Origin of the sequence: Geobacillus zalihae, assembly GCF_030414215.1 — a bacterium.
GTDB lineage: Bacteria > Bacillota > Bacilli > Bacillales > Anoxybacillaceae > Geobacillus > Geobacillus zalihae.
In genome coordinates this window covers 173,015-230,685 of sequence record NZ_CP129217.1, presented here as the reverse complement: position 1 = coordinate 230,685, position 57,671 = coordinate 173,015, and the positions used below count along the sequence as shown (strand labels likewise).

The window sequence follows — 57,671 nt, the reverse complement described above, 5'->3', positions numbered from 1 at the left end:
TAGTCGTAAAATTCCTTTTTGGGAACAATTTCGCCAACGACCGAACAAATCGGCTCATCATTTCCGATCACGCCGATTTCAATTTCGCGGCCGACAATCGCCTCTTCAATAATAATTTTTCGGTCATACTGAAATGCCTCGATAAATGCGGCTTTTAAATCGCCGCGCTGCTTGCATTTGGAAATGCCGACGCTCGAACCGGCGTTGGCTGGCTTGACAAAGCACGGGTAGCCAAGCTCTCGTTCGATCCGGTCATACACCGTCTCGCCGCTTTTTTGCCAATCGTACTTCGTCACGGCGATATATTTTGCTTGGCGCAACCCGGCCTGCGCAAACAAGTTTTTCATCATCACCTTATCCATGCCGACCGCGGAAGCAAGCACCCCGTTGCCGACATACGGAATGTTCAATATCTCAAGCAGCCCTTGCACCGTTCCGTCTTCACCGTTCGGCCCATGCAAAAGCGGGAAAATGACATCGATCGTTTCCTCGTTTCCTCCCGCAGCCGAATCGGCAGCCGGAACTTGGTTCAAGGAAACCGGAATCAAGGCGGTCGCCGCCGAAGTGAATTGCAGCTGCTTGATTTCCTCGATCGGTCCGGTCAGTTGTTTGCCCTTGATCCATTGACCTTCCGGTGTAATATAAATCGGAATGACATCGAATTTATGAGGATCAATGGCGTTCATCACCGCCATCGCCGTCGACAACGATACTTGGTGCTCCGGTGATTTGCCGCCGTATAACACGCCAACTCTCGTTTTCATCATCGTTCCTCCTCTTTCCTTGGCCATCGTTCCTATTGTAACACGTTTCGCGCCCAACGGTCTGATATTTTATATGTACGATGCAGGTTGTTTCGCCACCCCCCATAAGCGATAAGGAACAAAAAAGTGAGGGTGTCTAAAAAAGTGGTTCTTCTTTCAGCAAAGCACAACATATCGTTTTCCAGCATTTGTTTTACACGTATATACAGGAATAAGAAAAGGTGCCCCGACCGTTTTGGGACACCTTCTGTCGCTACGGATGCAACACGCGCCAAGCCATGCGTTGCGGCATGGCCGCTACCACTTCGGCGAGCGCTTCTTGCCCCGTTTTTTCCACGCCGGCAAAATAATCGGACACACGGCGGAAAAACCGGTTTTTCTCCACGTCATCCATCAACAAGCGAAGCATGTGCTGCTCGCCGCTTTCTGGCCCGACCAAATGATAAATGAGACCATTTTGCTGTAAATATTGCAAATTGATGCGCTCCTGCCCAGGCAAGCAATCGATCGTAAAAATCGGAATGCGCTTATGAAGCAACTCGCTGACCGTCACCCCGCCTGGTTTCGTAATGACGGCATCCGCCTCTTCATACAGCCGATTCATCTCTTCCGGGTCAGCGATGTATGGAAGCGGCCGGATATGAGGCAGCTGCCAGCTGGCGATTTCCTCGTACAGCTGGCGATTGGCGCCGCACAGCACCGAATAGCGGAACAACGTTGACGTGCGGGCCGCCCGCAAAAACGCCAGCATATTGCCAAGCCCTTGGTTTCCACCGGCGACAAGCACATGAGCGAGGTCCCGCTTGCGTCTCGCTTCCGACCGATTCATAAACACATCGTGCACTGGGATGCCAGTGACGATGATGCGTCCTTTGTCAACCCCGTACTTCGTGATCAGCTCCCATTTCGCCTCTTGATGGGGAACAAAATGATAGTCAATAAACCGTTTCCCCCAGATGCTGTTCATAAAAAAGTCGGTGTAGACATTGACAACTGGAACCGTCAGCACCCGTTTTCGCTTCAGCCGCTGCAAAATGCGCGACGGAAACGAATGGGTGCAGACGATTAAATCCGGCTGTTCTTCTTCCACCATCTTTTTCATTTTGCTTTCAAAATAAGGCAGCCATGGCTCAAACGAAATGAACTCAAACCGGGGCGGCTCTTGGTACATCAGCGTTTTGTACACACGGTGGTACGAAGCAGGATGCGAGCGAATCCAGCGCAAGTAGGCCTCTGACACCATTTTTTCCATCAGTTCATTGCAATAGCTCAAAAAATCGATCTTTTTGCTTTCGACCGCCGGAAACTGGCGGCGCAAAAAATCCATCAACGTATCGGCTACTTTATGGTGTCCCGTATTCATTTGAAACAGCGGCAAAAACAATACTTTCATCATCGATCGCACCCTTTAGCTTTCGAAAGATTTTTTGCGCCTCCGCTGCCCAACCCATGCCGCAAGCAAAAAAAGCAAAAACAACGCCAAACCGGCAAGCGGAAAAGAAATCAGGGGGATATGGATGCGCTGGCCGAGCCAAAGCCCCGCCGCGGTCAACGGAACGGCCCAACCTGCCGTTCCAAGCGCCGACAGCAACAAAAACGGCCCGAACGGAAACCGGCTCACTCCCGCCATATACGGGCAAATTTGCCGCACCCCGGGAGCATAGCAGCCGAACAAAATCCCCCATTTGCCATAGCGGCCAAACCAGCGGCGAGCCCGCTCCCAACGTTCAGCCGTAATTCCGACGCACTTGCCGTACTTTTGCACAAACGGCGCCCCCCACCACCGGCCGGCGCCGTATGCCGTCACCATGCCGGCCATCGCCCCGCCCCAGCATGAAGCGAGCGACGGTCCAAGCAGCAACTGCTCCTTGGCCACCATCACGCCGACCAAAAAGAGCAAGCTTTCCTCCGGCGCCGGAATGCCGACAATGCCGCAAAACAAAAAGAAAAACAGCATCACATATCCATATGACTGGACATACGGCAACCATACGCTTGTATCCATAGCTCCCCCGCTACATCGCCGAGATTTGTGTATTAGTTTGCACATTTCGCAGTTCCGTAATCGTCACCCAACGCATCTTTTTCGCTGCTTCATCCTTAAACAGCAGCTCGAGCGCTGACAACATTTGCTCTGGCGCGCGTTTGTCAGCACCCAGCGCATCCCCATTGTCATGAAGCACAATCACCGCCCCGCCGCGGATGGACGAACGCAAGCGGTGGAACAATTCCATTGTACCAATTTTTTCGTTCCAATCGCCAAGAATATGCGACCATAGCACCGTTGTATACCGCTTTTGCACGATCGGCGTCCAAGCGTTAAAATGCCCCCACGGCGGGCGGTAATACACCGGGCGTTGGCCCGTCGCCCGCTCAATCGCCTTAGCGGCGCGGCGCACCCCCCAATCCAACCAAAGCGGCGGCAACAGCCAATTGCTGATGTGGCGGTAATTATGAATCCCAATTTCATGGCCTTCTTCGGCCATCCGCCGCACAATATCCGGATAGCGCTCGACTTTGCGGCCGACAACGAAAAACGTCGCCTTCACGCCATATTTCTTTAATAAATCAAGCAACTTTGGCGTATAATACGGGTCGGGGCCATCATCAAACGTCAGCGCCAGACAATCGGATGCCGTTCCCTCCCGAAACAAACGCACCCGCTTTTTGCGAATGATGATCGTCGGTACAATCCCATAAATGGCAATTCCCACAATGAAACAAACGAACAACCAAGCCCACATGGCATTCACCTCTTGATTGTACTTTACCAATATTTCTTCTCTCTGAAAATAGAAAAATGAATTTTCTATATTCGAGATCATCACGATGTAGGTGTTTTATCATATAACAAACAAATGAGAAATCGAAAAGAAAATCATGAAAATTTCATGCAGACCGTCCAGTCTTCTTATTTCCTATACGAAAACCGCCATCGCTTGGTTTCCTCCCGAAGCTCGGTGGAATTTGCTATAATACATAACGATACACGAGCGATTAAAAAAAGACAGGTGATCCGCATTGCGAAAAAAAATCATTTTAACCGGCGGCGGCACAGCCGGCCACGTGATGGTCAACGTCGCCCTCATCCCGAAATTGAAAGAGCTTGGATGGGATATCGTTTACATCGGATCTCATCAAGGGATTGAACGGGAGATTATCGGCCGCATCGACGGCGTCCCGTACTATTCGGTTTCGACTGGAAAACTGCGCCGCTATTTTGACTGGAAAAACTTTAAAGATCCATTCAACGTGCTGAAAGGCGTTTGGCAGGCGTACCTCCTGATCCAAAAAGAAAAACCGGACGTCGTCTTCTCAAAAGGCGGATTCGTCTCCGTTCCCGTCATTCTCGGCGCTTGGCTGAACGGTGTGCCGTCGGTGATCCATGAATCTGACTTAACCCCCGGGCTTGCAAACAAAATCGCCATGCCGTTTGCGACAAAAATCTGCCTCACCTTCCCGGAAACGAAGCAATACGTCAATGCCGATAAAGCTGTCTACGTGGGCGCCGTCGTCCGCGAAGAGTTGAAGGATGGCAACGCCGAACAAGGGAGGAAGATGTGCCAGTTCGACGGAAAAAAACCGGTCTTGCTGGCGATGGGCGGCAGCTTAGGCTCGAAAAAAATTAACGACGCCTTGCGCGCCAACCTATCGACGCTTCTTGCCGAATTTGACATCATCCACATTTGCGGCAAAGGGAACATCGACCGAAGCCTCGCAGGCCAAAAAGGATACAAACAGTTCGAATACGTCAACGAAGAGCTGCCCCACTTACTCGCCTTAGCCGACATCGTCGTCTCCCGCGCCGGGGCGAACGCCATTTTCGAACTGCTCTCCTTGCGCAAGCCGATGCTGCTCATCCCGCTCTCGAAAGCGGCAAGCCGCGGCGACCAAATCCTTAACGCCCGTTCGTTTGAAAAAGCCGGCTATGCGGAAGTGCTGATGGAAGAGGACTTGACGAACGAATCGCTGCAAGCCGCCATTCACCGCCTATACGAAAACAAAGACCGCTACCGAAAAAACATGGAGAAAGCCGGCGCAAGCGATCCGCTGCAAACGTTGCTTGCAATCATTCAAGACACCGCCCGCCGGTAAAAACAGGCGATGCCCGATGCGGCCAACCACGGCCGTTTTTCGGCATCGCCTCGTTTTGTTTTCATCACCACACAACGAGCCTTCTCTCCTTTACACCGGCTCAAGCCGATAACGGTTGATACGGAACACATGGTCGCACAAGAGATCGATATCTTCTTGATGTTGTACTGGAATTGTGATGCTGGCTCAGTCTTAGCACTCAGCTAGCACTACGGGTTATTTTTATTCAAATTTTTTCGTTTGCCATTTCCTTCCCCCAACCAGAAAACCGCCCGGCGGAACAACCCCGCCAGGCGGCACGACTAGAAGTATAAGAAATAAATGACAATGGCCAGCACGATCCGATACACGGCAAACGGCACGAGGCGGATGCGGTTGATGAGCTCAAGGAAAAAGCGAATCGCGAGCAAGGCGAAGACAAAGGCGCTCAAAAAGCCGGCGATGAAAAACGGAATATCGGCGGTGGTGACGTATTGCCAGTTTTTCAACAGCGACAGCCCGCTCGCCCCAGCCATGATCGGAACAGCCATAATGAACGTGAAATCGGCGGCGGCGCGATGGCTCATGCCGACAAGCACCCCGCCAGAAATCGTCGAGCCGGAGCGGGAAAAGCCGGGCCACAAGGATAAACATTGCATCAAACCAACAAAAAACGCCTGCTTGTACGTAATTTGGTCGACCGTCTGCGTCCGCGCGGCTTTTTTGGCGAATTGGTCGGCGGCAATCATGAGCAACGCGCCGAGCACAAGGCCGATCAGCACCGTTTTGGTCGAAAACAAATGTTCATCGATGTAATCTTCAAACAAGACGCCGAGCACCCCAGCCGGCAGCAGACCAATGATGACGTGAATGAGGTTAAGGCGCGGATGTCCGCCCGGATGACGGCCGCGAACGCCAAGCAAGTCGAGAAATCGGTCTTTAAACACGACCACAGCGGCTAGAATCGAGCCGAGCTGGATGACGACTTTAAACGTATTCGCCGCGTACTTGCCTAAAAACTCTGTGGATTTCAGCCAAAGATCGTCGACCATAATCATATGGCCGGTCGAGGAAACCGGGGCAAACTCGGTCAGCCCTTCGACCATTCCTAAAATGATCGCCTTCCATAATTCCATCCAGTGCATGTCCTTCCATCCTTTCTGCGCGGGGTCGTCCTTTCTATACATATGGGCCAAGCGGGTGGAATAACACTCCGCTTTTGGCCGCGCCTGCTCTATTGTACTACAAATCTTTGTCTTGTACTACCCGCGCTTTTTCTAGTCAGCGACCTTGTTTTCAAGACAGAACAGTCGACTTCCTGTTGCTGCCTAATGGGACGGGCCGGACGCTTCCCCTAACTCCCCGCGCCGCTCTAAGTAATGATACAAAGCGCCGAGCAAGTTCGCATCGTTTTTGAATTGGCACGTCTCCACCACTGGCTGGACTTTGGCAATGGGAACGAGCGACAATAACACCGAAAGCCGCTTGTTGATTTCGTCGACGAAATCGGGGCGGCTGCTAATGGCCCCGCCCAAAATGATTTTTTCCGGGTCATATGCGTACTGCAAGTTAAAAATCCCTTGGGCCAATGAAAAATAAAACCGGTCAATGGCCTTTTGCGCGGCTTCATCGCCGCTCTCGGCCAACGCAAATACTTTTTCTCCGTCCAGCTCCCTCTCCGGCATCCCCTTTTCCTCAGCCGCCATCCGGATCAACGCGCTTGTCGCCGCCAGTTCGCTCCATGTTTTGCATTCGATCCTTCCGTTCTCATAGCGGACATCCATCAACATATAGCCAAATTCCCCGCCGTGCAAATGCGCCCCTTTATGGATGCGTCCGTCTTTCACGATCGCCCCGCCAATGCCGGTGCCGACAATGACAAAGGCGATGTCGCGGCAGCCCCGGCCCGCCCCCTTCCATAACTCGCCAAGCGCCGCGCAATTCGCGTCATTTTCCATCTCCACCGGCAGGCCCGTCGCCCCGCCGAATACTTCTTTAAAGTTTGGGCCGTGAATACAAGGCAAGGCGCTGCTTCCGCCGATGACGCCGATGTCGCTATCCACGCTTCCTGCGGAACTGATCGCAATGCCGGAAAGTGGATAGTTGGCCTGCGCCTGGCGGACGACGTTAAGCAAGTCATCGCGAAATTGATGAAAGTCATGCCGCTCCGAACGGTAACGCCCCTTTTCGAAAAAGTCGCCATGCTCGTTCATGACGGCATGTTTGACATATGTGCCGCCAATATCAAAAACGATATAGTAACGCACCGATGACGCCTCCTTCGTTTTTTATCTTTCCTCTCTTCTAGCTCCATTCGGCTTAGCTGTTTCTCCGCTTTTATGTATTCGCCGTCGGTCCATCCGCTCCTCCCTGCCGCAATGAAAGAGGCCGCTCCACTTGGGGGAGCGGCTCGTTTCTGTTATCGTTCATATCCTAATCGACAACGCCTTTTGCGCGTTGCGGACGTCGTTGTGAAGGAGCTGGACGAGATCGTACGCTGGATAATCACTTCGTTCATACATATAGTTGAACGCTTTTTCGTGCGTGTCAATGGCTTTAAGCAGATGTTTGACAAACGTTTTGCGCAGCACCGGCGTCGCCGCCTCGGTAATGGCAGCAGCATAATTACGCACTGCCGCTTTTGAAAAGCCAAGCAAGTCGCCAGCGTGCAAGGCGCGGTCGCCATCATCATGGTCACGGCTTTCTTCCATCATCGGTGCGGCCGGGATGAAGGCAAGCAACTCGCGCAAATTCGTTTCCAGCCCTTGAATCGTCTCAAGGTACAATCTTTTTAATTCAGGACAGTCGATTTTGCCGACCGCCTTTTTCATTTTTATGAGACCGTTTGCTTGAAAAGCGATCAGTTCATGCAACTCCAACGTTTCATGCCAAGCCAAATGGCGATGACCGTACGTATCATTCATTTTGTTTCCTCCTTGTTTTATTTTTCCATTTATTGTATATGCCCACTAAGGAGAAACGGTCACCGTTGTACAAGACATCCGCATCAGCAAAAAAGCGCTTCGCGAAATGCGAAGCACCTTCCATATCATCATTACAGCCAATCCCCGCCATCAAATCCATCGCCGCCATCAAACCAATCATCCACGTCCAACCCGTCAGCGACATCATCGATCACATCGTCAAGCAACTCTTCCGCCACCATTCCCGCCAACATCCCGGCCGCAAATCCTCCAATGGCGCCAGCCCACCCATGTCCGCCATGATGCGAATGATGGACGGGTGGATAATGGCCAACTGGATGGCTATAAATAGGCGAATGCGGCGTTGCCAACGGATGCCCGCTCAGCTGGCCGAACGCCCCGGCCGCCCACACCGCCTCTTCGATGGCTTCCCGAAGCAGACGGGCTGCCGTCGCCGAATCGCGAAGCTGTTCGTGAGTGATCAACAGCTCCCGTTTCATTTCGCGTTCCCCGCCAAAGCCGTGGCGGACGTCGATCTCCATATACAAACGCACCCCTTCTCCCTCGACAAGGGCAAAAAACTCGACTTCTTGGACGATCCCTTGAAATTCGCTCGTCGGGAAGAACGAAAATTCCTGGCCATGCGGCGTAATGCTTCCGGATGTCGCTTTCTCCCGGAATCCCAGGGCGGCCAAAGCGGAAAACACTTGCTCCAAGGCCGTCGGCGGCAAAATGTGAATGGCGTCTTGGTCATATGCATCCGCCCCATCGGCAATATCGAGCCGGGTGACGAACGTATAACGGACCGTTGGGCGGCTGATCGGCAAATGGAGCGGCAGTGCGTACGAAAACGGGAGCACTTTCCGCTCACCGGGCTGAATCGTAAACGAGGAAGCGACCGGGATCACCGCTGCGGTTCGGCGATATGCCTTTCCTTCCGCGTGCACCTCCAATTGCAATACGACATCTAGGTTCCGAATGTGTTGGGCGACCGAACCACCTTCCAGCAAAAATTCCCCTTCCAACGTTTCACCAAGGCGCACATGAGGGCGATGCAGCACGAGATCCACTTTGGCAGCGCCAATGCCGAATTTCGATAAAAACTTTTTCCACATCGGACCTCTCTCCTTTTTCATCAACCTATTTTCACATTTGAATTACGAACGAGCCGCCAAAATGGTGTCACCGAAATAATTTGATCAACCCTAGGACAATCAACACAACCCCAGGCAGCATTGTCGCCTTTTTCATGATTCCCGTTTTCGACACCATGTACCCCAACGATAAGCCGACTCGGATGAACATGAGAGTAAATACGCCAACCAACAGGGAAAACGAAAGCGGCGGGAAATGCAAAAGCGACGAACTGATCCCGGCGCCAAATGAATCCATCGACAAAGCGATCCCGATCAACAACGCTTCTTTTTGGCTGATCGTGCCTGAACGATCAAGATCCCCAAGTTCAGGCCGTTTCAATACTTGAACAGCGCCGCTGAATCGGTTAGCCTCCCCTGTTCCATCACATTCCATAGAGGAATCGCTTCCGTCTCCCTTTGGCTTATAGACGTTATAAATCGCCCAACCGCCAAGCGCCATGAGAATGACTGAAGCAAGCCCTCTCTCAACTTGCAACGGCAAAACAAGCGCCAACAGACGGCCGATGTTCATGGACACAAACACCATCATTCCAGACATGCATGCAATAAGCGCCAACGAAAAGCAGGAAAAACGGACACCACCCATTCCATACGTAATGCCTACGCTCAAGCTGTCCATGCTCACGCTGAAAGCGAGCAAAATCATGGACACCCATAACCACATATGAATCCCCCCTGCCGTACAATATGCAATTCCGTACGGAGAGGGGACTTTCTTGCCATTCGACACGCATCGATTTCCGGGGAAATGTTTCCCCTTTTCTCGACATTATTCCCGCAAATGATACGGCAGCGTCGCAATGACAACATCTTTTTTCATGATCAAGAAAAAGCGCAAGATGATGGCTGTTTGGTTATGCAAAAATGTATGCCACCATTTTTTCACGATAAATTGCGGCAAGAGCACCGTCACCGGCGCGCGGTCTGCTTCTTTTTCCGCTTTCGTGATGTATTCTAACAATGGCGACAAAATGGTTCGGTACGGTGAATAGATGACTTTCAACGGAATGTCCGGATAAAACTTCTCCCACTTTTGCCGCAGCTTTTGTTCGTCTTTTTCGTCGAAAGTAATCGACAGTGCCGTAATGTCGTCGGAAATGCTGCGAGCGTACTGAACGGATTGGGCGACCACTTTGCTGACGCCGGAAATGGGAATAATGACTTTTGGTTTCAACAGTTTCTCGCGCTGTTGCCACTCCCGTTCGTCAAGCCGCAATTGCTCGCCAAGTTTTTTGTAATGCTCGTGAATTCGGATGAACATCCAGACAAACAACGGAATCGCCACGATAACGATCCACGCTCCTTGCGTAAATTTAGCGACCATCGTGACGAGCGTGACGATCCCGGTGACCACCGCTCCCGTTCCGACGGTGAGCAGCACGCCGAACTTCCGTCCTTCTTCCCGTTTCCATAATTTTTTAATCAACCCGCTCTGACCGATGGTAAAGGAAAGAAAGACGCCAACCGCATAAAGCGGGATGAGCGAATGAGTTTTGGCATGAAACGCGATGATCAATACGATCGCCAGCACGCTCAACAACATGATGCCATTGGAAAACACGAGGCGATCGCCCCGGGCCGCCAAGCTTCTCGGCAAAAAACCGTCCTTCGCCATAATCGACGTCAGCTGCGGAAATCCGGCAAAACTCGTATTCGCCGCGAGCACTAAAATGACCATCGTGGCCAGCTGAAACAAGTAAAACACAAGACCATTCCCAAATACATGACGCCCGATTTGCGAAATGACCGTTTGATGCTCGGTCGGAGTAACGCCGAATCCCGCCGCCAACACGGTGATGCCTAAAAACATCACGCCAAGCAATGCGGACATCCATCCCATCGTAATGGCAGCGTTTTTTGAACTGTCCGGCCGGAACGCCGGCACGCCGTTGCTGATGGCTTCGACCCCGGTCATCGCCGAACATCCCGACGAAAAGGCGCGCAGCAAAATAAACAAACTGTAACCGGACGCAAACATGTGAGCTGAGGAAGCATGCTCATGCATCGTAAACCCATGCCATCCTTCATGCCACAACTGCCACCCGCCGACAGCGATCATCACGAGAACGAAGCCAATGAACACATACGTCGGGTAGGCGAAAACTGTTGCGGATTCGGTAATGCCACGCAAATTGAGCACCATCAAAAACAAGACAAGGGCGACAGCGAGCTCCACTTTCCACGGCAGCAACCCCGGAAACGCCGATGTCAGCGCGGCGACGCCGGAACTGATGCTGACAGCGACCGTCAAAATATAATCGATCATGAGCGCCGCCCCGGCCACTAAACTAATTTTCGTCCCCAAGTGGTCGCGGGCAACGACATACGCTCCGCCGCCAGATGGAAACGCATAAATGATTTGCCGATACGACAACGTTACTAACAACAGCAGTACTAAAATCGCCACCGCGATCGGCAGCGAATAGAAAAAGACGCTTGTCCCTAATAAAGCAAGCACAAGCAAAATTTCTTCCGTCGCGTAAGCCACCGATGACAGGGCATCGGAAGAAAAAACGGCCAATGCCTTCCATTTGGGTAATTTTTCATGCTTCAACCGTTTCGTTTCCATCGGTTTCCCAATCAACAAACGTTTTAACGAAGCCATGCTTCCGTTCCTCCCAAAAGCATAAGAGTTGACTCATCGATTCAAAAGAAAAAACCGCTGAGGACGCACTCAACGGCTACAAATGTTCTAAAGCCATACTCGTCCCTCCCCAAAGCGCTTGCGAGGTTAGCTGTCGGGTTCGGGCTTGGAGAGATGCCCGTCCTTTCGGATTCACCCCTAGCAACGAGCGTTGCAACGATTGGGTCCCCCGCTCCATGCCGGATTCAGCGCATCGAATCAAGTGATTGTTGCTTCCATATGTTACCCCTTTTCTTGTCCCTCCGCCAACCTTGAAAAAGGAGGAAAACAGCGAGTTTTTAGGCTTTTGGGCTTATTTTTTCTTTATTATTTCCCCTTCGCTCACGCTCCCGACATTTTTCTGTTTTTCACTCATCCAATCATCATTTTCCCTTTCGGATAGCGGAACGGATCGGGCTGACGGCGCAGCGTGACCGCGTACGCGATCGTCAACGGGCCGACGCGGCCGGCAAACATCGTCAAGATAATGACCGCCTTTCCGAGCGGAGACAACTCTGGAGTCAGTCCCATCGACAGTCCGACGGTCCCAAACGCCGATGTCGCTTCGAATAAAATCATGAGAAAGTCTTTTCCGCTCTCGGTGATCGTCAACACCATCGTTACAAACATGACGATAAACAGCCCGCTCATGGTCACGGTCAGCGACTTGTACACCGTATCGTACACGATCCGTTTCCGAAATAAAATGACATCCTCTTTCCCGCGGATTTGCGACCAAACCGCGCCGAGCAACGTCGTAAAGGTCGTTGTTTTGATTCCTCCGCCCGTCGAACCCGGGGAAGCGCCGACAAACATGAGAAACACGATCAAAAACAGCGTCGGCTGCGTCAAATCCGGGATGTTAAGCGTATTCGAGCCCGCCGTTCTCGGAGTGACCGCTTGGTAAAACGCGGACAAAAACTTGCCTGAGAGCGACAGCGGCCCCATCGTCTTCGGATTGTTCCACTCCAGCAGCAATATCAGCGCCATGCTGGCCAACACCAGCCATGCCGTCGTAATGGCGACGACCTTCGTATGAAGGGAAAGGCGGCGCGTCTGCCTATACTCGTACACTTCATTCATGACAATAAAGCCGATTCCGCCTAAAATAATCAAAATCGGCACAACAAGGCTGACGACCGGATCTTCCACATAGCCGGTCAAACTGCGAAACTCGCCCATCAAGTCAAAGCCGGCGTTGTTAAAGTTGGAAATCGCATGAAAGAACCCAAAGTACACGGCTTTCCAAAACGGCATATCGAACGAGAAACGAATCGCCAACAGCAATCCGCCGATGCCCTCAATGACGACGGTAAAAACGAGAATGCGTTTCACGAGCCGAACAATCCCTTCGATGCTCAGCTGATTGAGCGCCTCTTGCAGCAACAACCGCTCTTTCAAGGAAATCCGCTTGCCGAGCAAAAAGGCAAACAACGTAGCAAATGTCATAAATCCAAGCCCGCCCACTTGGATCAGCGCTAAAATGACCAGCTGGCCGAACAACGTGAACGTCGTCCCCGTATCAACCACAACAAGTCCGGTCACGCACGTAGCAGATGTCGCCGTAAACAAGGCGTCTAAAAACGGAAGTCCTTTTCCGTCAACGGTCGCCGTCGGCAGCATCAACAAGAAAGCTCCAACCAAAATAATCAAGGCAAAGCCGGACACTAATACTTTCGGCGGATCGAAAAATTTACGGTTCGCATTCAAAGCCCCATCCCTTCCCCCTCGCTCACATAATCGCCTCTTTATAGTTGTGGATGATGCATAGAAAAAATATACCAAAAACAAGCTTGTTCGGGTACTCTAAACCATTTTCATCATAACATTCTTTCTGCATAATAAAATGGATAAAGGGCATGGCCACCGACTTCAAGAATGTGGATGCATTGAAACCTTTTCCGTCTCCGTTCGTCTATATGAATGGCAAATGGCAGTCCGACTGGGACCACACAGGCATTGAAGCGCGGAAGGGGGCTTGCGCCAGTCCCATAAAAACATTCCATTGACTTTTGGCAACAGACGTATTATGCTACTTGACATGGAGACGTTCCGATGTAAAATCATGTAAGAATAAAACGTTTGTTGCTGTGGGCAACGGCTGTTGATATAAACATAGAAGCATCGTTAAGAATACGAGGCAAAGGAGGAGAAGAGGACGTGAAGGCAATTTGGGAAAAATGGTTGAAAAAATGTCGTTCTCTCCCTAACCAATACATTGGCTTTTTTATTTTTGCCGTGCTCTTATTTTGGTTGAAGACGTACGCCGCCTATTTAGCGGAATTTAACCTTGGCATCAGCAACTCCATGCAGGAGTTTTTATTGTTCATCAACCCGATCAGCTCGGCGGTATTCTTCCTTGGGTTGGCGCTGTTGGCCAAGGAAACGCGTGTGTACAAATGGCTCATTATTATTAATTTCGTTTTATCGTTCATTCTATACGCCAATATCGTTTATTATCGTTTTTTCAGCGATTTTATTACATTCCCGACGTTGACGCAAACGAAAAACTTCGGCGATCTCGGCAGAAGCATTTGGGAGTTGCTCCACTGGTATGACGTGTTCTATTTCTTGGATACGATCATTTTGGCGGTGATCGTTTTCTCGAAGCGATTCTCGCTCCCGGAAGTGCAGGCCGGCCGATTCAAAAAAGGCGCCATTTTCGCTTCGGCCATTCTTATGTTCAGCATCAACTTGGCGCTCGCTGAGACCGACCGCCCGCAGCTCTTGACAAGAACGTTCGACCGCAACTATATCGTCAAATATTTAGGCGTGTACAACTATTTGATTTACGATGCATTCCAAAGCATGAAATCATCGACGCAGCGGGCGTTCGCAAACAAAAGCGACATCACGACTGTGCTGAACTATGTGCAGGCGACGTATGCCAAACCGAACCCGAAATATTTCGGCGTGGCGAAAGGGAAAAACGTCATTTACATTCATTTAGAGTCGCTGCAAAACTTTGTGATTAACTATAAGTTGAACGGTGAAGAAGTCACCCCGTTCTTAAACTCGCTCACCCGCGATCCGAACACGTTCTATTTCGATAACTTCTTCCATCAAACAGGACAAGGGAAAACGTCGGATGCGGAGTTTATGCTCGAAAACTCGCTGTTTGGCTTGCCGCAAGGCGCTGTCTTTACGACGAAAGGACAAAACACGTATCAGGCGGCTCCGGCCATTTTGCACCAATACGGCTATACAAGCGCCGTCTTCCACGGCAACTACAAAACGTTCTGGAACCGCGATGAAATTTACAAGTCGTTCGGCTTTGACCATTTCTTTGACGCCAGCTACTACGATATGAACGACGAGGACGTCTTGAACTACGGTCTGAAAGATAAACCGTTCTTCCGGGAGTCGATCCCGCTATTAGAAACATTGAAAGAACCGTTCTATGTGAAATTTATTACGCTGTCGAATCATTTCCCATACCCGATCAGCGAGGAGGATGCGACGATCCCGCCGGCGACGACAGGCGACGGCTCGGTCGACCGTTATTTCCAAACGGCACGCTATTTGGATGAAGCAGTGAAAGAGTTCTTTGACTACTTGAAAAAATCGGGTCTGTACGACCGCTCGGTCATCATTTTGTACGGCGACCATTACGGCATTTCGGAAAATCATAACAAAGCCATGGCGCAAATTTTAGGAAAAGAAATTACGCCGTATGAACATGCGCAATTGCAGCGGGTGCCGCTGTTCATCCACGTGCCGGGCATAAAAGGCGGCGTCATTCACGAGTTTGGCGGCCAAATCGATTTGTTGCCGACGGTCTTGCACCTGCTGGGCATTGATACAAAAAATTACGTCCATTTTGGAACGGATTTGCTGTCACCTGAACATCAAGAAATCGTTCCGTTCCGCAACGGCGACTTTGTCACGCCGAAGGTGACAGCGGTCAACGGCAAGTACTATGACACGAAAACAGGCGAACCTCTTGAAAGCACGCCGGAAATTCAGCGGCTCGAACAAATCGTCCGTACGAAGCTTGACCTATCGGATAAAGTCGTCTATGGCGATTTGCTCCGGTTCTATACGCCGAAAGGCTTCAAGCCGGTCGATCCGTCAAAATATGATTACAATAACCGTGAAGAGGGAAGCGATCAATGATCGCCTCCCTCTTTTTTCTAGCGCTGCAGCAGTTGCTCAATGGCCCGCTTCGCATTCACGTAACCCGCCCCATATACGTTCGGGTCGCGCCCTTTCCACAAATCGGCGCCGTCTTTTAACGCCTGCTTGATTTCATCCGGCGTTGCATTTGGTTTGGCCTGAAGCATCAACGCGACAATGCCGGCGCAAATCGGCGTCGCCATCGATGTACCGGACATCGATATATAATGGTCACCGACCCGGCTTTGCTTATTCATCTTGTCAAGAAATGAACGCGGGGCGCGAAGCGATATAATGTTGACCCCGGGAACGACGAGATCCGGTTTTGTCACCCCATACTCGGTCGGCCCTCGGCTCGAAAACGACGCCACCTCATCGTCGGCGCGCGTTGCCGCCGTATCATGATCGTCAAGAGCACCGACGGTAATGATGCGGTCGCTAATGCCCGGGCTTGAAATCGTCCCATAATTCGGCCCTTCATTCCCTGCCGCCGCACAGACGACAATGCCCTGCTCCCACGCCCGCTCCGCGACTTGCACGAGCGGATCATCATTTTCTATCGGAAACGGCTGCGGCTCCCCTCCAAGCGATAAGGAAATAATATGGATTCGCTTGGCCGAGTTTTTCTTATTGTAATCAATGCACCACTCAATGCCGCGTATGATCGTCTCGAGCGTCCCGCTTCCCGAACGGTCGAGCACCTTGATACCAATGAGGCTTGCCTCATACGCCGGTCCGGCATACAGCCCGTCCGACATGCGCCCGTTTCCGGCCGCATCGCCGGCGCAATGCGTACCGTGGCCGTTGTCATCATACGGGGTTGTGCGCCCATTGACAAAATCGACAAAGGCGGCAATCCTCCCCTCCAAGTCCGGGTGCGGGTAAATGCCTGTGTCGACAATGGCGATCGTCACTCCTTTTCCGCTTAACTCCGTTCCGTTGACAGCCACATGTTTAGCATTGGCCGATGGGACTGCATTGTTTAACAGCGCCTTGACCTGCCGATTGAGGTACACTTTTTTCACTTTCGGATGCTCGAGCAGCTGCTCAATCGCTGCCGGAGTCACCCGCGCGCTCCATAGCGGGACATGGCGGAAATGGTGATGCAGTTTCATGCGGAAATGATCCCGCTCCGCTTTGGCCAGCGCCTCAATGCCCTCTGTGCCTTCAACCTCGATCAAAACAGAAACGGTCCTCCATTTTCGCAACCACTGCTCCATCCAGCGGTGAAAAATGCACGGCATTCGTGTCATCGGCTTATACATATTCACAAGCGCATGACGAAGCGGACGGTCAAGCCGCGCTGCATGGCGGCGAGCGAGCTGCACGATCGAATAGGTGAACACATTCTTCCCCTCCTTGCGTGTTTCGCTATACTCATATGAGGGAAAGATCGCGAAAGAAGCGGCGAGCTCACCAAGACAAACAAACAAAAAGCTCGCCCAGCGAAAACTAGGCAAGCCTTTCTTATTTACATTCCAATCCGCTCCAACACAATGTATTTTGCTTTTCCTAAATAACGCTCCACTTGGCGCAACACATTTTCCTTCTCCGCAAATGCCCCGACTTGCGTCCCATCCACGATGACGCGCGTCAAATCACTCCCACTTGGCGCCTGTCCCCCTCCTTCGTCCGGCCTGCTTGGCGGAGGATCGTTCGGAGCATTCGGTTTCTTCCGCAGCCCAAGCGCCCGCTCCAACCCGTTCACATGCCCGCGGGCGACCATGCGCAAAAAACGGGTATCATTCAGTTTTCCTGCATCCTCTTCCCGGTCAATAAACCCGTTCTCCGTGAGCACGGCTGGCATCGCGGTCTCCCGCAGCACATGAAAATTCGCTTTCTTTTTCCCACGATCGCGAAATCCCGTAGCTTTGACGACTTCTTCATGAATGGCATCACGAATGCGGGCTGTTGCCGAATCGTCATCGAGCCGATTATAAATATAATCTTCATACCCCGTGCCGCCGCCAGCATTCACGTGAATCGCGACGTATACATCCGCCCCCCATTGATTGGCCCGGTCCGTCCGCTCATCAAGTGACACCGTTTCATCTTTTGTTCGGCTTAGCTGCACGGAAACTCCTTCATACTCATTTTGCAGCAGACGATTGATTTCGAGAGCAATAAACAACGTAATGTCTTTTTCCAACAACCCGTTGCCGACCGCGCCGGCATCGTTCCCACCGTGACCTGGATCGAGAAAAATTTTAACCATTTTTCTTCTCCTTTCACATCCTTCGTCGTTTCGGAATATGGCACTGTTAGCATAAGCGTGGCACTCCAAAATGCCATAGATACTTCCCCAAGGCCAACAAATAAGGCGCAGTCAAAAAAACGACTGCACCTGACATTCCCGCTGATCGACTTGTTCGATATGATGAAAGCCCCCCACACAGCCATACAAGAAAACATAGACCGCTAGGCATTATACAAACTGTCCACTCTGTTGGCTTCGACTGAACTTGTAAACAGCCAGAAGGAAAAAGGTCAGCGCAAAGGCGAGAAGAATCAACAGATGCCAATACAAACTTCCGAAAGAGCGCCCCTCCTGCAGCTTTACCAAACAATCGAGCGCCCACCGCTGCGGTATAAAATACGCCGCTTTTTGCAAAAATTCCGGCATCAGCTCGACCGGCCAAAAACAGCCGGCCAGCATACATGTCGGCACGGTAATCAATGGCTGCAGCGCCCCGGCGGAAGCAGAGCTGTTCGCAAACATCACGGTAATCAAAGACAAGCCGATCGCGGATAAAGAGAAAAGCAGGAGCACCAGGGCCATTTGCCACATCGGAATATTAGGATCAATATGAAAGATGTTCTTCATGGCCGCGATTGTCACGATGATTTGTGCCGCCATCATCAACAAATTCACCACGATATTCGATAACACATACGTTCTCGCCTGAATCGGCGTCGTCAATAAGCGGGAATAGGTGCGCTCTTCTTTTTCTTTGATGATGATCTCCGTCAAATTTCCCGCTGACATCAACATAATCATGACCAAATAACCGATCGTTTGATACGTGACCCCTTTTTGTTTGGCTGTGTCGGACAGCGAGTGAACGGACAGGCGGAACGGCGCTTGTTGATACCGTTCATACATCTTCCAAAAGAGATCGCGATCCCCATTGGCCAATCGCCCCAATGTCGCCAAATGATCGATGTATTCATGCAAGTACGACTTGATGAACATCGTGATTTCCGCTCCCTTGAGCGAGACAAGTTCGATCGGCCGGGGCTGGCCGTGCTGAACGCTTTCGGAAAACCCTTGGGGGAAAATCAGCACGCCATCCACCTTTTGCGAGGTGATTTGGTCGTCCACCGCTGATAACTTCACGCTTTTCACGGAGAGATGATCAAGGCTTTTCAGAAAACGGATCGTATCATCGGAAATCCGCCCATGATCCTCATTGACCACCCCGATGCGCACATCCTTGGCCGGGGAGCTTCCGTAAGCAAACAAGGACAACAGAATCGCGGCCAAAGGGGTGCCGAAATAGAGCAAAAAATTGATTTTCCGACGAAACGTTCGCTTTAACGTATATCTCACCAACCAGATGACGTCATTCACCTTATAATCCCTCCCGTCTCGCCATCGACACGACAGCGATCATCAAAAACAACGCCGCTATACCGATATTCAGCAGCATAGTAGGAACGACGCTTGACAAATCGTTCGCATACACGATTTTGAAAATCGTGTCATTCATCCAAGAAAGCGGAGACAAATGGGCATACCATGCTGTTTCATCGATCGGAAAATAAGCGCCGCCGAAAAAGGAAGACAGCTGAATGATGACCATCGCAATCGTTCGCGCCGCTCCTTCCGTCCTTGCCATATAGCTCATCCCTAGACCAAAGCTGATGGCTAAGACCACCTCGGTCAACAGAAGCAGCCATACGAGGCTGACGTGATGCCCCCAATCGGCATGAAACACCCATTGGCTGAACAACATGACGACCGCAACACAAAGAAAATTCGCCGCCACGTTCCCGGTCAGCTTTCCAATAAAAATCTCGCTTTTGCGAACAGGAGCAGCCAAAAGGCGATCAGCCGTCTTCCGCGTCCGCTCCCCCCGCAGCAACGAACTGCCCGGCAATGCGCTGTATAAAGCAATCATCGTTGTCATCGCCACCGCATAATAATCCATCGCTCCCGGTTTGCGCTTGGAATGCAGCGACCGTTCTTGAATATACTCATCATGCACATGTTTATTGGATGGAACAAAACCAGGCTTCACCTCTGAAACGGCCATCGCCAGCTGGCATCGGCCGACAAACGCGGCCATCACCCCCTCTACAATGCTTCCTTTGATCTTGTTGCGCTCATTGGTGTACAACTCCACTCCATGCGGGCGGATCTCAATGTATCCATCCGCTTTTCCTTCCTGCACCGCTTTCGTTCCTTTTATCCGGTCGGATGCCTTTTGAAAATCGATGTGGGCTTTCTTCCCTGCTTGGATCATCGTTTGAATATACGGCGACAACGGCCCTGCTTTTTGATCGTTGTACAAGACGTGTACATCACCGACGGAAATCGTCCAGTGAAACGTGTTGGAAAGGGCTGTTCCTAAGATGAACATCAGTACGATCGGAAACAGCAGCATAAAAAATAGCGTCCGGACATCACGAAAATCGCTTTTGATTTCCTTGGCTGCAATGCGAAAAATATTCAAAAGAAGCACCTCCCTCGCATGATGGCACTCCAAACAGCTAATCCCGCAAATTTCTCCCCGTCAGCGCCAGAAAGACCGTTTCCAAGTTCGGTGATTTGTCTTCAAGCGAACGGATTTCGACACCGTCATTGATCAGGCATTGCACAATTTCGTTTAAATTATTGACACTGATATCCGAACTGATTTTGATCATATTTTCTTCACATTGCACCGCCTTGACCCCGGGAATGTCTTGAAGATGCTGCTTGTTGAGCCGATCCATCCCCCTGATTTCCAGCCAAATATCTTTTGTATCGGTGATAATCGCTTCCAGCTGCTCCTTTGTCCCCTCTGCGATGATCTTTCCATGATCAATGATGGCGATCCGTGTGCAAATCTCCTCCACTTCCTCCATATAGTGGCTTGTATAAATGATCGTGCATCCCATCTCATTGAGCTTTTTCACCGAAGCCAAAATATAATTTCGCGACTGCGGATCGATGCCGACTGTTGGTTCGTCCATAATGATGAGCTTCGGCCGATGGGCAAGAGCGCAGGCGATATTGAGCCTCCGTTTCATTCCCCCTGAGAAATGTTTCGGATAAATTTTGCGCTTATCGCTTAAACCGACAAACTCGAGCGCCTCTTCAACCCGCTGGCGCAACTCCGCGCCGCGCAGTCCATACAACCCGGCAAAAAATTCAACATTCTCATACGCCGTCAAATTTTCATAGATGGCGATTTCTTGAGGCACGATGCCGATCTGTCGTTTGGCAAACTGGCGATGCTTGGCGATGTCCTTGCCGAGAATCTTGATTTCTCCTGCATTCGGGCGCAGCAACCCAGCAATCATATTGATGGTTGTGCTTTTTCCCGCGCCATTGGCTCCGAGGAAGCCAAAAATTTCTCCTTCGGCAACCGTAAGAGACATATGATCGACAGCGATGAAGTCACCAAATTTTTTGGTCACTTGTTTGATCTCTAAAATGTTCATCGTTCCACCTTCTTTCCATGCTTGGTGTTATTGATTATAGAAAAAAAGATGAACTCCTGTAAGTGCAGGAATTCATCTCGTTGACATGAGAAAATTCACGATTTACTCATGAATCGGAAGCAACGTCGTGACAGAGAAACCGTTCGTTCCATCGACAATGACCGTGCCATGAACAGAGGCCGCCCGTTCCTCCATGCCGATGATCCCGAGTCCTTTCTTGATCTTGGCCGCACCTTTCCCGTTATCTTTCACTTCCACCTTGATGACTCGATTCAACACGTGAATTTCAACGGCAATGGCCGTAGCCTCAGCGTATTTGCTCGCATTCGTCAACGCTTCGGCAATGTTCTCATAAATCACTTTCCATTGGATTGGTGTAATCACATCCAAATCCCCTTTGCATACGAGCGGAACCGGGAGATGATGTTGGGCGGAAAATTCCTCAATGAATAATTTCACCCGATTCAGCCCGATTTGCTCGAGCGGTGGCTTGATCTGTTTTAATGTCATCCGGATTTGTTCCATGCCTTCTTTGGAAATATGGATGGCGTTTTCCAACAGTTGTTTCGCCTTGTCGCGGTCCCCATCCATCAACCGTTTGGCCGCCTCCATCTGAATGAGCGCTCCAGCGAGCGAGTGGCCGATTTGGTCATGGATGCGCTGCGACAGACGGTTCCGTTCTTCCAACTGCAACGTATATTCCGACTGCTTGATGTATTGATGATATTCGCTGATCCTTCTTGTCAGCCGATGCAAATCGTTGCGCATTTGATCCAAACGATCTTCTTGTTGTTCCATCCGCTCGATGTGCCGCTTGACTGCCGTCACGCTGACAAAACTGAACAATGCCACAAAGCCGTATAATTTCCCCGCCGATGGATCAAGCCAAATCATCGGCGTCAACAACACCGCCCCGATCCCCCAAACTCGGTGGATATACACGGAGGCCAGCTCATACCCATTGAGAGGCAGCAACAACGCCCATAACGGCTCCACAAAGGCGGCGGCTAGAACGAGAAGAGCAACGGAACCAAACGCCGCTCCCCTTTTCCAACTCATATGGCGAACGATCAGGGCAAACAGCTGAAGACAAAAATAGATCAGAGAGACTAGAACAAAGCCCGCTCCCGTTCTCTGTTTCGATGAAATGTAATCGAATGCCGCATAGCCCCATACAATCAGCTTGTAAATGATCAGCAGCGATTCCATAACGTCCCCTCAGCCGACTTTTCCCGTCAGATAATAAACGGCAATTTGCGTTCGATGTTGCAGTCCGGTTTTGTCCAAAATCGATGTGATGTAATTGGCCACCGTTCCCTCGGAGAGAAATAGCTGTTTGGCAATCTCTTTATTCGAAAGCCCCTTCGCAATGAGCGCCATAATGTCCAACTCTCGTTCCGTAAACAGGCTTTTATCGATTTTCGGGGCTGCTTCTGTTTCTTCTTTTAAGTTGGACTTAATTTTGTCCATCACAATCTCCTGCATCACCACTTGGCCGTGATAAACCGCTTTGATCGCTTCGCGGATTCGTTCCGGGTCCGTATTTTTTAAAAAATATCCTTTTGCACCGTATTGAATGGCGTCTAGAATGTATTCATCATCATCAAACGTCGTCAAGATGAGCGGCTTTGTCTTCGTCTGCTCGCATAGAAGCTTTGTCGCTTCCACTCCATTCATGTTCGGCATGCGCACATCCAATAACGCGACATCAACTTCATGATGTCGACAATATTCCACTGCCTCTTTCCCATCGCCTACAGTCGCGGCGACATCAAACTCGTCATACGTGCTTAAGATGATCCGCAGCCCTTCGCGGACAAAGGGATTGTCATCGGCGATGAGCACTTTTATGCGCGGAACATGGGACGAAGAGTGATGTTCCATCTTTACCCACCCCTTTTCATCATGACGCCTGTCCACTACCTCGCGTGCATGATTTTCATGGTTTACTTTCATCTTTCCAAAACCGGAGGAACTATTCTTTCAACGTGGACCATTCGTGCACACAAACATATGCCTTCAAGGCGGCCTTCTGTCCAGCGAGTGAGAAAATGATTGTACACAAATCGGCAACATCCTATGATGCTCCGGATATACGGTTCCTGTTCTTTTGTCGGATAGAGACGGACGGAACAGGCTTGGCGCATTCCAATCGTCAAGAAAATTATACCATATTGCGCTTCCTCCCACTCCTTTAAGGGGGAGAGGAGCACAAGATTTCTGTAATGAATAAGGGCGATTTTTTCCGTTGCCACAGAGGAAATGAACCAAAGCAAGAGCAGGCCGAACCGAGTCGACGCTGGGATGCGTCCGGTGTTGCCAAGAGTAGCTGTCGGATCAAGACATGGGAACAGAGCCAAGCTCGATCGAATAGGCAAAACGGAAGGCAGGTCGAGGTGCCCATTCACCAACGGAGCGATCATCCTGTACCGAAACAGTGCGATGTCGTGTCTCATCGACTTATCCATCTGGATCTCCTCCTCGTCTTTCCCACCATCCATATACATTTGAATGTCAATGACAAAGTCGTGAAACTTGATCAAATTTCCTCCCCATCTTTGAAACAAATGGAAATTTCCGCCCGAAACGGCTCCTCACCACAACATGTACTTGACAAGCAATACAGCTTCCTGCACAAAGATTTGAAAAAATCACTGATTTGTTGATTTTCCCTTACAAGCGTAAATGGGGTATGTTCAGAAAAAATCATGTACAACTTTTGGTGAAGAGCCTCCGAAACAATTCACAAAAAATTTAGCACACTCTTCAGAAAAGAGGGAAAAGGCTTTCTGAAAGAATGTACAAGAAACGGTGTTTTGTTTTCGCAGAAAAATTCCATGGGCAGCGCACTTTGCCCTCCACCCGGGGATGAAAATCACACGTCAGTCCTGCATTTTCACAAAAAACATATTTTTACATAAAATACTAATATTAACTCAAAAAATATCCCTGCTTACTATGCCGTTATGCCTCTTAAAACCCCTTCACAAAAACATTTCGGTTGAAAAAAACAAAAAATTCTTTTATTCTAAATTTTATACAACCAAATAATCAGTTCACGCAACAGGTGGTTCACACATGTGGTGAACCTTAAAAGGGAAGTTTGGTGAAAATCCAACACGGTCGCGCCACTGTGATGCAGAGCTGTTTATCACAATCCACTGTTTCATTTGAAATGGGAAGGAGATAAACAGCGATGAAGCTAAGTCAGGAGACCTGCCTGTTGTATGCACTTTCGACCTACGCGTCATAGGGAGGAGTGAGGACATATGATATTGAGGCACTTCACGTATCTCAATACAAGCTAGTTATACCCTCCTTCCGTTGGAAGAGGGTTTTTTGCTTGATTGGGATCAAATAACTGGAGGTGCTTCCACATGTTCATCCGCAGTTCAAATGTAGGGTATCCACGCATTGGGGAGAAAAGAGAATGGAAAAAGACGTTAGAATCGTTTTGGAATGGGCAGATCACCAAAGAACAATGCACCAAAATGATGGAAGCGATTCGACTTGATTCGATTCGTAAACAGATGGAGAAAGGAATCGATCTCATTCCAATTGGAGATTTTTCTTTATACGATCACGTATTAGATACAGCATTCATGTTTGGATATATTCCAGAGCAATTTCAACAAATAGACGATACACTTGAGCAATATTTTGCGATGGCACGCGGGACAAATGGGCAACATGCGCTTGAAATGACGAAATGGTTTAATACAAATTACCATTACATCGTGCCTGAAATTGGACAAACAAAGCCAAGATTAGTGGAGAATCGCCTATTGAAAGAATACAACCTTGTAAAAGAAACATTCGATTTAGAAACAAAACCTGTGTTGCTTGGACCGATTACGTTTCTTTTGCTTTCTAAGCAATACGATCGACACGAGTGGCGCAAACATCTCGCACGATTAGTTCCTGTTTATGTAGAATTATTCAAACAACTAAGCGAAGCGGGCGTGTCATTCGTCCAAATCGATGAACCGATTCTCGTCCAAGATATAGACGATGACATCGTCGATGCATTTCGTGATGTATATGAAGTTTTTCATCGCGGTGTACCAAATATAAACCTTATTTTACAAACATATTTTGATAGCGTGTCGCATTATCGTGAAATCGTTGCTTTACCTGTCGCAGGCATTGGGCTTGACTTTGTACATGATAATGGCGAAAACATGAAAAACATAAACACCTATGGATTTCCGAAAGATAAAATATTAGTTGCTGGGATTGTAGATGGCCGCAATGTATGGAAAAGTTCGCTTGCCCAAAAAGCGACGCTCCTTCACCATCTAGCAAACGTTGCTGAACAACTGATCATTCAACCGTCTTGCAGCTTACTGCACGTCCCTGTCACGACAAAACACGAACATTCACTGCCGCCGGAGCTCGCTGGGGCTTTATCATTTGCCGATGAAAAATTAGATGAAATACGTATGCTGACAGAATATATGAAAGGAAACACAACAATCGACAAGCTAATCCAATACGACGAACAAACAAACAGTAATTTAGCCAAGTTCCGCAAACAACAAGAACAAATAAACGAGATCACAGCCGTTCCGGTAAGCCGAACACCTTACAGCAAACGACGAAAGATACAACAATCACATTTGCAACTCCCGCTGTTGCCGACAACGACAATCGGCAGCTTCCCGCAGACGAGCGACGTGCGTCAAGCTCGGATGAAGTGGAAAAAAGGGGAATGGAACGATCATCAATATAAGTCCTTTATAAAGAAAGAAATCGCAAAATGGATCGACATTCAAGAGCAACTGCAGCTCGACGTGCTTGTCCATGGGGAATTTGAGCGCACAGATATGGTAGAATTTTTCGGTGAAAAGCTGCAAGGCATGGCATGCACGACAAACGGCTGGGTACAATCGTATGGATCACGTTGTGTTCGCCCGCCCATTATTTTTAGCCATGTGTCCTACCAACAACCGATGACCGTAGAAGAAACGGTATATGCCCAGTCGCTGACCCATAAACCTGTCAAAGGCATGCTGACAGGCCCTGTAACCATGTTAAACTGGTCGTTCGTTCGCGACGACATTCCACGAAAACATGTGCTGACACAGCTCGCCTTGGCCATTCGTGAAGAAGTGTTGCGCTTGGAAGCGAAAGGCATACGCATCATTCAAGTCGATGAACCAGCATTGCGGGAAGGATTGCCATTGAAAAAGGAAAAACACGCATCCTATTGGGAAGATGCCGTTATGGCGTTTCGTCTTGCTACCTCATCAGTGAAAGAGGAAACGCAAATTCATACCCATATGTGCTATTCACAGTTTGAACAGATGATGCATGTCATCGATAAACTTGATGCCGACGTCATTTCCATTGAATCATCGCGAAGCCATGGTGAGCTTATTGCTGCATTTGAAACATATGAGTACAAAAAAGAAATCGGCTTAGGGGTTTATGACATTCACAGCCCACGCATTCCGACAAAAAAAGAAATAAGCGAACAAATCGAGCGAGCGCTTCGCGTCCTTCGTCCAGAACAATTTTGGGTCAATCCCGATTGCGGATTAAAAACGCGAAAAGAAAAGGAAGCAATTGCCGCACTCAAAGCGATGGTGGAAGCCGCGCGCGAATACCGGGAGCGACTTTTGGCTTGCGGAGGGAAACCGTCATGGAAGTAAACGTCGAGCAATCAAAAACGATTCAAATGCGGCTCGTTTTGCCTTCTGATACGAACCATCTTGGCACGATTTTTGGCGGCACCGTTTTAGCGTATATTGATGAAATTGCAGCAATATCCGCCATGCGCCATGCACGAAAAGCGGTCGTCACCGTTTCGATCGACAAAGTTGATTTCATTTCGTCCGCGAAAGTAGGCGATATTTTAAAACTTGAAGCATTCGTCTACTCGACTGGACGCACATCCATGAAGGTATTCGTCAAAGTCGAAACAGAAGATTTATTTACAGGCGAACATCACTTGACCACTACATGCTTTTTGACGATGGTCGCCATCGATCAAAACAAAAAACCGACGCCTGTTCCAAAAGTCATCATTAGCGAACAGGAGGAACAAATCGTACAACTGTATCAGCAAAACAATAAGGTATAAATATTTATACCCCAGACTGTTGAAAAACGATTTTGTCAAGGACAAAATCGTTTTTCTTTTTGGCTCTTCACCACAACATGTACTTGACAAGCAATACGGTTTCCTGCACAAAGATGTGCAAAAATCACGGATTTGTTGATTTTCCCTCACAAGCGTAAATAGGGTATGTTCAGAAAAAATCAAGTACAACTTTTGGTGAAGAGCCTTTATGGTAAAATAGAAAATAGAAGTCCATAACCAAAGGGAGGAATGGCCATGTCCCGCGCACAACAATGGGTGCAATATTTCCTTTCGCACCGCCGTGTCACGCTGGAACTGATCCACAAAATCGACGAAGCGCATTATGATTACAAACCGACGCCGACCTCGATGACAGCGAAGCAGCTGGCGACGCATATGCTGTTCAGCTTCTACAATTTCGCTAATACGGCAAAACACGGCGATCCATCGCTGTTCCGGCAAAAAATCGAGGAGCCGGAGACGAATTTGGCCAAGCTGGCGGAAACATATACGGAAAAAACGAGGCAGCTCATCGAATCGATGAGCGATGACGACTTCGACCGGACGCTCGATTTAACATCGATTTTCGGCATTCAAATTCCAGCCAAGCAGTTGTTGCAAATGGCAATGGATCACGAAATTCATCATAAAGGCCAGCTGTTCGTCTACGTCCGCGGCATGGGGCATACGGACTTACCGCTTTTTGTCAAACGCGGTTAAAACTAACGAAGGGGGATCCCAGACAGAAACGGGACACCCCTTTCTTATTTTTGTCTGCCAAACCTGAAAAAGAAATTCATTGCAAGGTATTTCACCCTGCTCCCTATACCCCCTTGATCAACTGCTCGATGATCGCTTGATTTTTCTCTTGAAACCGCTCGTTATGAGAGGAGACCATGGCAAATCGTTCCGCTGATGGATCAATGAACCGCTTGGCACTGTTGACTGCATTGGCGGCGTCTTGGAAAGCTCCGGCGATCAGATGAAGTTTGCCGTCATACTTTAAAATGTCGCCCGCCGCATACAGCCCCGGCACCGAAGTCTCGCTGTTCGCATTGCCCGCGATATAGTAGTCATCCACCATTTCGATATGCAAAGGGCTGTTTTTCAGAAGCGAAGTGTCAATTTCATAACCATGGCTGACGATCACCTCATCCACGGGCAGATGGACGACCTCACCGGTCGCATGGTTGGTCAGCTCGACCTGCTCAATGGCATGATGGCGGGCATCAGCAATCAGTTTCGTAATCGATGTATGAAAATAACAAACCGCCCCGCTGTGAAGCAGCTGTGAAACTTGCGCTTCATGGCCTTTGAACTCTTCGTTTCGGTAGGTGACATAAACGGTTTTGGCGATCGGCACGAGCTCGTTTGCCCAATCGACCGCCGAATTGCCGCCGCCGGAAATGATCACGGTTTTCCCTTTAAATCGCTGGAGCGATTTGACGGTATAATGCAAATTCGTCACCTCAAATGTTTCCGCCCCTTCGATGTCCAGCTTTTTCGGTTTGATGATGCCGCTTCCGACTGCTACAATGACCGTTTTGGACCAATGTTGCGCTCCTGAAGCGGTTTGCAGCAAAAATGTGCCGTCCGGTTGGCGTAGGATGGCCGTGACTTTTTCATTCAAAACGATTGTTGGGTCAAATAACAGCGCCTGCTTGATCAATTGGTTCATCAATTGTTCTCCTGTAATGGGCGCATGCCCTCCGACATCCCAAATAAACTTTTCCGGGTAGACATGCAACTTGCCGCCCAACTGCGGCTGGTACTCGATCAACTTCGTCTTCATTTGACGCAGCCCGCTGTAAAACGATGCATACAATCCCGCTGGTCCGCCGCCGATAATGGTGACATCGTACAAATCGGCCATCACTGTTCCCTCCGCATCTGATTTAAAAACGATTTTCATTATCATTAAATGTACCATACTTCCTAATCGGATGACAACTTCATCATCAAAGAGGGTGTCCCCAACGCAACGGGACACCCTTTCTTTCTTGCAAGAAGGCAGGAACAAATCACTGCGGCGACACGATCTATCTATTGAATCTCTCAAAGAGAGACGATCTTTTGAGACCGCCTCTACCCAACCATTCCATATCGATTCAATTGAATCGGCAATCATCGTCTCCACACGCCCGCCCCTCTTCACCGAGAAGCTGCAGCGGCCGCGATTGTTCTTCCTCCCATACCTTCTCCAGCGCCCGCCGGAACACGTCAACCGGCTGGGCGCCGGAAATCGCATACTTCCCGTTGAAAACAAAAAACGGCACACCGCGGATGCCCAACGCCGCCGCTTCTTCCTCATCGCGGCGCACCTCTTGTGTGTAGCGGCCGCTGGCCAACACTTCTTCCGCTTCCGTCCGCTCAAGCCCGGCCGCTTCGGCGATCGCAAGCAGCACATTGCGGTCGCTGATTCGCTTCGACTCCGTGAAATACGCATAAAACAGCCGTTCCACCATGTCGTTCAGCTTCCCTTTTTCCTTGGCGTATTGCGCCAACCGGTGGGCGTCAAACGTGTTCGTCGGCTTCATCGTCTCAAAGCGGAACGTCAAGCCGACCGCCTCCGCCTGCCGGCCGATATCGGCGTTCGCCCGCTTCGCTTCTTCAAGCGAAATGCCGTATTTGTTGGCGATGATTTCGTGAATCGTCAACGGGGTCTCGTTTGGTGCGTTTGGATCGAGTTCAAAGCTGCGGAATACGATTTCAACGTTTTCCCGGTGCGGAAATGGCTCAAGCGCCTGTTCCAAGCGACGTTTGCCGATATAGCAAAACGGGCAGACAAAATCGGACCATACTTCAATTTTCATGGCCATCCTCCTCTACTTTTGACGCGCTTCCCCTCCATTGTAGCCCATCGCTGGTCAAATGGCGAATGAAAGGCATGGGGGCGGACCCGCCCGCATACATTGTACTACCATGCTGTTGGGACAAGGAGGACAAAAACCGATGCATTCTCACGAACTAGGCGCTTTTCTATTGCGGATTGTCACCGGATTCATCTTTTTCGCCCATGGGTGGGTGAAATGGCAACGGGGGCTTGAGGCGGCAACGGATTCGTTTGTTGCTATGGGCCTTCCCGGCTGGCTCGCCTACATCGTGACGATGGTGGAGCTTGCCGGCGGCTGGGCGATGATGCTTGGCCTTGGCACACGGCCGATTGCGGCGGTGTTTGTCATTATCATGGCCGGAGCCATCGCCACCGCCAAAGCCGACGCCGGTTTGCTTGGCAACGGACGGGAAACGGGCTATGAATTCAACCTCGCCTTGCTTGCAATGTCCGTATATTTGTGGCTGAACGGCAGCCGGCTTTGGTCGTTAGATGCGGTCATCGGACGGCCGCGGGGCTGAACAGCCGGCACGAAAACAGGTGTCCCGCATACCGAACGGGACACCTGTTTCTACTTGCCTTGTCCTTTTTCCACTGTCAGCTTGACGACGCGCTCACCGATGGCTTGAATCAATTCCGGCGGCATCGGGAAGCTGACTGCGGCCGGATCGGAGGCAACCGCCGGGATGGTGGCGGCAAATTGCTCCGCCGTGATCGGGTAGTCAGCAAAATCCCTTGGCAAGCCAATGTCGTCGCGCAGCTGGCGGATTCGTTCAATGGACTTCGCCAACAGCACATCGTCTCCTTGGCCGTGATCGTGAATGCCAAGCGCTTGAGCGAGCAGCTTCGCTTTCGGCAAATACAACTCCGGAATCGCTTCCATCACGACCGGCAGAAAGACAGCGTTCGCCAATCCGTGGGGAATGCGGAACATCGCTCCGTACGCATGGGCGAAATTGTGCACCGGAATAGCGTTTAAGGCAAAGCTGAACGCGGTGATGCCGAGCAGGCTCGCCTGCAGCATCTCCAAGCGGGCGCGGATGTTTCCGCCGTCGCGGACCGCTATCGGCAAGTAGTCGCGGATCAGGCGGATCGCCTGCAAGGCGCACGCATCGGTCATGGCGGTCGCCATCGGCGAGGCGAGCGCTTCAATGGCATGGGTGAGCGCGTCCATGCCGGTAAACGCCGTCACCTTCGGGGGAAGCCCTACCGTTAAATCAGGATCCAAAACGGCCACATCAGCATTGATAAACGGATTGATGATGTTCGTTTTCAAGCGCAGCTCTTCATTATAAATGACTGCGATCGGCGATACTTCCGACCCCGTGCCGGCCGTCGTCGGGATGGCGATGTGCGGAATCGGCATGAATTGCGCCTGCGGGAACGACTCGTACCGCAGCCCGCCTGGAATCGCCTCTTTAATGTCACGCAACCCTTTAAACAGGGCGTATTTCACCCCTTTGGCCGTATCGAGCACGCTGCCGCCGCCGACCGCCAACAAGGCGTCAGCTCCGATCTCGCGCGCATAGCGCACCGCTTCATTGACGCATTCGCTCTCCGCATCTTGGCGAATATCTAAAAAGATGCCGGCCAGCTCCGGTCCAACGCCGCGCGTTGTCAGCCGAAACAGATCGGCCACTTTCTCCACGACCCCAGCCTGCTCGAGTCCTCGGTCGGAAAGCAATAGCACCCGCTTAGCACCCAGCCCGCGGAACAAGTCCGGCACGAGCGCGCGGGCGTTCGATCCGGTGTAAATGGCGGTGCGCAGCCAAAAGTTCGCTAACGTCGTCATGTTCCTTCGTCCCCCTTTACTTTTTCATCATAGCGTGCAGGCGGGAAAACAGCACTTGATACCATTTCCGCTTTTCAAGCTCCGGCACCATTGATGTGTGCACATGCTTCAGCTGCGTGTAAGCATCAAGCGAATATTTGCCCATCTCGCGCCCGATGCCGCTTTGCTTGTAGCCGCCAAACGGCGCGTCATTGCGCAGCATATGCCAGTCATTGATCCAGACGACCCCAGCCTGCAGACGCCCGGCGATGGCGTACGCCTTGTTGACGTCGCGCGTCCAGACGCCGGCCGCCAGCCCGTAGATCGTATCGTTGGCCATCGCCACTGCCTCTTCCACGTCATGATAGCGGATGATCGACAACACTGGACCGAAAATCTCTTCTTGGGCGATTTTCATGTCATTCGTGACATTCGAAAAAATCGTCGGCGCGACAAAATGGCCGCCTTCACAGCCGGGCACTTCGACTTCATGACCTCCGCATACAATGGTCGCACCTTCTTGCTTGCCGGCTTCAATATAGACATCTATCGATTTCCATTGGCGTCGAACAGCCGGTCATCATTGCCGGTTGGCGTCTGCCTGTTCAACGTATAGAAAGCCGTTTTTCGGCCTAGCCTCCCTCTCACCCGACATGTTCGCTTTCTTCGAGTCCAAACAGCTCGTCAAACGGTTTCTCCTGCGCTTTTTTCAACACTTCCATCCTCGCTGCCAGTTGGCGGGCGGTGAAATTCATGATGTCGGCATGGTGATCGGGGCCGAACATCGAATCGTGGGCCGCCGCTTCCAACCGCTTGGCCTTTTGGTAAAGCCGAAATGGAAACGAATCTTCCTGCAGCCCGCGGCTGCCTGTTGTAACCAACGGCTCGGCCCGCCGCACGGTCACCACTCCTTTTCTATTTTTTCTCGAACTCACTGGATATGATGCTTCTCCATCGATGATCATGGGGCAAGTTCATTTATGTAAGGGCTTACAAGAAAGGCCTTGTTACGAAAGGTAGGTCGTCATCTAAGAGGAAGATTGCACAAATGACTGGAGCGTTATGAATAGTCACTCATTTTCTCTCATTCTAGCAATCTTCTTTTCCTTTCGTCAACGAAAAGCGAATGACATTTTCCGACAATAACGGTGAAAAAACACCGCCTGCTGTCAGCAGACGGCGTTTCGGTCAGACCCGCACTTTTCCGTATTCTTTCCGCAGTTCGCTCGCAATGATGTTGCGCTGGATTTCCGAGGTGCCTTCGTAAATTTTCGTAATGCGGGCATCGCGGAAGTAACGTTCGATCGGGTAATCTTTCATGTAGCCGAGGCCGCCGTGGATTTGCACGGCCATGTCAGCGATTTTGTTGTACACCTCCGAGCCGAACAGTTTGGCGATGGCCGCTTCTTTGACGACGCGCATCTTTTGGTCGACCATCCAGGCGACGCGGTAAACGGTTGAGCGCAGCACTTCGATCAACATGCTCATTTCCGCCAGCATATGCTGGATCGCTTGCTGCTCGATGATCGGCTTGCCGAACTGCTCACGCTGTTCGGCGTATTCCATGCAGTATTCCAAGAGGCGGATGCACGAACCGAGGTTGCGGGCGGCGAGACCCGCGCGGCCGTTGGCGAGGATTTTGAGAGCGTTGACATATCCCTCGCCTTCTTTTCCGAGCACGTTTTCGACCGGCACTTCCAAGTTGTCAAAAAACAGCTCGGCTGAATGCGATCCGCGCAGTCCCATTTTCCGCTCGACATTACCGACGATAAAGCCGGGGAAATCTTTTTCCACAATAAACGAGGTAATGCCTTTCGGGCCTTTTGACGGATCGGTGACCGCCATCACCGTAAACACGTGGGCGTCGACAGCATTCGTAATGTAATGCTTCGAGCCGTTAATGATGTAGCGGTCGCCTTTGCGGACGGCGGTCGTTTTAATCGCGGCGGCGTTCGAGCCGGCGCTCGGCTCGGTTAAGGCAAAGGCGCCGATCCATTCGCCCGTCGCCATCTTTGGCAAATAGCGCTGCTTTTGTTCTTCCGTGCCGAGCTCCACAATGCCGACCGTGCCAATGCCTGTATGGGCGCCAATTAGCGTCGTATAGCCGTTATGCGTTTTGCCGAGTTCCTCGTAAATAGCGCATTTGCCGACCATCGACAAGCCAAGGCCGCCGTATTCTTCTGGGATGCTTAAGCCGAACAGCCCCATGGCTTTCGATTTTTCAATAATATCTTCTGGAATGTGGTCGTTTTCTTCAATGTCCATGGCCACCGGTTCCACGACTTCTTTCACAAATTTGCGGACGTTTTCTTTTAAAAATTCAATCTCGGCTGGCAACGTAAAATCCATCTTCTTCCCCTCCCCGTGATTCGATTCCATATTTTTGCGCCTTGCGCACAAGGGTCGACGCATCGACACCCAACAGCTTCGCCGCCCGCCGATACGTGCGCGCATGATGAAGCGCTTTGATGATGAGCTGGCGCTCGACGTCCGCCACCGCTTGTTTGAGCGGAACGACCTCGCTGACTGACACCGGATCGGCAGCCGTCGGCGGCTCAAGATGAAGCCATTTGGCCACGTGATCTTCGTCGACGACGGGCGCGGCAGACGTTACAAACATGCGCTCAATGGCGTTGACGAGCTCGCGGACGTTGCCAGGCCAATGGTAGTCCATCATCATCGCAAGCGCCCTGTCGGTGAACACGAGCTGTTTTTGATACTTTTTAGCAAACCGCTTTCGATAATGGTCGACCAACAGCGGGATGTCTTCCTTCCGGTCGCGCAGCGGCGGAATGGCGATCGGCATGACGTTCAGCCGGTAAAACAAATCAGCTCTGAACCGCCCGGCGGCGACCAGCTCTTCAAGCGGTTTGTTCGTTGCGGCGATGATGCGGACATCGATCCGTTTGGGCGCCTCAGCCCCCAAGCGCATAATTTCCATCGACTGAAGCACACGAAGGAGTTTTACTTGCAGGTGGAGCGGGATTTCGCTAATTTCATCGAGAAAAATCGTCCCGCCATCCGCCTGTTCAAAGTAACCCTTTTTTCCTTTTTTCGCCGCACCGGTGAACGCCCCGGGCTCATAGCCGAACAGCTCGGACTCCATCAGCGTCTCCGGAATCGCCCCGCAGTTTACCTTCACAAACGGACGGCCGCTGCGCGCGCTCTGCTTCCAGATGAAGTTCGCTAACTCTTCCTTTCCGACGCCCGACTCTCCGGTTAAAAGCACGGTGACATCCACGGCCGCCGCCTGGCGGGCAATGGCGATCACATGCGCCATCGCCGGCGCCCGGTAAATAAGGTCAGCGCCTTCCTGCCGGCTTAACGTATGAAGGAGCCGTTTTGTCTCCTCAAGTTCGGCGCGAAGCTGCTCCATCTCGGTCATGTCTTTGACGTACACGACAACCCGATCGCCCCGGCCGCCTTCCTCGATGATCGGCACGGCGGAGACGATCAGCGTATTGCCGGTTTCCGCGCCTTGATGGAGCATGGAGCACGGCTGGCAGCGGTCAAGCGCCTGGCGCACAACTTGGTCGAGCGGAGCGGGGATGCGCCCTTGTCCCGCATCCGGGAACAGCGCGGCCCATTTTTGATTTTGCCGGGTGATCGCCCCATTGCGATCCGCGATGGCGATGCCGTCGGTTGCTGCATCCATCACCGTCTGCAGCTCATTGGCAATGCGCTTCACCGTCTCAAGCTCGCTCGAGATGAATTCAATCTCGGAAATGTCTTGAAATACTCCGACCGCCCCCACAACTTTTCCATCGTCGACGATCGGCGACCGGTTCGTAATATAGACGCGCTTGCCGACGCGGTACTTTTCCGTACACCCTTGGCCGGTGCGCACGACATCGAGCAGGCCGGACGGCACGACGACATCGGTCAACAACCGCCCGAGCGCTTCTTCCTTCGTCGTCCGCGCCATCCGTTCCGCGGCCGGATTGATCGAGGTAATGCGCCCTTTTGCATCGATCGACAAAATGCCGTTATGGGCGGCGTTGAACATAGCCTCCAGCTGTTTTAAGCGAAGACGGGACGCCTTTGCCTGCGCCGCCAAATACTGCTCTTTTGTCAATAGACCGGCCAGGCGGCCGCTCTCATCAACAACGGCGCGGAGCAGACTGCCGCCAAACGCGACCTCCTCAAGGCGCGCATGGACCGGAAGTGGCTGCGGCGGCCGCATCACCTCACGAACCGTTTTGCGCCCCTGCACGAGGCCAAACAGCACGTCCTCGGCCGCCACCACCCCGACCATTTCTCCTTCACTGTCGCATGCGATGGCCCCGGCCATCCCTTGCTTGGCCAACGTGCGGGCCGCCTGCTCAAGGGAATCGCTTTCCCAAACAGCAGCGGTTGTTTTCCACATGATGTCTTCTATCGTCATCCCCCATCCCCCTGTCTCGCCTTCACTTTGTTTGGAAAAGCAAACTGCGTGCCAACAAATCAAGCGTCTAATTATTCAGAAAAATGAATCTCCATTCTCCATCGTATCAAACCTTCCGTTGCAAAACAACAACGACTTGTTGCAAAAACGCAACAAACCTGCAGAATGTGTTGTGTTTTTGCCATTCAGACAGCCGGAATCGTTGCGTTTTCGCAACAGCATGGCGCTAGACAACTGCGGGGCAAAGGGCCGGGCTTTCTGAGGCCGCACCGGCCGTATGTCGGTCAGGTTGCAGCGTGGGATGCAGCGATAGGCCTGCGAAATATAGTCCGGGGTTCTCTTAACAGCGGGGCTGTGGCGGCCGCATACCTTGTCCATCCTGTTCTCCTTCTTTTTTCCATCATAAAACTTGTTTTTTCGATGAGAAAATTCATTGTCTTTTTTAAGAATTTCGTTATAATAAAGATTGTTAATGATAGTGATTTTCATTTTCTTAGTCCAAAAGGAGGTGGCCGCATGGTTCGCTTGTATGCCGAGGAGCTCACCGTCCGCTATGACGACCGGACGATTTTCGAACGTTTGTCCGTCCGCATTCCCGATCGGCAAATCACCGCCATCATCGGGCCGAACGGGTGCGGCAAGTCAACGCTGCTCAAGACGTTGACGCGCATCATTTCCCCGCAATCGGGCGCGGTCATTTTAGACGGCCAAGCGATTTCCCAGCAACCGACGAAAGAGCTGGCGAAAAAAATGGCCATTTTGCCGCAGACGCCGGAAGCGACAAGCGGACTGACCGTCGGGGAACTCGTCTCGTACGGCCGCTTTCCGTATCAAAAAGGATTCGGACGGCTGACAAAGCGGGATTATGAAGCGATTGACTGGGCGCTTGACGTCACCAAAACGGCCGACTTAAAGCACCGGCCGGTCGATGCGCTCTCGGGCGGACAGCGGCAGCGCGTCTGGATCGCCATGGCGCTCGCCCAAGAGACCGACATCATCTTTTTAGACGAGCCGACGACGTATTTGGACATCGCCCATCAGCTTGAGGTGCTCGAGCTGCTTGAACGGCTGAACCAAGAAGAAGGGCGGACGATCGTCATGGTGCTTCATGACATCAACCAGGCGGCCCGCTTTGCCGACTATATCATCGCCATGAAAGCAGGAGCCATCATCAAGTCCGGGCGGAGCGAAGACGTTATCTGCCGCGAAGTGCTCCGTGACGTGTTTGGCATCGACGCCGACATCGGCCGCGACCCGCGGACGAACAAACCAATTTGCTTCACTTATCAATTGCTCAAGGAGGCTTAATTCATCATGAGGAAAACATGGCTTGCACTGCTGCTGATGTTCGCGCTTGTGCTAAGCGCATGCGGCAACACCAATAACGGAAAAAAAGAGGACAACGCGTCATCTTCCAAAAATGAAAAGGAGACGGTCACCTTCCAATCGGAAAACGGCCCAGTCGAAATTCCCGCCCATCCGAAACGAATTGTCGCTCTATGGGGAGCTCCTTATATCGTGGCGTTTGGAGTGCCGGTGGTCGGAGCGGATGCCTGGTCCAAAGCAAGTCCCGTTCTGCAGGACAAGCTGAAAGATGCCGAAACGGTCAGCGAAGATGATATTGAAAAAATCATTTCATTAAAACCGGACTTAATTGTCGGATTATCGACAACGAAAAATATCGACAAATTGAACAAAATCGCGCCGACGATCACCTTTACATATGAAAAATACAACTACCGCGATTTAATCTTGCAATACGCCAAGCTCGTCAATAAAGAAGACGAAGCAAAAAAATGGATTAAAGACTTCCAACAACGGGCACAGGAAGCTGGAAAGCAAATTCGGGCGAAAATCGGCGAAAACGCGACGGTGACCGTTGCCGAGAATTTCGGCAAACAGCTGTACGTGTATGGACAAAACTGGGGACGCGGCACGGAAATTTTATATCAAGAAATGAAACTGAAAATGCCGAAAGCGGTTGAAGAGCACGCGCTAAAACCAGGGTATTACGCCGTTTCGCTTGAAGCGCTGCCGCAATTTGTCGGCGACTATCTCATCTTCTGCAAGTACACGGAAGGCGACAGCGACACTTCTTTCATGGAAACGAACACATTCAAAAACATCCCTGCGGTGAAAAACGGCCGCATGTTTGTCGCGGATTCAAAAGCATTCTACTTTAACGACCCGATCACACTCGAGTACCAGCTCGATTTCTTTAAAAAGCACTTTTTAGGTCAATGACCTTGACGACGGGGCGTCCAACCATGGATGTCCCGTCTGTTTCGTATACACAACAAGGAGGAGAGAGACGATGGAAGAGATGCAGCGCCGTTTGCCGTTTCGCTACACCTTTCCGCTATCCGTCCTCATCTTGGCCGCCGTTTGGTTCAGCTCCATGGCCATCGGCGTAGCGGACACCACTTGGCGTGATGTATGGCAAGCCCTGTTTTCCGATCAGGAGGGCAAGACGTTTGATCTCATCCGAGAATTGCGCATTCCGCGCGAGACAGCGGCCGCCTTTGTCGGCGCTGGCCTCGCCGTCGCCGGAGCGATCATGCAAGGAATGACGCGCAATCCGCTCGCTGATCCGGGGCTTCTTGGCCTCACGGCGGGAGCGAACGCGGCGCTGGCCGCCACCCTTGCCTTTTTCCCTTCAGCCGGCTATATCGCCATCACCTTCGCTTGCTTGGCCGGTTCTGCTGCAGGGGCGGGGATGGTCTTTGGCATCGGCGCCGCCCGCAAAGGAGGGTTTTCACCGCTTCGCATCGTCTTGGCCGGTTCAGCGGTCTCGGCGCTTTTGTTCGCCATCGCCGAAGGAATTGGGCTTTATTTCCATATTTCCAAAGACGTGTCAATGTGGACGTCAGGCGGAGTCGCTGGTGTCTCCTGGAAACAGCTGACGGTGATGATCCCGCTCGTTCTTATTGGTTTAGGCATCGCCATTGCGTTTTCACGCCAATTGACCATTTTGAGTCTAAGCGAAGATGTGGCTGTCGGGGTTGGGCAGAAAACGTCCGTCGTCAAGGCTTGGTTGTTTTTCGTCGTGTTTTTGTTGACGGGGGCCTCGGTGTCCATTGCCGGCAACATCACCTTTATCGGCCTGATGATTCCCCACCTCGTGAGGGCGATCGCCGGGGCCGATTATCGCTTTGTCATCCCTCTGTCCGCCGCCATTGGCGCTAGCGCCATGGTCATGGCTGACACGGCCGCGCGCACGATTTACGCGCCGTTTGAAACACCGGTAGCCGCCATCATTGCGGTCATCGGCCTGCCCTTTTTCCTATTCGTCGTGCGGAGAAAAGGGAGGGGATGGGAATGAGAACACGCATGACATCGGTGTTAGGATGGCTCGCTTTGCTCATTCTTGCCACGGTTGCAGTGGCGTTGGGCACAGGCGAAGCGCCGCTCTCATACGGCCGCATCATCCCGACGCTGATCGGCAACGGTTCGATGCAAGAAGAGTTCATCTTGTTTTCGCTTCGCTTGCCGCGCATCGTGATCACCTTGCTAGCGGGGATGGCGCTTGCTTTGTCGGGTGCGATTTTGCAAAGCATTACCCGCAATGACTTGGCCGACCCAGGCGTGCTCGGAATCAACGCTGGGGCTGGAGCGGGCGTGGCCTTATTCTTTTTATTTTTCCCGATCGACGCCGGCACCTTTGTGTACGCCATTCCGCTTGTTGCGTTCGTGAGTGGCTTGTTGACGGCCGCCGTCATTTATGCCATTTCCTATAACAGAACAGCAGGACTCCAGCCTGTGTCATTTGTGCTCACAGGCGTCGGGGTGTCGATGGCGCTCTCCGGGCTGATGATCGTGCTCATTTCTTCCACCGACCGGACAAAAGTCGATTTCATTGCCAAATGGCTCGCCGGCAACATCTGGGGGGATGATTGGCCATTTATTTGGGCCGTGCTGCCGTGGCTGGCGGCCGGCGCATTGGCGGCATTGTACCGAGCCAAGAGCCTCAATATTTTACATTTGGGCGACGCCGTCTCAATTGGCGTCGGCGTCCACGTCCGCCGCGAGCGGCTCGTGCTGATGGCAGCGGCCGTCGCCGTCGCTTCCACCGCCGTCTCCGTAACCGGGGGCATCTCCTTTATCGGCTTAATGGCGCCGCATATCGCCAAGTTGATCGTTGGCCCGCGGCATGAGCGTGTCATTCCGGCCTCCATGCTTATTGGCGGATGGTTGCTGCTTGCGGCTGACACGATCGGGCGCAACGTTCTCGCCGAGCCGCTTCCGGCCGGCGTCATCGTCTCCTTGATCGGCGCCCCATATTTCATTTACTTGTTGCTAAAACGCTGACCGATCCGCTTCCGATCAACGGCGGCAGCGGTCATTTTCACAATCAAGGCCGCAAAAAAGGCGCCGGCATCAAGACATCCGGCGTCTTTTCCATAGGCGGACAGCGGCAACGGTGATGATCAGGCCGATGATGACATACACTACCTCGGCATACATTCCAATCACCTCGGACACTTTCCCCCACGACTGGCCAAGCGCTGCGCCGATCGAAACGAGCGCCGTATTCCAAATCAATGTGCCGAGCACGGACAGCCAGACAAACAGTCCGATATTCATCTTCGCCATGCCCGCCGGGATGGAAATCAAGCTGCGCACCAACGGAATCATGCGGCCAAGAAAGACGGCCCATACCCCATAACGGTGAAACGTCCGGTTCGCCTTGGCGATGTCTTCCGGCTTCACCCGCAGCCATCTCCCCCAACGGTCGACGATCCGCTCGAGCCGTTCAACCGACAACAGCCGGCCAATTCCGTACAGCACCAATGCCCCGGCAACCGAACCGGCGGTCGCCGCCGCAATGACGCCGGGCACCGTCAAAGACGTGTACGTCGTCATAAACCCGCCAAACGGCAAAATGACTTCCGACGGAATCGGTGGAAAAATGTTTTCCAGCGCGATGATCAGAAAAATGCCGATATAGCCGAATTGTTCCATTACATTCGTGATCCACGCCTGCATGGCGCCATTCTCTCCCTTCCGCCCGGCTCATTGTATGTATGCATGTCTCTTTCCTCATTAATGTATGTATATGATATGGTAGTACAAAAAAAGATCCTTTGCAAAAAAGAAAAGCAGCTTGCTTTCGCTCTCCCTTCGATATCACCGGCTTCATCGGCGTCCCGCAAACGAAAGGCCGCCCACCCCCAAGCAGATGAGGATGGACGGCGCGCCCCCCTTGCAACAACCCTTCCATGATTATACCCAACCACGATAGCGAGCTGCTTCTGCTGTTTGGCGCAGCCCGATCATGTACGCCGCCATGCGCATATCCACACGGCGCGATTCCGCCAATTCATAGACGCGATGAAACGCGCTCGTCAATTTCTCTTTCAACTTCTCGACGACTTCCTCTTCCGTCCAATAATAGCCTTGGTTGTTTTGCACCCATTCAAAATAGGAAACCGTCACCCCGCCAGCGCTCGCCAGCACATCAGGCACCAATAGCACGCCCCGCTCCGTCAAGATTTTGGTCGCTTCCAGCGTCGTCGGGCCGTTGGCCGCCTCGACCACAATTTTAGCGCGAATATTCGCGGCATTGTCACGCGTAATTTGATTCGCTACCGCGGCCGGAACTAAAATATCACACTCTTTTTCCAGCAGCTCTTGATTGGTGATGACATTCTCAAACAGCGTTGTCACCGTGCCAAAACTGTCGCGGCGATCCAACAAATACGGAATATCCAGTCCGTTCGGGTCATACAACGCGCCATACGCATCGGAAATGCCAATGACGCGAGCTCCAGCTTCATGCAAAAACTTGGCCAAAAAGCTGCCTGCATTGCCGAATCCTTGAATAATGACCCGCGCCCCCTGCAACTCAATTCCCGCTTTTTTCGCTGCTTCTTCGATGCAAATCGTGACACCGAGCGCCGTCGCTTTTTCCCGACCTTGGGAGCCGCCGAGCACAAGCGGCTTGCCAGTGATAAACCCAGGCGAATCAAATTCGCGGATGCGGCTATATTCATCCATCATCCACGCCATAATTTGCGAGTTGGTAAACACGTCCGGCGCCGGGATATCTTTGGATGGCCCCACGATCTGGCTGATCGCCCGCACATAGCCGCGGCTGAGCCGCTCCAGCTCACCCATCGACATGTTCCGCGGGTCGCAGACGATGCCACCTTTGCCGCCGCCATACGGCAAACCGACAATTCCGGCTTTGATCGTCATCCACATCGACAGCGCCTTCACTTCTTCCTCGGTGACATCCGGATGAAAACGAATGCCTCCCTTGGTCGGCCCTACGGCATCGCTATGCTGGGCGCGGTAGCCGGTAAACACTTTCACCGTTCCGTCATCCATACGGACGGGAATGCGTACGGTAAGGACGCGCAATGGTTCTTTGAGCAGCTCATACATCTCCTCACCGTAGCCAAGTTTGGCCAGCGCCGCTTTGATCACACGCTGGGTGGAGAGAAACATATTTTCTTCCATCGTCTCATTCGCCTCTTTGACTCGATTTATGGACGGGACAAGACATTCGCAATCCGTTCAAACGCCCAATCCAATTCCTCTTTCGTAATGATGAGCGGCGGTGCGAAACGAATGACCGTCTCATGCGTTTCCTTGCAAAGCAATCCTTGCTCTTTCAGCGCCTCACAGTACGGACGCGCCGGCACATGCAGCTCGACGCCGATAAATAAGCCGCGGCCGCGGATTTCTTTCATATCGGCGTTTCGGATTTGTTTTAGTTTCGAAAGGAAGTATTCGCCAAGCTCAAGCGACCGCTCCGCCAGCCGCTCTTCTTCGATCACCTCAAGCGCCGCGATCGACACCGCGCAGGCGAGCGGATTGCCGCCAAACGTCGATCCGTGCGAGCCGGGTTCAAACACCGACAAAATGTCGCGGTTGGCGACGACGCACGAAATCGGGAACACCCCGCCGCCCAATGCTTTCCCTAAAATATACATATCCGGCACAACCTCTTCCCAGTCGCAGGCAAATAACTTTCCAGTCCGTCCCAAACCTGTTTGAATTTCATCCGCGATGAACAACACGTTGTGTTCTTTGCACACGTCATAAGCCGCTTTTAAAAAGCCTTGCGGTGGGATGCGGATGCCGGCTTCTCCTTGGATCGGTTCGACAAGAAACGCCGCCGTATTCGGTGTAATCGCCGCTTTCAACGCTTCGATGTCGCCGTACGGGATGATTTTCACCCCGGGCAAAAGCGGCCCAAACCCGCGTTTATAAGCCGGTTCGGACGACAACGACACCGCGGCGAGCGTCCGGCCGTGGAAATTGCCTTCACAAACGATGATTTCCGCCTGATTGTCCGGAACGCCTTTGACGTCATACGACCAGCGGCGCGCCGCCTTGAGCGCCGTTTCCACCGCCTCGGCGCCGGTGTTCATCGGCAGCACCATGTCCTTTTTCGTCAGCTGGCACACTTTTTCATACCACGGGCCAAGCTGGTCGTTATGGAAGGCGCGCGATGTGAGCGTGACGCGATCAGCTTGCCGCTTTAACGCCTCCACAATTTTCGGATGCCGATGTCCTTGGTTGACGGCCGAATAAGCGCTTAACATGTCCATATAACGGTTGCCCTCTGGATCTTTCACCCATACCCCTTCCGCTTCGGAAATGACGATCGGCAATGGATGATAATTTCGCGCTCCATATCGTTCCGTTTGTTCGATCAGCTGTTCGGACTTCGTAGCCATCATCAACCGCTCCTTTCCTTATCTGCGTTTCTTCGCTATAAAAGGGCGGACGCCGCCGCCCTTTTTTTGGTTTAAAACATTTCCGACACCGTTTTCGCTTGCATATGGAGAATCAAATAGTCCGGACCGCCCGCTTTCGAGTCGGTGCCTGACATGTTAAAGCCGCCAAACGGCTGATACCCGACGATCGCCCCTGTGCAGCCGCGGTTGAAGTACAAATTGCCAACATGGAACTCGTGCCGCGCTTTTTCGAGATTCGCCCGATTGCGCGAAATGACGGCTCCTGTCAGACCGTATTCGGTGTTGTTCGCAATCTCAAGCGCATGGTCAAAGTCGCGCGCTTTGGCAAACGCCACGACCGGTCCGAAAATTTCCTCCTGCATGATGCGCGCGTTCGGGTCGACATCCGCAAACACGGTCGGCTGGATGAAGAACCCTTTCGAATCGTCTCCTTCCCCGCCGGTCATGAGACGGCCTTCTTGTTTGCCGATTTCGATGTACTCCATAATTTTGTTGTACGCCCCTTGGTCGATGACCGGGCCCATAAACGTCGCTTGCTCCGCCGGATCGCCGACGTTGAGCTGCTTCGTCAGCTCGACGACGCGGTTTAGCACTTGGTCGTAGACATCTTGAACCACGATCGCGCGCGAGCACGCTGAGCATTTTTGCCCCGAGAATCCAAACGCCGATGCGACAATCGATTGCGCCGCCAGTTCGAGGTCCGCTTCTTTATCGACGACGATGGCGTCTTTGCCTCCCATTTCCGCGATGACGCGCTTCAGCCAAATTTGCCCCGGATGCACTTTCGCTGCCCGCTCATAAATGCGGATGCCGACATCGCGCGATCCGGTGAAGCTGATAAATCGTGTACGCGGATGGTCGACGAGATAATCTCCGACTTCAGCCCCGCTGCCCGGAATATAGTTCAACACACCAGCCGGAAGCCCCGCTTCTTCCAACACTTCCACAAATTTATACGCCACGACCGGCGTCGCGCTCGCCGGTTTCAACAGCACCGTATTGCCGGTCACAAGCGAAGCAACGGTTGTTCCCGCCATAATGGCAAACGGGAAGTTCCACGGCGAAATGACAACCCCGACGCCAAGCGGAATGTAGAAGAACCGGTTCGTTTCCCCCGGACGGCTCTCAACCGGAATACCGTCTTTCAACTTCAACATTTGCCGGCCGTAATATTCCATAAAGTCGATCGCTTCCGCGGTATCGGCGTCCGCTTCACGCCACGGTTTGCCCGCTTCTTTCACCAGCCAAGCGGAAAACTCGTGCTTGCGCCGGCGCACGATCGCCGCCGCCCGGAACAAAATATCGGCCCGCGCTTCCGGGCTCGTCCGGCTCCATGTACGGAACGCCTCATCAGCGGTTTTCATCGCCCGCTCCGCCAGCTCTTTGTTCGCTTTCGCCACCCGGCCGACCACTTCCGTTTTGTTCGCCGGATTGATCGAAATGATTTTGTCTTCCGTCATCACCCGCTCGCCGCCGATCACAAGCGGATAATCGCGCCCAAGCTCCGATTCCACTTTTTTGAGCGCCGCTAAAAACGCTTCACGGTTTGCTTCTACGGTAAAGTCGGTGAGCGGTTCGTGTCTGTACGGCTGCACCATTTCGTCATCCTCCTTTTAAAGGCAAAAAAATTTTTCGTTATAAAACGGTTTCATAGTTATATTATGCAAATGATTATGGCTTTTTTCAATTGTTTTTACTTGGCGGCCTTGAGCTCCCCTTTTTCTGCGGCTAGGGGCTGAACCCGTTTTTTCGCCACAAGGTGGTAGTACCCGTAGCAAGCGAGCAAAAACGGAATGCCGCAGTAAAGAGCGATCCGTTGATCTGGAATAAACGCCAGTCCGATGATCGTCGCCATATTCAGCGCAAACGCCGCGAGCGGCACGAACGGATACAACGGCGTCCGGTATTTCAGATCGCGCACATCGCCGCCTTCGCGCAAAAACGCTTTCCGGCCGAAATAGCTTGACAGCGCGATGGAAGCCCACACCGTGACGGCGCCAAAACCGGCGATCGCCGTCAGCCAGACGTACACCGTATCTTCCGCATACACGCTGCACAACAGAGACAAGCAGCCGATGGCAATGCTGGCAATAAGCGCATTGATGGGCACGCCGCGTTTCGATAGCTTGCTGAAAAACGGACTGACCATGCCTTGGCGCGACATCGACCAGAGGACGCGCGATGTCGCATATAAGCCCGAGTTGGCCACCGACAGCACCGCCGTAATGATGACAAAATTCATGATATCGGCTGCATACGGAATGCCAATGTTGTCAAACACCTCAACAAACGGGCTTTCCACAACGCCGGCTTTCTCCCACGGAAACAAGCCAGCCAGCACAAAAATGGCCAAAATAAAGAAGATCAAAATGCGCCATACGGTGTTGCGCAACGCAACCGGCACTGTTTTTTCCGGCTCGCGGCTTTCCCCTGCCGCCACGCCGACCAATTCCGTCCCTTGGAACGAAAAGTTCACCAGGATCATCGTCGTAAAAATCGCCCAAAACCCGTTTGGAAACAATCCGCCATGATCAGTAAAATTCGAGAAAAACGGAGCGGGCTGCCCATTTTTCATCTGGATGACGCCAAACATCGCCGCCAGACCAAGAACAATAAACGCGATCACCGTCAGCACCTTGATGCTCGAAAACCAAAACTCCACCTCGCCAAATCCTTTGACAGACAACGCATTGATCAAAAACAAGAGCAAAGCGAAGACGGCGCAAAACACCCACGTCGGCACATCGGGAAACCATCGTTTCATGAGGATGCTGACGGTGAGAAGCTCGATGCCGACTGTCACCGACCAGTTCAGCCATGACAGCCAGCCGATGCAATACCCTACCGCCGGCGAGATGAATTTTGTCGCATACGTCTGATACGACCCGGCATCAGGAATGCGGACGGCCAATTCTCCCAACGAAAGCATGGTCAAATACATGACCAATCCGCCAAAAAGATACGCAACGACAGCCCCGCCTGGCCCCGCCTCATGAATCGTATAGCCCGATCCTAAAAACAAACCGGTGCCGATCACCCCGCCAAGCGCAATCATAAACAAATGCCTGCTTTTTAGCTCTCGTCTCAGTTCTTGCACGGGTTGCATCCGAAAACTCTCCCCTCTCTATGATCGATTTCGCAACCGCTTACATTTTTATCAAACAAACAGAACCCCCTTTTATGCAAAATTATTTTTCAATTTTTCGTGTATCACAACTTTATTATGAAGTTGTTTTTTTCTATTTTCAATATATTTAGCAAAAATTTTTTTCACATCTTTCTTTCCCTTCCCGTCTCCCATCCACCTTATGCTATAATACAAAAAAGAGAGGTGCTGATCGTGAACCGGGATATGGAAACGCTTTTATCGATGTATGAGCAAATTCTCGAACTGATCGACCTTGGCGTCCATGCCGTCGATCAACATGGGAAAACCGTCATTTACAACCGGAAAATGCGGGACATCGAGGGTATGAACATCGAGGACGTGCTCGATAAAAATATTTTGGACGTCTTCCGCTTCAACCCGGAGCAGCCGAGCACATTGCTTGAAGCGCTGCGCACCGGTGAAAGCATTCTGAACAAGCAGCAAACGTATTTCAATAATAAAGGACAAGCCGTGACAACGGTCAATCAAACACACCCGCTGCAAAAAGACGGGCGCATCATCGGCGCCGTGGAAATCGCCAAAGACATCACCAAATTCCGCAAGCTGATCCAAGAGCACCACCAACGCGGTGAAGCCGGTCGCACGTTTGCCGACGTCATTGGCCAAAGCGAAGCCATGCAAAAGGCCATCCGCCTTGCTCGTCATGCCGCCCGCTCCGAAGCGTCCGTGCTGCTCATTGGGGAGAAAGGGACAGGAAAAGACTTGCTCGCTTCCTGCATTCACCATGAAAGCGAACGGCGAGCGAAGCCGTTTTTTGCGCAAACGTGTTTGTCGCTTCCGGACGATTGGATGGAAACGATGCTGTTTGGCAGCGAAGAAGACGGCGAGATCCAGCCCGGCTTGTTTGAACAAGCGGACGGCGGCACTGTGCTGCTTGACGATATTGACTCGTTAAGCCTGCCGCTTCAACAAAAACTTGCCCGTTTCCTGCAAGAAAAACAGTTTGTCCGCGCCCATGGCCAAAAACCGGTTCGTGCGGACGTTCGCCTTATCGCCTCGACAAGCGGCGACCCGATTGACGCGGTCCAAAACGGGGAATTGCTCAAATCGCTTTACTACCAAATTGCCGTCCACTGCATCGTCCTGCCGCCGTTGCGCGAACGGAAAGAGGACATTTTGCCGCTCGCTATCCATTTCATCCGTCAAGGCAACGAGCGCTATGGCCTACATGTCGAAGGACTCGGCGATGACGTGCAAGAGGCGTTTCTTGCTTACAGCTGGCCCGGCAACGTGCGCGAGCTTGAGGCCGTCATGTTGGAAACGATGGCGACGATGGAACAAGAACAAACCATCACCCTCGCCCATCTGCCTGCCCCTTTTCGAGCCAAGCTGGCGCCCGACGAAACGAAAACGGACTTTTTATTTGATACGGAAGACATTTTGCCTCTTGACAAATACATGGAAGAAGTCGAAATTTACTACATCCGCAAGGCGCTGCAGCATCACGGCTTCAACATCACAAAAACGGCCAAAGCGCTTGGTTTGAGCCGACAAAACTTGCAATACCGCATCCGCAAGTACCAGATTGATAAGGAATGGGGATAAGCTGCAGTTGGCGATCGTACGGCCAAAAGGACAGGGGAGGTCGCTGTGGATGATCGACGCTCATCTTCATCTCGACCAGTACACGGACATCGATGAACAAATCAACCGTTGGCAAGAAGCGGGCATCATCGGCGTCGTCGCCGTCTCCACCGATTTGCGCTCAAGCCACCGAACGCTCGAGTTGAAACAGCGATTCCCTTCCTTCATCTACGCCGCCATCGGTTTTCATCCAGAGCAACCGCTGCCAAGCGAAAGTGATTGGAACGAATGGACAGAGCTTGTCAAGCAAGAGCGGCCGCTGCTCGCCGCCATCGGCGAAGTCGGGCTGCCATACTATTCAGCGGAAGCATGCGCCAAGCTGCCCGCGTATCAAGAACGATTAACCGAAATCGCGGCCATCGCCGCGGATGCCTCCTTGCCGCTCGTTCTTCACGCCGTCTACGACCGCGCCGAAACCGCCTTGGCCATCTTGCAGCAAGCTGGCGTCCGACAAGCCCATTTCCACTGGCTGAAGGCCGAGCCTGCCGTGGTCAAACAAATCGTCCAATGCGGCTACTACATCTCCGTCACGCCGGAAGTGTGCTACCGCGAGCGCGACAAGCAGCTGTTATCCCTCGTTCCCATCGAGCAGCTGCTCCTTGAAACGGATGGCCCATGGCCGTTTGCAGGCCCGTTTGCCGGAAAACTGACGACCCCGTTATGGCTGTTGGACTCCGCGCGAGCCGTGGCGGCACACTATGGCCGAGATATCGAACAAGTCAAAGCCGTCATCACTGCGAACACGAAACAGCTTTACGGTGCGGCCGACCGTGTAGTATGATGAAACCAATTCCAAATCCATACCGAAATGAGGGGAAATGATGGATCATCATGAGCGAGTGCGCCAACAGCTGATCAAAAGCGTTTCCGGGCTGTCGGACGAACAGCTGAACACCCGGGCGGCGGACGGAAGTTGGACGATTGCCCAAGTGCTCGAACACCTGTACTTAATCGAAACATCGATCGCAGCCATGATCGCCCATACAGTAAAGCATGGCGAGAGCCAGCCGGTTGAGGAAAAACCGATCCACTTGACCGTTGACCGTTCCAAAAAAGTGGAGGCGCCTGATTTCGCCCGCCCGAGCGACCGCTTTTTCACTCGACACGAACTGGAAGAAAAATTGCATCAATCGCGGCAGCGGTTGCGCCAAATCACGGAGCAAGCCAATCCGGCTGACTTGGAAGCCAAATCGTTCCCGCATCCCATTTTTGGGCCACTGAATTTGAAGCAATGGGTGGAATTTGTCGGCTACCATGAACAGCGCCACCTCGCGCAAATTGAAGAAATCAAGGCACAGCTTCCGTGAGGAGCGGGCGGCTCATCAAGGAAAAAGCCGAGCAACGACCAGCCAAATCCCGCCCTGCTCGGCTTACAACGATTTTCCATCTTCATGCGAACGCTCCACTGCCCCTGTCACAGCAATTGTTTTCACTTGCTTTAACGTCGCCACGATGAGAAAACTGACAATAACGAGCAAACACCATGAACTCACCTTCCCAAGATGAACAAGGCTCCACGCCTTCGCCTGGTTTGGATATTGCCAAGCGCCAAAAAAGGTGGCGATGTTTTCCGCGATCCAGATGAAAAACCCGATCAGCAAAAACGACAAAACAAGCGGCATCCGGTAGCGGATTCCCCCGACCTCATACGTCACCCATGACCGCCAAAAGACAAGCATGACGAGGCTTGAGAGCCACCAACGAACGTCCACCCAATAATGGTGGGTGAAAAAATTCAAGTAAATCGCCGAAGCGAGAGGAACGACCATCCAAAACGGCGGCCATTGCACCAACTCCACCTTCAGCCTTCGCCACGCCTGGCAAAGATAGCTGGCGACGCTCGCATACATAAAGCCGCTGTACAAGGGCACGCCAAAGATTTTCGTATACCCCTCTTCCGGATACGACCACGAACCCATGCGCACTTTAAACAGCTCGAGCGCAAGTCCAATGACGTGGAACAAGGTGATCACTTTGAGTTCATCCCGCGTTTCCATCCCTGACCGCACCATCCACCATTGCATGAGCAGGCAAATAACAAGCAACCAATCATACCGCGGCAACAGCGGAAGCGGCGCGAGCTTCGTCAGCGCCAATGAGGCAAAAATGACAACCGGAAACACGCAAGATTGCGCCTGCGCCCAACCGAAGCGAACAAGCTGCACAAACGCTTTGATCAGCCGCGACGTTCTGCCAAACTGGCGCACCCGGACGATCATGAGGCCAAACGGTGGAGATTCGTCCACCGCTAGCTCTTGCTTTTCCCCTTTCAAGCCGTCCCCTCCCTGCTCACGGATTTGACTCCCCTTCATCACTTCGATACTCCAAAATGTCCCCGGGCTGGCAATCGAGCGCCTTGCAAATGGCTTCGAGCGTCGAGAAACGGATCGCCTTCGCCTTCCCGTTTTTCAAGATCGACAAATTCGCCATCGTGATCCCGACTCTCTCCGACAGCTCGGTGACGCTCATCTTCCGCTTCGCCAACATGACATCAAGATTCACGATAATCGGCATGCCATCCACCTCAAATGGTCAACTCATTTTCTTGTTTGATTTCAATCGCCTGCTGCAGCAGCTTTTGCAACACCGCGGCGAACACAGCGATGACAAGCGACGCAAACGGCACAATCAGACCGACGAAGATGACTCCCGGAGCATCGTCTTTCTCGGCGAACAAGTAAAACAGCGGCAAGACAAGCAAATGCAGCCCGCTGATGGCGACGGCGCAATGTTTGATCGTCTTTAACGCTTTCACCGACGCCTCGGAAAACGCGTCGTTTCGGTCAATATACACTAACAACCGGAACGCCTGATACAAAGCGAAGTAGAACGGCAGCGCGGACGCCTCAAACACAAGATAAACAAAATACTTGATCCAAGGGAACGTTGGCACCAGCTTGACAGCCACCTTCGCAAGCGCAGGAACCAAAAATAGGCACAATGCCAAAACCGGAAGGCCGATCAACACTAAAGACGCCTTCAAAAACAACGTTTCCCGTTTCATCGAAACACCTCACTGACTCGTTTTCGACTTTATTGTAATGAATGTCTTATCGTTTATCAATAAATAATTGTTGATTTAAATTAAATTTTTTCTGCAAAACAGCAAAAAGAAAAGACGTCCCCACACGGTAACGCCCGACCATACCTATTGAGACAACAGGCACACCGTATTCACTTCCACGCCGCCCATTACCAATCGATTCGCTTTCCATCCCGGAAAAAGCCGCCGTTCGGCCCGTCAGGCCTGATTCTGCTATTTAACCGCACTCCCCCCAATTACTCGTTTTTCATCGACAGCCCGTGCTTTCGCGGAAATCATAATAGGATACCCTCCTTCAATCCATAAATTTCATCAACACCTGTCTATCATTATAAAAGAAAGAGGGCACTTTCAATGGTTAGATCAAGACAATTCGTTGATTATTCAACAAATTGTATGAAATTATCGATGATCGATTCGATGTTTTCTTTTCCAACATCGTCATCCTCGCAAAGGAACAAACCCTACCAAAGATTCCCGATCATGAAGTCATATCGAAAACAACATCCGCCCGTTTAATCGGCTCTTCGGTTTCCAAATAATAGTCTTCTGCTTTCCAATACCGGTTGATGAACTTTTGGATGTTTTGTTTCACTTGATCGTTTTCACGGGCAAAGCGAATCTCCCGCGGACAATCCAAATAGACGACGAAATCAAAAAACGGCCTCCATTCTTTCCTTTGCAGAAAAACACCTTCAATCATGATCATGTCCGAATCAGAGAGATAAACCGTTCGCTTGGAGTGCGTATCGGTCTCATGATCATAAAACGGGAGGGTCAGCTGGTGGGATGCTTTGAGTTGACGGAACAACTGATGCGTTAGCCACTCCACATCCCACTGTAAATAATAATATTCAAACCATTCCTCGTTTCCCGTATGATAACGTTTGGCTCGCTCGACAATATGATCATCCATGTGAAAAACGCACACGGAGATGCCTTGCTCCCGCAACGTTTGACTCAGCTGATTGGCGAATGTCGTTTTGCCCGATCGGCTTAGCCCATCAATCCCGAGGACCAATCGGCCCGCTGTTTTGATCGCCAAAATGGTCTTGCATAAGAAGTCGATGCGATCACGCAACCCCATCCCCCCTCATGTATTTTTCGGATAGCCTATCTATAAAGGACCAATTCAAAATCGCCCTGCTGCGGCGGAAAAGAAGCGGTTTTTCCCGATGAACTCCGCTGTTTTTTCCGCTGCTTCCGTTTTCCTTTTCCAGCGATCACTTGCTCTAACCCTTTTCCCATTAATTTAAAGGCAAAAATGGCAACGATAAAGGCAACACACGGCCCGACAACAATCCATTGGTCAAGCATCATTTCCCGATAGGAAAGACCGATCAAGCCGGACCATTCGTTCGAAAGGGAGAGCGCCACCTTCTCCGGAGGGCCCAACCCATCGGAATCATATATAACTTTTACGCCTCCTAGCAATATTTGAAACGCCCCGAGATGCACAAGCAGCAAGAGCGACTGCACCGTCTGCTGGGTAAACAGCAAAAACAGCCGCGGCCGCATATACGGGAGAACGTGCTTGCGGATGAGCCAAACGTGATCAGCTCCCATCAGCCGGGAAGAAACGACAAATTCATTTTGCAAAAAGACAGCGATATCATTGCCGATGACCAGCATTAACGGCGGAAGCGCAACAGCCGCAAGCACCAATAGTTGTTTGATCAACACTCCCATTCCAGCTCCTTGCTCCTCCAATGGAATGAAAGCAAAAAAGAGCATCGTTAAAAAGATCGCCGGCACAAACCGAAAGGCGCGGACGATGGACTCGGCAATAAACCGAAATTTCTGCAAATAAAAAGCATACACGATTCCGCCGACCGTCCCAAACACAAGCCGCAGCAAACTGACCGCCAATGCGGTGACAATCGTATATTTCGCCCCATCGATGACTTTCCAAAACACGTCTTCACCTTGGCGATCGACGCCAAACGGGTGGGCCCAGCTCGGCGGGTATGGAGGAACGTCAACGAGCCGCCCAGCCTCATTGTAGATCTGCTTCGGCGGCTGGGGAATGATGTCTTTCAGCCAATAAGAATAGAAAAAACTGGCCAGCAATAGACCAGCCGCGATGATAAACCCTGCCGCAAAATACACGTTGCGGAATGCGCGCATCACGCCACCCCCCTCTCGATTCCCGTCAAATAAGCAATCACTCGTTTCCCGGCCACATCAATGAGGTAAAATGGCAAAAACAGCATGGCAAGACCGATAGCCACTACTTCCGGCGTATGGAGCTGCTCATACAAAAACCGGAACAATCCGTGCATATTAAACAAATATTCCGCCACTAACAAGTTCGACAGCATAAACCAAAACAAATATTGGACGTTAGAAAACACGGTGATCAGCGCGTTGCGGAACATATGGCGCCATAGCACTGCCGTTTTTGACAATCCTTTCGCTAGCGCATATTCGACGTATGGCTTGTCTTTTTCCTCCGTAAACGCAAGAAATGTCATTTGGAACAGCAGAATGGAAGGCAAAATGGAAATCATGACAATCGGCAGCACGTATACATTGTCAAAACCGGCAACAGGATTGACAATAAGCAAATCTGTCTTTTTAAACACCCAGATGACAAACAGTTGCGTAGAAAAAATAAAAATAACATCGGGGATCGACTCAAGAAAAAACGCGATGCCTTTAACCATTTTTTGCAGCGGACGCGGAAGCAAAAAGCAGATGTAGGCTCCCGTAACGGCTATAAGGAAGGAAACAGCCAGCGCCCCCCATAAAATAACAAGGGAATAGGCATACGGCTCCATCATCGTTGAGAGCAGGGGAGCATTGTGCCATTGCGAGAGCGAAACCGTTATATCACGAATAGAAAAAAAGCTCCAAAACAGCTGCTGAAATTGCTGCCAAAATACCGTGATCATTTGCGGGCTCGGGAACAAGGAATAGCTTTGCGCAAACGCGATAATCGCCATAATCGTGAAAATGGTAAGCAACAAATCCGCCAGCACCGTCAAGGCGAGCTTCCATTTCTTCATAAGGCCGATCCCTCCCTCAGAGCACAGGCAAACGATTGCTACATGTTCCTTTCATCTGTAAGCTGCCAGTGCTTGCATGTTAATAAGATGGTGGCGGTGGAGGCAATGTTTCTGCTAACATGGATTGCTGTCCTCCCATTCCATCGCCTATTTTCAAGATGCGGTCATACATTTTAATTCCTACATAGGTTTGTCCGTCTGTTTGATATTCTACCCTGCCCGACGAGTCTTTTTTGATAAGCTCTCCCTTTTCGCCATACTTCTCTTTTACGTGCTTCGGCTGCAATTCTGGCAAAAACATCACATCCAGCTCATATTCCTTAGCTCGCTCCGGTCTTTTCGCGCTCCATGAATAACTTCCGTCTTCCCCAACGTTTACTTTTTCCTCGAGTACCTGTTTGCCCCCCTCGATTTCTTTCATCACAATTTGCACGACGGCGCCTTTTGGCAAATTGCTGTTTCCGTTTAGCACCACTAGGTCACCGATCGTTTTGACCGCACCACCTAATTTTACCGTTTGCTCCACTTTCGGTTTGGCACAGCCAACTAGCACCAATAGCAACAACAACGTAAGGACCACCGTCATTCGGATATCCTTCATAAAAACCCTCCTTATATGTATGTATAAGCATCTTTTAAAAAGAAAAATAGTATACGATGTGAAATATTAGGTTAACCATTTCGTTCAAATGAATCTGATAATCTTTATCCGACGATAAACAAGGCTTCCAAAAATGATTCGGAAAATTCTTTAATATTTACGCCCAACCATCACTATTGCTTTTTTGTTGTTTCTTAAGTTCAACCATGATATGACCAGCTTTGGTATATTTCTAACAATGGTAAATCATTATGATTCTCGGTTTTGTGATGAAATGTACAGTGTCTGGCGAAATGGCCTCTCTTTTAGAAGTATGATGTCAAAGGATTGTTGTTGAAAAACTAGTTTTTCCATTCACTCTTGGAGACAATGGGGGATCTGCATCACTAATTGGTTACCTTCGTGTCTTTTTAGGTGGTTGCTCTGAAATCTTCCATCAATTAACATAAGACTTAGTTCTTTAGGATTTTTCATCCCTGTACTAATCTCGATTTCTTCTGACTGATTTATCACATATAAATAAGGTGTACTATGAACTTTAGATGTATGAAAGAGGTATGCAACTTTGATATATATTATTGATTCATTGATGTTTTCTAAAACAAGCTGATCATTATTCCTTTTATCGTTGTTTATTAACATAATTTTAAACGTTAGTTCGATTGCTAAAGATGAAGCAAGCTTTTTCCGCCTGCTTCATCTCATCCATACAGTGGTTTCTATATCCGTTCCTTTCGCAACCGCTTATAACAGGCTTGTACGTTAGGAGTACCCCAATCACCCTCCGTAATAAAATCCGGTTTCCTTCAGTGTCAGCGGATCTCCTTCCCGATGCACACCGGCATTGATGACTTCGCCTACATAAATATAGTGATCGCCTTTTTCTACTTTTTCGACAACTTTGCACTCAAAGAAGCTGAGCGCATCTTTAAAAATCGGACATCCTGTTTCTTCGGTATAGAATTCGTACCCTGCCAGCTTATTTCCTTCCGGTTCTAAAGATTTAAAGAAAGCGGTGACCATATCCTTCTGGCCTGTTTCCAAAATATTGACGCTAAATACGCCACCTTTGGCAATTTGCTCTTGGGAACGGGTGCCTACTTTCACTGCAACCGCTACCAATGGAGGATTAAAAGACGTTTGTGTCAGCCAGTTTCCCGCAAAAGCATTGGCAGTACCGTTTTCATCTTTTGTGCCGACAATGTATAAACCGTATGTAATTCCACGTAAAGCCGTTTTTTTCGCCTTGGCATCCATGTATGGAACTCCTCCTTCCGTAAAAATCGTGTTTTTCAGTTGTGTAGATGTTCTTATTTTCCATTTTATCCAAGCTAATTATATCTGTCTAGCTTTTCATTTTTAAGAAACATAGGGAGATTTCACAACTTACAATACAGCGGACGAACACAAGTTTTCAAGAAAACGAAAGATGGCATAATCCTTTATTGAAAAAGTGGATGGAAGAATACCCCTTAAAAAAAAAGTGGGTGTCCCAAAAGTAGAAAATGGGACACCCTCATTTTAAAGAGTCCAGTATACAACTTTTTTGTCACTTAACCGGATTGACCCCCTAAATTTGGACACATCCTATCTTAATTTTAGGTTATTCTCAAAATTTCTCGTTTTTTCTTGGCAAGAAGACAAAATCCTCTTGCCTTATACGCGAACTTCTTTGATGATTAACGATTCCGTTTGCGCTTTTTTGTAAAATTCACGCGGTGGAAGATCGAGAATACTCGAATGAATCCTTCGCTCGTTATAAAATTTCATGTACTCCATCACGGCTTGATAAGCTTCTTCATAGCTGTCAAACGCCATTCTTCCTAGACATTCCTCCTCCAGTAAACGATGAAACGCTTCAATATGTGCATTCATATTCGGCGTCCGTGGTGGAATCCGTTCATGTTCGATTCCAAATCGCTCACAGGCAGCTTCAAAGGCATGAGAAATAAATTGCGGGCCGTTGTCTGTCCGAATCACAGGTTTATTTGCCTGTTCAAATTGCTGACGCTTGAATAACGCTCTTTGAAGCGTCTTTACGGCATCGCTTGCTGAACAACTCAACCCAATATGGTAATCAATTACCGAACGGTCATACACATCGATGAGCGACAAAACAAAGAAAAAGCGTTCTTCTCCTTCGATATATCCGTATTTCACGTCCATTTCCCATAACT

At 51.1% G+C, this 57,671-nt stretch carries 55 protein-coding genes, 1 pseudogene and 2 riboswitches (2 of these 58 running past the window's edge); of the genes and pseudogenes, 13 read left to right on the top strand and 43 right to left on the bottom strand.

Going from position 1 to position 57,671, the window contains the following annotated elements; genetic code table 11:
* The 4 genes from QWV57_RS01230 to QWV57_RS01215 all read right to left on the bottom strand — a co-directional run.
* Positions 1-764: the 5' portion of a D-alanine--D-alanine ligase gene (locus tag QWV57_RS01230; protein WP_060788825.1), read on the bottom strand. 340 nt of this gene lie to the left of the window's left edge; the window shows 764 of its 1,104 coding nt (coding positions 1-764); the start codon lies at positions 762-764; its stop codon lies off the left edge, out of view.
* Between the two features lie 253 nt (positions 765-1,017).
* Positions 1,018-2,160: an MGDG synthase family glycosyltransferase gene (locus QWV57_RS01225; protein ID WP_301100191.1), complete on the bottom strand. Its 1,143-nt coding sequence runs from the start codon at positions 2,158-2,160 to the stop codon at positions 1,018-1,020.
* A gap of 12 nt (positions 2,161-2,172) precedes the next feature.
* Positions 2,173-2,769 carry a DedA family protein gene (locus tag QWV57_RS01220; protein WP_011229731.1) on the bottom strand — a complete coding sequence of 199 codons (597 nt, stop codon included), beginning with the start codon at positions 2,767-2,769 and terminating at the stop codon, positions 2,173-2,175.
* 10 nt (positions 2,770-2,779) lie between these two features.
* Positions 2,780-3,508 carry a polysaccharide deacetylase family protein gene (locus QWV57_RS01215; protein ID WP_033005337.1) on the bottom strand — a complete coding sequence of 243 codons (729 nt, stop codon included), beginning with the start codon at positions 3,506-3,508 and terminating at the stop codon, positions 2,780-2,782.
* 277 nt (positions 3,509-3,785) lie between these two features.
* On the opposite strand from QWV57_RS01215, the gene murG reads away from it, so the two are divergent.
* The gene (gene murG, locus QWV57_RS01210; protein ID WP_301100190.1) at positions 3,786-4,859 is read left to right on the top strand and encodes an undecaprenyldiphospho-muramoylpentapeptide beta-N-acetylglucosaminyltransferase; all 1,074 of its coding nucleotides are present in this window, start codon (positions 3,786-3,788) and stop codon (positions 4,857-4,859) included.
* Positions 4,860-5,161: 302 nt separating this feature from the next.
* On the opposite strand, the gene QWV57_RS01205 is transcribed toward murG, so the two are convergent.
* From QWV57_RS01205 to QWV57_RS01170, 8 genes are all read right to left on the bottom strand, one after another.
* Positions 5,162-5,983, bottom strand: coding sequence for an undecaprenyl-diphosphate phosphatase (locus QWV57_RS01205; protein WP_015373784.1), 822 nt, complete (start codon positions 5,981-5,983; stop codon positions 5,162-5,164).
* 183 nt (positions 5,984-6,166) lie between these two features.
* The gene (locus QWV57_RS01200; RefSeq protein WP_060788399.1) at positions 6,167-7,105 is read right to left on the bottom strand and encodes an ROK family protein; all 939 of its coding nucleotides are present in this window, start codon (positions 7,103-7,105) and stop codon (positions 6,167-6,169) included.
* Positions 7,106-7,264: 159 nt separating this feature from the next.
* The gene (locus QWV57_RS01195; protein ID WP_060788400.1) at positions 7,265-7,762 is read right to left on the bottom strand and encodes a spore coat protein; all 498 of its coding nucleotides are present in this window, start codon (positions 7,760-7,762) and stop codon (positions 7,265-7,267) included.
* Complete coding sequence (locus QWV57_RS01190; RefSeq protein ID WP_155824518.1) at positions 7,755-7,931, bottom strand: hypothetical protein; 177 nt, start codon at positions 7,929-7,931, stop codon at positions 7,755-7,757. The genes QWV57_RS01195 and QWV57_RS01190 overlap by 8 nt, the downstream gene beginning before the upstream one ends.
* Positions 7,894-8,877 carry a sporulation protein gene (locus QWV57_RS01185; protein ID WP_014194671.1) on the bottom strand — a complete coding sequence of 328 codons (984 nt, stop codon included), beginning with the start codon at positions 8,875-8,877 and terminating at the stop codon, positions 7,894-7,896. Before QWV57_RS01185 ends, QWV57_RS01190 begins: the two co-directional genes overlap by 38 nt.
* A 67-nt stretch (positions 8,878-8,944) precedes the next feature.
* Positions 8,945-9,583: a sporulation membrane protein YtaF gene (gene ytaF, locus QWV57_RS01180; RefSeq protein WP_011229724.1), complete on the bottom strand. Its 639-nt coding sequence runs from the start codon at positions 9,581-9,583 to the stop codon at positions 8,945-8,947.
* A 105-nt stretch (positions 9,584-9,688) separates the two neighbouring features.
* Positions 9,689-11,524, bottom strand: a complete 1,836-nt coding sequence (locus QWV57_RS01175) for an APC family permease (RefSeq protein ID WP_020754720.1) — start codon at positions 11,522-11,524, stop codon at positions 9,689-9,691.
* 100 nt (positions 11,525-11,624) lie between these two features.
* A riboswitch (cyclic di-AMP (ydaO/yuaA leader) is annotated at positions 11,625-11,764 on the bottom strand.
* 150 nt (positions 11,765-11,914) lie between these two features.
* Entirely contained in the window at positions 11,915-13,252 is a 1,338-nt protein-coding gene (locus tag QWV57_RS01170) for a TrkH family potassium uptake protein (RefSeq protein ID WP_301100189.1), read from the bottom strand.
* A gap of 450 nt (positions 13,253-13,702) precedes the next feature.
* Between QWV57_RS01170 and ltaS the strand changes: the two genes are divergently transcribed.
* Positions 13,703-15,658, top strand: a complete 1,956-nt coding sequence (gene ltaS, locus QWV57_RS01165) for a lipoteichoic acid synthase (protein WP_020278929.1) — start codon at positions 13,703-13,705, stop codon at positions 15,656-15,658.
* Between the two features lie 17 nt (positions 15,659-15,675).
* Here the strand turns inward: ltaS and QWV57_RS01160 are convergent, their stop codons facing one another.
* The 9 genes and pseudogenes from QWV57_RS01160 to QWV57_RS17980 all read right to left on the bottom strand — a co-directional run.
* Positions 15,676-17,004 carry a S8 family peptidase gene (locus QWV57_RS01160; protein WP_020278928.1) on the bottom strand — a complete coding sequence of 443 codons (1,329 nt, stop codon included), beginning with the start codon at positions 17,002-17,004 and terminating at the stop codon, positions 15,676-15,678.
* A gap of 125 nt (positions 17,005-17,129) precedes the next feature.
* Complete coding sequence (locus QWV57_RS01155) at positions 17,130-17,873, bottom strand: N-acetylmuramoyl-L-alanine amidase family protein (RefSeq protein ID WP_033024524.1); 744 nt, start codon at positions 17,871-17,873, stop codon at positions 17,130-17,132.
* 210 nt (positions 17,874-18,083) lie between these two features.
* Positions 18,084-19,229: an ABC transporter permease gene (locus tag QWV57_RS01150; RefSeq protein WP_301100188.1), complete on the bottom strand. Its 1,146-nt coding sequence runs from the start codon at positions 19,227-19,229 to the stop codon at positions 18,084-18,086.
* Between the two features lies 1 nt (position 19,230).
* Positions 19,231-20,334, bottom strand: a complete 1,104-nt coding sequence (locus QWV57_RS01145; protein ID WP_014194662.1) for an ABC transporter permease — start codon at positions 20,332-20,334, stop codon at positions 19,231-19,233.
* A gap of 37 nt (positions 20,335-20,371) precedes the next feature.
* Positions 20,372-21,307, bottom strand: coding sequence for an ABC transporter ATP-binding protein (locus tag QWV57_RS01140; protein WP_062898312.1), 936 nt, complete (start codon positions 21,305-21,307; stop codon positions 20,372-20,374).
* Between the two features lie 102 nt (positions 21,308-21,409).
* Positions 21,410-22,516, bottom strand: coding sequence for a sensor histidine kinase (locus tag QWV57_RS01135; protein WP_014194660.1), 1,107 nt, complete (start codon positions 22,514-22,516; stop codon positions 21,410-21,412).
* A 9-nt stretch (positions 22,517-22,525) separates the two neighbouring features.
* Positions 22,526-23,191: a response regulator gene (locus QWV57_RS01130; protein ID WP_011229715.1), complete on the bottom strand. Its 666-nt coding sequence runs from the start codon at positions 23,189-23,191 to the stop codon at positions 22,526-22,528.
* Between the two features lie 68 nt (positions 23,192-23,259).
* A complete protein-coding gene (locus QWV57_RS01125) occupies positions 23,260-23,715 on the bottom strand; it encodes a helix-turn-helix domain-containing protein (RefSeq protein WP_369770202.1) in 456 nt (151 codons plus the stop codon).
* Positions 23,698-23,775: pseudogene (locus QWV57_RS17980) on the bottom strand (helix-turn-helix domain-containing protein); the annotation flags it as partial. The pseudogene QWV57_RS17980 and the gene QWV57_RS01125, both read right to left, overlap by 18 nt.
* A 580-nt stretch (positions 23,776-24,355) precedes the next feature.
* Positions 24,356-24,545, top strand: a riboswitch (cobalamin riboswitch).
* 139 nt (positions 24,546-24,684) lie between these two features.
* Here QWV57_RS17980 and metE point away from each other — a divergent pair.
* From metE to QWV57_RS01110, 3 genes are all read left to right on the top strand, one after another.
* Positions 24,685-26,961, top strand: a complete 2,277-nt coding sequence (gene metE / locus QWV57_RS01120) for a 5-methyltetrahydropteroyltriglutamate--homocysteine S-methyltransferase (protein ID WP_014194657.1) — start codon at positions 24,685-24,687, stop codon at positions 26,959-26,961.
* Positions 26,952-27,392, top strand: coding sequence for an acyl-CoA thioesterase (locus QWV57_RS01115; protein WP_014194656.1), 441 nt, complete (start codon positions 26,952-26,954; stop codon positions 27,390-27,392). The genes metE and QWV57_RS01115 overlap by 10 nt, the downstream gene beginning before the upstream one ends.
* A 255-nt stretch (positions 27,393-27,647) precedes the next feature.
* On the top strand, positions 27,648-28,112 hold the full coding sequence (locus tag QWV57_RS01110) for a DinB family protein (protein ID WP_014194655.1): 465 nt from the start codon (positions 27,648-27,650) through the stop codon (positions 28,110-28,112).
* A 103-nt stretch (positions 28,113-28,215) separates the two neighbouring features.
* Here QWV57_RS01110 and QWV57_RS01105 read toward each other — a convergent pair whose 3' ends face one another.
* Both QWV57_RS01105 and QWV57_RS01100 read right to left on the bottom strand, forming a co-directional pair.
* Positions 28,216-29,265, bottom strand: coding sequence for an NAD(P)/FAD-dependent oxidoreductase (locus tag QWV57_RS01105; RefSeq protein WP_020754705.1), 1,050 nt, complete (start codon positions 29,263-29,265; stop codon positions 28,216-28,218).
* A gap of 235 nt (positions 29,266-29,500) precedes the next feature.
* Positions 29,501-30,205 carry a DsbA family oxidoreductase gene (locus tag QWV57_RS01100; protein ID WP_033005329.1) on the bottom strand — a complete coding sequence of 235 codons (705 nt, stop codon included), beginning with the start codon at positions 30,203-30,205 and terminating at the stop codon, positions 29,501-29,503.
* 139 nt (positions 30,206-30,344) lie between these two features.
* On the opposite strand from QWV57_RS01100, the gene QWV57_RS01095 reads away from it, so the two are divergent.
* Positions 30,345-30,746 carry a DoxX family protein gene (locus QWV57_RS01095; protein ID WP_033005326.1) on the top strand — a complete coding sequence of 134 codons (402 nt, stop codon included), beginning with the start codon at positions 30,345-30,347 and terminating at the stop codon, positions 30,744-30,746.
* 50 nt (positions 30,747-30,796) lie between these two features.
* Here QWV57_RS01095 and QWV57_RS01090 read toward each other — a convergent pair whose 3' ends face one another.
* The 6 genes from QWV57_RS01090 to QWV57_RS01065 all read right to left on the bottom strand — a co-directional run bounded on the left by QWV57_RS01090 (position 30,797) and on the right by QWV57_RS01065 (position 36,869).
* Positions 30,797-32,017, bottom strand: coding sequence for an iron-containing alcohol dehydrogenase (locus tag QWV57_RS01090; protein ID WP_020754702.1), 1,221 nt, complete (start codon positions 32,015-32,017; stop codon positions 30,797-30,799).
* 16 nt (positions 32,018-32,033) lie between these two features.
* Positions 32,034-32,504, bottom strand: a complete 471-nt coding sequence (locus tag QWV57_RS01085) for an aldehyde dehydrogenase family protein (RefSeq protein ID WP_235048611.1) — start codon at positions 32,502-32,504, stop codon at positions 32,034-32,036.
* A 136-nt stretch (positions 32,505-32,640) separates the two neighbouring features.
* Entirely contained in the window at positions 32,641-32,931 is a 291-nt protein-coding gene (locus QWV57_RS01080; RefSeq protein ID WP_240673910.1) for a hypothetical protein, read from the bottom strand.
* A 253-nt stretch (positions 32,932-33,184) separates the two neighbouring features.
* Positions 33,185-34,345, bottom strand: coding sequence for an acyl-CoA dehydrogenase family protein (locus QWV57_RS01075; RefSeq protein ID WP_033005322.1), 1,161 nt, complete (start codon positions 34,343-34,345; stop codon positions 33,185-33,187).
* Positions 34,317-36,380: a sigma-54-dependent Fis family transcriptional regulator gene (locus QWV57_RS01070; RefSeq protein ID WP_033005319.1), complete on the bottom strand. Its 2,064-nt coding sequence runs from the start codon at positions 36,378-36,380 to the stop codon at positions 34,317-34,319. The genes QWV57_RS01075 and QWV57_RS01070 overlap by 29 nt, the downstream gene beginning before the upstream one ends.
* A gap of 75 nt (positions 36,381-36,455) precedes the next feature.
* Positions 36,456-36,869, bottom strand: coding sequence for a hypothetical protein (locus QWV57_RS01065; protein WP_235048610.1), 414 nt, complete (start codon positions 36,867-36,869; stop codon positions 36,456-36,458).
* A gap of 27 nt (positions 36,870-36,896) precedes the next feature.
* Between QWV57_RS01065 and QWV57_RS01060 the strand changes: the two genes are divergently transcribed.
* The 4 genes from QWV57_RS01060 to QWV57_RS01045 all read left to right on the top strand — a co-directional run bounded on the left by QWV57_RS01060 (position 36,897) and on the right by QWV57_RS01045 (position 40,688).
* Entirely contained in the window at positions 36,897-37,688 is a 792-nt protein-coding gene (locus tag QWV57_RS01060) for an ABC transporter ATP-binding protein (protein ID WP_033005316.1), read from the top strand.
* A gap of 6 nt (positions 37,689-37,694) precedes the next feature.
* A complete protein-coding gene (locus tag QWV57_RS01055) occupies positions 37,695-38,624 on the top strand; it encodes an iron-hydroxamate ABC transporter substrate-binding protein (protein WP_020754694.1) in 930 nt (309 codons plus the stop codon).
* A gap of 70 nt (positions 38,625-38,694) precedes the next feature.
* Positions 38,695-39,702: a FecCD family ABC transporter permease gene (locus QWV57_RS01050; RefSeq protein ID WP_301100187.1), complete on the top strand. Its 1,008-nt coding sequence runs from the start codon at positions 38,695-38,697 to the stop codon at positions 39,700-39,702.
* Positions 39,699-40,688 (top strand): FecCD family ABC transporter permease, encoded by a 990-nt coding sequence (locus tag QWV57_RS01045; protein ID WP_033005315.1) that lies wholly within the window; start codon positions 39,699-39,701, stop codon positions 40,686-40,688. The genes QWV57_RS01050 and QWV57_RS01045 overlap by 4 nt, the downstream gene beginning before the upstream one ends.
* Before the next feature lie 69 nt (positions 40,689-40,757).
* Here QWV57_RS01045 and QWV57_RS01040 read toward each other — a convergent pair whose 3' ends face one another.
* The 5 genes from QWV57_RS01040 to QWV57_RS01020 all read right to left on the bottom strand — a co-directional run bounded on the left by QWV57_RS01040 (position 40,758) and on the right by QWV57_RS01020 (position 47,195).
* A complete protein-coding gene (locus QWV57_RS01040; protein WP_020754691.1) occupies positions 40,758-41,366 on the bottom strand; it encodes a DedA family protein in 609 nt (202 codons plus the stop codon).
* A 237-nt stretch (positions 41,367-41,603) separates the two neighbouring features.
* Positions 41,604-42,842, bottom strand: coding sequence for a Glu/Leu/Phe/Val family dehydrogenase (locus tag QWV57_RS01035; RefSeq protein WP_013144008.1), 1,239 nt, complete (start codon positions 42,840-42,842; stop codon positions 41,604-41,606).
* A 26-nt stretch (positions 42,843-42,868) separates the two neighbouring features.
* On the bottom strand, positions 42,869-44,068 hold the full coding sequence (locus QWV57_RS01030) for an ornithine--oxo-acid transaminase (protein WP_301100186.1): 1,200 nt from the start codon (positions 44,066-44,068) through the stop codon (positions 42,869-42,871).
* A 71-nt stretch (positions 44,069-44,139) separates the two neighbouring features.
* Entirely contained in the window at positions 44,140-45,687 is a 1,548-nt protein-coding gene (pruA, locus tag QWV57_RS01025) for an L-glutamate gamma-semialdehyde dehydrogenase (RefSeq protein ID WP_060788405.1), read from the bottom strand.
* A 95-nt stretch (positions 45,688-45,782) separates the two neighbouring features.
* Positions 45,783-47,195, bottom strand: a complete 1,413-nt coding sequence (locus QWV57_RS01020; protein ID WP_060788406.1) for an amino acid permease — start codon at positions 47,193-47,195, stop codon at positions 45,783-45,785.
* A 234-nt stretch (positions 47,196-47,429) separates the two neighbouring features.
* Here QWV57_RS01020 and QWV57_RS01015 point away from each other — a divergent pair, with 234 nt between their 5' ends.
* Genes QWV57_RS01015 through QWV57_RS01005 form a run of 3 tightly spaced genes read left to right on the top strand, consistent with a single transcriptional unit; the run spans position 47,430 to position 50,149 of the window.
* Positions 47,430-48,803: a sigma-54 interaction domain-containing protein gene (locus tag QWV57_RS01015; protein WP_301100185.1), complete on the top strand. Its 1,374-nt coding sequence runs from the start codon at positions 47,430-47,432 to the stop codon at positions 48,801-48,803.
* A 49-nt stretch (positions 48,804-48,852) separates the two neighbouring features.
* Positions 48,853-49,623, top strand: a complete 771-nt coding sequence (locus QWV57_RS01010) for a TatD family hydrolase (protein ID WP_063193560.1) — start codon at positions 48,853-48,855, stop codon at positions 49,621-49,623.
* Between the two features lie 40 nt (positions 49,624-49,663).
* Positions 49,664-50,149 (top strand): DinB family protein, encoded by a 486-nt coding sequence (locus QWV57_RS01005; RefSeq protein WP_301100184.1) that lies wholly within the window; start codon positions 49,664-49,666, stop codon positions 50,147-50,149.
* Positions 50,150-50,212: 63 nt separating this feature from the next.
* Here the strand turns inward: QWV57_RS01005 and QWV57_RS01000 are convergent, their stop codons facing one another.
* The 9 genes from QWV57_RS01000 to QWV57_RS00960 all read right to left on the bottom strand — a co-directional run.
* Positions 50,213-51,115, bottom strand: a complete 903-nt coding sequence (locus QWV57_RS01000; protein ID WP_174520681.1) for a DUF817 domain-containing protein — start codon at positions 51,113-51,115, stop codon at positions 50,213-50,215.
* A gap of 16 nt (positions 51,116-51,131) precedes the next feature.
* Complete coding sequence (locus QWV57_RS00995) at positions 51,132-51,356, bottom strand: helix-turn-helix domain-containing protein (protein WP_013144000.1); 225 nt, start codon at positions 51,354-51,356, stop codon at positions 51,132-51,134.
* A 10-nt stretch (positions 51,357-51,366) separates the two neighbouring features.
* Complete coding sequence (locus QWV57_RS00990) at positions 51,367-51,846, bottom strand: DUF2975 domain-containing protein (protein ID WP_011229691.1); 480 nt, start codon at positions 51,844-51,846, stop codon at positions 51,367-51,369.
* 520 nt (positions 51,847-52,366) lie between these two features.
* Entirely contained in the window at positions 52,367-52,972 is a 606-nt protein-coding gene (locus QWV57_RS00985) for a kinase (protein ID WP_240432104.1), read from the bottom strand.
* 26 nt (positions 52,973-52,998) lie between these two features.
* Positions 52,999-54,012, bottom strand: coding sequence for an ABC transporter permease (locus QWV57_RS00980; protein ID WP_060788409.1), 1,014 nt, complete (start codon positions 54,010-54,012; stop codon positions 52,999-53,001).
* Entirely contained in the window at positions 54,012-54,893 is an 882-nt protein-coding gene (locus tag QWV57_RS00975) for an ABC transporter permease subunit (protein ID WP_060788410.1), read from the bottom strand. Before QWV57_RS00975 ends, QWV57_RS00980 begins: the two co-directional genes overlap by 1 nt.
* 79 nt (positions 54,894-54,972) lie before the next feature.
* On the bottom strand, positions 54,973-55,494 hold the full coding sequence (locus QWV57_RS00970; RefSeq protein ID WP_047817667.1) for a hypothetical protein: 522 nt from the start codon (positions 55,492-55,494) through the stop codon (positions 54,973-54,975).
* A gap of 777 nt (positions 55,495-56,271) precedes the next feature.
* Positions 56,272-56,751 carry a flavin reductase family protein gene (locus tag QWV57_RS00965; RefSeq protein ID WP_129447503.1) on the bottom strand — a complete coding sequence of 160 codons (480 nt, stop codon included), beginning with the start codon at positions 56,749-56,751 and terminating at the stop codon, positions 56,272-56,274.
* Between the two features lie 399 nt (positions 56,752-57,150).
* Positions 57,151-57,671, bottom strand: partial view of an IS3 family transposase gene (locus QWV57_RS00960; RefSeq protein WP_119877699.1) — the 3' portion only. Its footprint extends 436 nt past the window's final position; only the last 521 of its 957 coding nucleotides appear in the window; its start codon lies beyond the right edge, outside the window — the gene reads right to left on this strand; its stop codon occupies positions 57,151-57,153.

Coding starts and splice junctions, on each gene's coding strand:
- QWV57_RS01225 (WP_301100191.1), bottom strand. CDS start 2,160: ATGATGAAAGTATTGTTTTTGCCGCTGTTTCAAATGAATACGGGACAC.
- QWV57_RS01220 (WP_011229731.1), bottom strand. CDS start 2,769: ATGGATACAAGCGTATGGTTGCCGTATGTCCAGTCATATGGATATGTG.
- QWV57_RS01215 (WP_033005337.1), bottom strand. CDS start 3,508: ATGTGGGCTTGGTTGTTCGTTTGTTTCATTGTGGGAATTGCCATTTAT.
- QWV57_RS01205 (WP_015373784.1), bottom strand. CDS start 5,983: ATGCACTGGATGGAATTATGGAAGGCGATCATTTTAGGAATGGTCGAA.
- QWV57_RS01195 (WP_060788400.1), bottom strand. CDS start 7,762: ATGAATGATACGTACGGTCATCGCCATTTGGCTTGGCATGAAACGTTG.
- QWV57_RS01190 (WP_155824518.1), bottom strand. CDS start 7,931: ATGGCGGCGATGGATTTGATGGCGGGGATTGGCTGTAATGATGATATG.
- QWV57_RS01185 (WP_014194671.1), bottom strand. CDS start 8,877: ATGTGGAAAAAGTTTTTATCGAAATTCGGCATTGGCGCTGCCAAAGTG.
- ytaF (WP_011229724.1), bottom strand. CDS start 9,583: ATGTGGTTATGGGTGTCCATGATTTTGCTCGCTTTCAGCGTGAGCATG.
- QWV57_RS01175 (WP_020754720.1), bottom strand. CDS start 11,524: ATGGCTTCGTTAAAACGTTTGTTGATTGGGAAACCGATGGAAACGAAA.
- QWV57_RS01155 (WP_033024524.1), bottom strand. CDS start 17,873: ATGGTTAAAATTTTTCTCGATCCAGGTCACGGTGGGAACGATGCCGGC.
- QWV57_RS01140 (WP_062898312.1), bottom strand. CDS start 21,307: ATGAACATTTTAGAGATCAAACAAGTGACCAAAAAATTTGGTGACTTC.
- QWV57_RS01135 (WP_014194660.1), bottom strand. CDS start 22,516: ATGGAATCGCTGCTGATCATTTACAAGCTGATTGTATGGGGCTATGCG.
- QWV57_RS01130 (WP_011229715.1), bottom strand. CDS start 23,191: ATGGAACATCACTCTTCGTCCCATGTTCCGCGCATAAAAGTGCTCATC.
- metE (WP_014194657.1), top strand. CDS start 24,685: ATGTTCATCCGCAGTTCAAATGTAGGGTATCCACGCATTGGGGAGAAA.
- QWV57_RS01115 (WP_014194656.1), top strand. CDS start 26,952: ATGGAAGTAAACGTCGAGCAATCAAAAACGATTCAAATGCGGCTCGTT.
- QWV57_RS01110 (WP_014194655.1), top strand. CDS start 27,648: ATGTCCCGCGCACAACAATGGGTGCAATATTTCCTTTCGCACCGCCGT.
- QWV57_RS01105 (WP_020754705.1), bottom strand. CDS start 29,265: ATGGCCGATTTGTACGATGTCACCATTATCGGCGGCGGACCAGCGGGA.
- QWV57_RS01100 (WP_033005329.1), bottom strand. CDS start 30,205: ATGAAAATTGAAGTATGGTCCGATTTTGTCTGCCCGTTTTGCTATATC.
- QWV57_RS01095 (WP_033005326.1), top strand. CDS start 30,345: ATGCATTCTCACGAACTAGGCGCTTTTCTATTGCGGATTGTCACCGGA.
- QWV57_RS01090 (WP_020754702.1), bottom strand. CDS start 32,017: ATGACGACGTTAGCGAACTTTTGGCTGCGCACCGCCATTTACACCGGA.
- QWV57_RS01075 (WP_033005322.1), bottom strand. CDS start 34,345: ATGGATTTTACGTTGCCAGCCGAGATTGAATTTTTAAAAGAAAACGTC.
- QWV57_RS01070 (WP_033005319.1), bottom strand. CDS start 36,380: ATGACGATAGAAGACATCATGTGGAAAACAACCGCTGCTGTTTGGGAA.
- QWV57_RS01065 (WP_235048610.1), bottom strand. CDS start 36,869: ATGAAAATCACTATCATTAACAATCTTTATTATAACGAAATTCTTAAA.
- QWV57_RS01060 (WP_033005316.1), top strand. CDS start 36,897: ATGGTTCGCTTGTATGCCGAGGAGCTCACCGTCCGCTATGACGACCGG.
- QWV57_RS01055 (WP_020754694.1), top strand. CDS start 37,695: ATGAGGAAAACATGGCTTGCACTGCTGCTGATGTTCGCGCTTGTGCTA.
- QWV57_RS01050 (WP_301100187.1), top strand. CDS start 38,695: ATGGAAGAGATGCAGCGCCGTTTGCCGTTTCGCTACACCTTTCCGCTA.
- QWV57_RS01045 (WP_033005315.1), top strand. CDS start 39,699: ATGAGAACACGCATGACATCGGTGTTAGGATGGCTCGCTTTGCTCATT.
- QWV57_RS01040 (WP_020754691.1), bottom strand. CDS start 41,366: ATGCAGGCGTGGATCACGAATGTAATGGAACAATTCGGCTATATCGGC.
- QWV57_RS01035 (WP_013144008.1), bottom strand. CDS start 42,842: ATGGAAGAAAATATGTTTCTCTCCACCCAGCGTGTGATCAAAGCGGCG.
- QWV57_RS01030 (WP_301100186.1), bottom strand. CDS start 44,068: ATGGCTACGAAGTCCGAACAGCTGATCGAACAAACGGAACGATATGGA.
- pruA (WP_060788405.1), bottom strand. CDS start 45,687: ATGGTGCAGCCGTACAGACACGAACCGCTCACCGACTTTACCGTAGAA.
- QWV57_RS01020 (WP_060788406.1), bottom strand. CDS start 47,195: ATGCAACCCGTGCAAGAACTGAGACGAGAGCTAAAAAGCAGGCATTTG.
- QWV57_RS01010 (WP_063193560.1), top strand. CDS start 48,853: ATGATCGACGCTCATCTTCATCTCGACCAGTACACGGACATCGATGAA.
- QWV57_RS01005 (WP_301100184.1), top strand. CDS start 49,664: ATGGATCATCATGAGCGAGTGCGCCAACAGCTGATCAAAAGCGTTTCC.
- QWV57_RS00995 (WP_013144000.1), bottom strand. CDS start 51,356: ATGCCGATTATCGTGAATCTTGATGTCATGTTGGCGAAGCGGAAGATG.
- QWV57_RS00990 (WP_011229691.1), bottom strand. CDS start 51,846: ATGAAACGGGAAACGTTGTTTTTGAAGGCGTCTTTAGTGTTGATCGGC.
- QWV57_RS00985 (WP_240432104.1), bottom strand. CDS start 52,972: ATGGGGTTGCGTGATCGCATCGACTTCTTATGCAAGACCATTTTGGCG.
- QWV57_RS00980 (WP_060788409.1), bottom strand. CDS start 54,012: ATGCGCGCATTCCGCAACGTGTATTTTGCGGCAGGGTTTATCATCGCG.
- QWV57_RS00975 (WP_060788410.1), bottom strand. CDS start 54,893: ATGAAGAAATGGAAGCTCGCCTTGACGGTGCTGGCGGATTTGTTGCTT.
- QWV57_RS00970 (WP_047817667.1), bottom strand. CDS start 55,494: ATGAAGGATATCCGAATGACGGTGGTCCTTACGTTGTTGTTGCTATTG.
- QWV57_RS00965 (WP_129447503.1), bottom strand. CDS start 56,751: ATGGATGCCAAGGCGAAAAAAACGGCTTTACGTGGAATTACATACGGT.